Genomic DNA, 57,671 nt, shown 5'->3' on the forward strand with positions numbered 1-57,671 from the left:
GGGGCCTGCTGCTGGCGGATGTGCGGCGTCCTCTCGAAGATGTCCGGCGACTGCTCGAACAGGGCCTGCGGGTACGGACGCCCGCCCGCCCCACCGGCCCGCCCCTGCTGACCCGCCCCGTGCGCGGAACCCGCTCCATGCGCGGAACCCGCTCCATGCGCGGGACCCGACCCAGGCGCGGAACCCGCCCCGTGTGTGGAACCCGCTCCATGCGCGGGACCCGCCCCGTACGTTGGCCCCGACCCCAGCGTGGGACCTGCCCCCTGCGGCGGGCTCGCCCCGAGCCCGCGGGAGGGCGCGGCCCCCTGGGCGGGATTCGCCCCTGTGCCCCGCACGGGTGACGTGCCCGGCGCGGCAGAGGATGTCATCCCCTGCCCGCGAGGCGGGACGCCATGGCCCTGCGCCCCTGCGCCCTGACCGTGCGCGCCTTGCCCGTGCACGCCTTGCCCGTGCGCCCCTGGGCCTTGCGTGCCTTCTGTGCCTTGGCCGTGCGACCCGACGCCCTGTCCATGCGACGGCGTCCCCTGCGGACGGGACCCGGTCCCCTGGCCGGGCTGGAATGCCGTCCCCCGGCCTGGTTGGGACCCCGTCCCCGGCGCGGGCTGCCCTCCTGTGCCGTGCGCCGGCTGCGCCCCTGTCCCGTGCGCCGGCTGCGCCCCTGTGCCCTGCGCGGGCTGGGAGCCCGTGCCATAGCCCTGGTGGGGACCCGTACCCGGCCGGGCCGGCGCGCCCGTGGCCCCGGTGGCGGGCCCGAGCCCCATCTGACGCCCCAGCCTGGCGTCGGCCTCCTTCAGTTCCTCCGGCCGCACCCGCCGGGTGGGCACCTCGCCCTGGTCGTACGACCCGGGCCGGGCCTCACTCCACGGACGGGACTGCCCGGGCGGGGCGAACCGCGTCGGCAGGTCGCCCTCGGCGACGCGCCCGGGCTGGAGGTCCCCGGCACGCGGCCGGACGGTGGGCGTGTCGCCCTCCAGCCCCGCCTCGCGCAGCTGCTCCCCGGTCACGCGCACGGTCGGCCACGGCTCCCCCGGCCTGGCGCCCTTCGGGGCGTCGCCCAGCAGCGACACGTACTCTTCGGCCGGACCGCCCCCAGGCCGTCCGGAAGACGCCGCGGCGGGCGTCCCCACACCGGGCAGCGCCACGCCCGGCACGCCGGGAACTCCGGTTACGGGGACACCCGGGACCGCCGGGCCGGTGGCGGACGCGCCCACCGGGCCTCCCGCGACCGGTTCGGGCAGCAGGGACTGGCCCGTGCGGGGCGGCTCGGCGCGGGACGGGCCGGTGCGGACCGGCCGGGTACCCGGAGGCGGCCCCGTCAGCGGCTGGTCGTCCGGCGGCATGTCCGGAAGCGTCATCACCTCGTCGGGCACGCTCGCCCGCCCCTGCCCCCCGCGCGGGGGCACCAGCCGCGATAACTGCGCGGCCAACTCGGCCGCCGTGGGCCGTTTGGCCGGGTCGCGTTGGAAGGCGGCGCGCAGCAGCGGGCGCAGCAGCGCCGGGGCCGCCTCGACGTTGGCCCGGCCGGCGGTGATGTTGTAGAAGATCATCTCCAGCGTGCCCTTGCCGAAGGGCGGCTGGCCGGTCGCGGCGTACAGCAGCGTGCCCGCCCAGGCGTGCACGTCCACCTCCGGCCCGGCCTCGTGCCCCTCGATGATCTCGGGCGCGAGGTAGCCGGGCGTGCCGATGAACATGCCGGTCTGCGTGAGCCGGGTGGCGTCGACGGCCTGCGCGATGCCGAAGTCGATGAGGACGGGCTCGCCGTCCAGCAGCAGGACGTTCCCCGGCTTGAGGTCGCGGTGGATGACCCCCGCCGCGTGCACCGCCGCCAGCGCCTCGGCCACGCCGTGCGCCACCCGCAGCAGCGCGCCGACCGCCAGCGCCCCGTCGCGCTTGACCGTGTCGTCCAGCGGCATTCCCGGGACGTACCTGGTCACGATGTAGGGACGGCTGCCGGTCACGTCGGCGTCGAGCACCTCCGCGATGTTGCGGCTCCGCACCCGCCGCATGGTCTCGACCTCGCGCGCGAGCCTGCGGCGCGCGACGTCGTCCCCCGTCACCTCGGCGCGCAGCACCTTGACGGCGACCTGCCGCCCCTGGGAGTCGAGCGCGAGGTGGACCACGCCCATGCCGCCCTCACCGAGCCGCCGGAGCAGCCGGTAGGGGCCCAATCGGTCGTCATGATTCATCTGATCTCCGGCGGTGCCCCGGGTTTCGTGTCCGGAGGAAGGTGCCTTGCTCCAATTGTCACATCTTGCTTACCGAGCGCAATGCCCTCGGGCATCGGCCGGCGATCGACGGCATGGCCTGCCGCCGGAACCACGCGCGCGTGCGGCAGGCGCCCCTCAACGCCCACCGGCAGTCGACCGGACCCCCGCCGCCGGCCACCGGTTCGCCCACCTCGCCTGATGTGGGCAGGAGAACTCGCCACGGACGTCAGCCCGTGGTCCTTGACGGCACGTAGCACCATACCGGCTTAAACCCCACACATAAGTGAACCATGAGGCCACATTCCCGGTAGTACAACGGTCGACGGCGGGTCATCGGTTTCCCAAGACGGGAAAGTCATCGTCAAATGGTCCCCGGCCCGCGCGGGTCACCGCGGGTTCCGGGGCCGGGTGGGTCTCCCTTGACTCCGGACTCGCGGAGGTCTTCCCCGATGCCCGGCTCCCCGGCGTCACCCTGGGACGAACTCACGAAGATCACGGATGATGCCGGACTCGCGACGGTCACCGCTGACGCCCGAACTCGCGAGGCTCGCCACCCATTCCGGACCCCGCGCGGGTCACTGCGCGAGGGCCACCACTTCGGCGGTCTTCAGCCGCGTGAGCGCCTCGCCGGCCAGGGCGAGCTTGGAGCCCCGGATGCCGCTGCCGATCACCACCAACGGCCGCCGCGCCACCTCGGCGTCGACCAGAACGGGCCACTCCTCCGGCAGGCCCAGGGGCGTGATGCCGCCGAACTCCATACCGGACATCTCCACCGCGTCCGCCTGCGGGGCGAAGGACGTCTTGCGCGCGTCCAGATGCCGGCGGATCACCCCGTTGACGTCGGCGCGCATCGTCGCGAGCACCATGACGGCCGCGTACCGCGTCTCGCCTCCCCGTTTGGCGGCGACGATAACGCAGTTCGCCGAGTCCTCCAGCGCAACCCCGTACCGCTCACAGAAGGCGGCGGTGTCGGCCAGCGCGGGGTCGATCGGCGCCACCGCGACGTCGTCGGCCAGGCCGTCCAGGGCGCGGGCGACCGGGCCGGCGAGCAGGTCGCGCCGGTCACGCGCGGGCACCCAGTCGAGCGTGCCCAGTGCCATGGTCATCAGAACTCCTTGAGCGTCGAGGCCCCCCACCCTTGAGGCGAGGGAGGAACGGAGGTCAACTCTCCTTCAGTACGCGGTGATGAAGCTCGGTCACCACCTTACGGGCGGACTCGAAGGCCCCCGCCTGCCAGGCGATGAGGTGCGTGAGCCAGTCGCCGGCGAAGTAGACCCGCCCGGCCGGGCGCTGGAGCAGCGAGAACCCGCTCATCGACGGCCAGCGCACCCAGGCCCCCTCGATGTGCGGCTGCCGCCGCCAGGCCACCGACACCGCGGCGAGGATGCCCTTGGCGTACGCGCGTCCGTGGATCTTCGCGCCCTGGACCAGCGCGCGGCGCAGGCGCTCGCGGTGGCGCAGCCGATCGTAAGCCTCGGCGTCCTGAGAGGTGTTGTAGTAGCCCACGACCAGGCCGCGCTCGCCGTGGAACCCGTACGACGGGTACCAGATGTGCCCGATGTCCAGGTCCGTCTCGGTGGCTCCGCCATAGATACGGTCCTCGATCTCCCACCACCGGCGGCCGTACTCCAGGCCCAGCTTCCCCGCGGACAGCGGCACCGGCGTGGCCAGCGCTGACTGCACGTCGGCGCCGAGGTTGCCGGGGATCTTCGCCAGCAGGTGCGGCGGCAGCGCGGCGACGCAGTAGTCCGCCCGGAGCGACGCCCCGCCCTCGACGGTCACCTCGACCCCGTCCGGCCGGTTCATGATCTTCGTGACGCGGGTGCCCGTCCGGATGCGGGCCGCCCCGACGCGGGCCGCCAGCGCGCGCACGATCGCGTCCATGCCGCCGACCGGCTGGAACATCGGCATCGCCTGCTCGTACCCGGCGTCCATGGTCAGCACCCGGCCGAGCCGCGCGCTCAGCACGTCCGTCAGCGGTGGCGGCGGGCCCAGCTCGGCGCCCGTCCCCACCCCCGGATCGACGCGGTACCCCCGGCGCTCACCGCCGGAGTAGGCGTGCGAGGCGCCTATGTCCCCGAAATGGGAGAGGAAGTCCAGCAGGCGCTCTTTGTCGGCCCCGGTGAGGCGGGTGTCCAGCGCCCCGGCGTCGGTGGCCTTGGCCAGCAACTCGGAGATGTACCCGTAGGCGTCCGCGCGGGCCGTGCGGACGCGCGCGGGCGCGCGCATGCCGCCGGTGAGCACGTAGGCGGCAGCGTTGCCGTTGACGAACACCTCCAGGGGGACGCCCAGCTCACGGCAGTAGTCGAGCGTCACCATCCACTGTGCGATCCGCGCCGGACCCGCGTTGAAGTACGTCCCCTCGCCGAACGTGACCCGCTGCGTCTCCCCGCGTGCCCCCGGCGACGGCGTACCCGCCGTGAGGGGCGGCACTGGGGCGGACGTGTGCGCCCCACTCCCGGGTACCTCGGCCAGTTCGCTGACGACGTCCCCGCCGCGCAGCGTCATGCTGCGGCCCCCCACGCGGTCGCGGGCCTCCAGCACCGTACAGTCGTACCCGGCCTTGCCCAGCTCGTACGCGCACGCCAGCCCCGCCACGCCGGCCCCCAGCACGAGGACCTTCGCGGCCGAACCCCCGCGCAACGTGAAGTCCGACCGCTGCGGCGGGACGAACGGCGCCGGGGACGGCCCGCCGCCCGTGGGGGGCACCGGGGCCGTCGTCTCGGTGGGGGCCAGGCCCAGCACGCCCATCGCGGCGTACATCGCGCCCGCGCCCCCGGCCGCGCCGATGCCCACGAGCAGCGAACGCCGCGTCAGCGAGTCGGCGGCGCGCCGCGGTAACCCCTCGTTTCCCTCGTTTTCCACGACTCGGCCGAGGTCAGCCGTAGATGCCGCTGCCGCAGGCCACCTGGCCCGCGATCGACGCGTACAGGCCGAGCAGGCCCATGATGTCCCGGAAGTCCTCGGTCGTGAACTCGGTGTGCCGGGGACCGGCCTGCCGGGTGCCGGGCACCAGCGAGCAGGCGGCGGCGATCGCCGTCGAGTTCCACTCCACGCCGAGCGTGACCGGCAGCGGGACGACGTACGGCCGGAAGTCGCCCAGCCGGTTCAGCGCCCGCGCGGCGCCCTCCCGGATCAGCGCCTGCGCGACGCTCGGCGTCAGCAGCTCGGCGGCGAACCGGTCGACGCCCTTCTTCACCGCGACCGTCTCGACGTCCCCGAGCAGCGACCGGGCCTCCTCGCAGACCGCCTCGTCGCCCGTGACCAGCGCCACCGGCACCCCGAAGAACCCGGCGAACCCGGCCACCAGCGCGGCCTCGCCGACGACCTCGCCGTTCAGGTAGACGTTCTGGATCTCCCTGCCCATCCACGTGTGGTTCAGCACCCCGTGCCGGACCCCGGCGCGGGCGTGGTACCCGACGAAGCACGCCGCCTGGAACTCCCCCGTCAGCCCCTGCGCCATGCGCATCGGCTTGCCCGGCCCCCGGATCAGCGAGGCACGCGGATCGAGCAGATCGACCCGTAGGTTCTTCGTCGACCCGTGCGCGTCGTTGACGACCACCGCCGTCGCCCCCGCCTCACAGACGCCCGCGACCACCGCGTTGGCGTCGGCGGTCATCAGCTCACAGCCACGCTCGTACCCACGACCTCCGGCGTGCATCTCCTCGGGGTCGGTAAGCCCCGTCACGCCCTCCATATCCACCGACACGTAAACCCTCATCGCACCACCCAGTTTCCCACCCCGCCACCACCACCGCCGCCCATACACCCACACCCGCCCCTGTAACACCTCAACGGCCACAACCAGGCCGATCACCCCGGCCGCCGTCCCCGATCTCCCCCTCGAGCCCCCACCTCCCCGAGGTCACCCGGCGAACCACTCACCCCCGATGAACCACTCTCAGCCCGTGAACCCACTGTCACCCGGTGAACGGCCCTGGTGAACCGCTTGACCACGGTCGCGCCCACCACGCCTGTCCACACCCCCACGCCCCCACTCGGCAGCGACCACCACAAGAGCCACCAAAAGGGTGGGAATCACACCTCTCACCAACCCCGCCCCCCACGACTGGTGATCACTGAAGACGGCATTACCCACCGCCCCCACGTACACGAGCCCGCAGCAACCGGCGGCGAAACCCCATCGTCCGGCCCATGGCCGCCACCTCATCGCCACAGGTCCCCCGAACTGAAATCACGCCGCATGCCGAAACTCAACCCCAGAGGCTTCCAGGACCGACAGCGGAACGCACCAGTTCGACGTCCGGCGCCCGCACCAGGAACTCGGCCCGCTCACCGCCGACGGCACCATGGAACACCCTGTTCCGCCTCCTCGTCACGCCGTAGACGCCAGGAGACGACATATCGACGATGTCCGCAACCGAGACCGCCGAGAACCGCCACCGGAACGAGGAGCCTTGCAGTATCAGCCTCCCTCGCCGCCAACGCCTGCCGGAACGGTCCACGAAACGCATTTTGCAGGGGATCCGCACCTCCACCCCTGACTGATACTTCGCCCTGGTATTGGCGGACCGTAACTCGACCCACAGGGCCGCGACGAACTCAAGAAACATCTCAACAACGAACTCGACCAGCAACTTGAAGCCCCTCGAAAGTCCCTGGCCGAGGCCACACCCAACCCGGCGATCGCGAACCGGCCGTTCCGACTCTTCTCGTACCGGTCCCTCCCGCGCCCAAGCCCGTGTATCCGTGTACGACTAGCTATATGACCAGGACCGCAATGACGAGCCTTGAGCGCTGCGGAGACGGCGAATAGTATCGCGTAGCACAAGCCCGCGACAACGAACGCGACCACGCCCCGGCGTGCAGTATGGCCTTCGCTCGGGAGCGAGCTGAGGGTGACAGTGCGTCACTCGCCCGCCGCCGGCCCTTTGTCACGGCGTCTCTCTATCCAGTTCTTCTTCGCCACGCGCGAGCAGTTCACTTCTCAGGACTTTCGAGGCTCCCAAGAGCTCGACTCCCAGGAGGAACCCGTTCCTATCCAGGTCCAGGATCATTTCGGTCTCGGGCGGAATTTCGAAGACCCTCTGTTCGACCGCTTCCCCTGGACCGGTCTCGACCAGTTCGATGTACGCGGCGTCGACTTCGCGATCATAAGTCACCTTCATCTCAGACCTCCTCACCCAAGAAGGCCGCACCTCGCCCGCAGGGGAGGTGCGGCTCGAAACGAGCTCCCAACGGATCGGACGCTCTCCTACAAAATACGAGTTGGCCGATAGCAGAACGAAAATGGCGAATCCACGGGCCGCCCCCAATGTGACCACAGAAGGGATGATGGGCGCGACCCGCTCCTCCCGGACGCCAGGGCGGTGTGGCCGCGGCCAAGGGCCTGCGGCCCTGCCGCGCGGCCGCGGCCGCCGCCCCTTGATGACCTACAAGCACAATTCGGCAGTTGTCAGTCGACGGCGCCGGTTACCGTCGGGCACGTGGACACGACCTTCGAGCCCCCTGCTGAGGACGGCCCCAAGGATGACCGGGCCCTCGCCGAGATGCACTACCAGGACGCCGTGCAGGCATACGGCTACATCGGCTACGACAACTTGACGGCGGCCGAGATCAATGCGCGGACACGTGTCGAGCGGTTGGCCGATGCGCAGTTGTCGATGCTGCAGGCGATGTACCACGAGCTGCGCCACGGCCATGACCAAGCGGCGGCGCAGACTGCGGCACTGACCGAACACTCAAGGGCCTTGAGCGAGCACGCCGACGCGATGGACAAGCTGCATGGGGCGCTGTTGGAGCACGCCGACACGCTCAGCCGTTATCGCTCCAGGGGCTGATAAGCCGGTCGCCGTCCTGGCGCCCGAAGCACCATTCGGCAACACGCCGTTCGGCGGCAACCTGGGTTGCCAGTCCTTCGCTCAGTCCTCGTCGTCCTGGTCCTCGTGCTCGTTCTGGTCCGCCCGAGACTGAGCCTCACGGTCGAGGCCATCGCGTGCGCTGGCGCTGTCGGGGTTCTTCGCGGCCGCCGACTGCACCCGGGCGGCGGCTTCCTTGTCCCATGGCGTGTGCTTGGTCATGCTCCAGGGCCTACCCCGGATGCTCCGGATTCTTTCGGCGACGTCTTCGCCGTGCGCCGCACGCTGGCGAGCGCGTTGCGCGGGTCTTGCGGCAGCGCGGCAGGCGCCTGTCAGGACGCCGTGCTCAAATGCCTTACGTGGTGGCGCCGGGGGCGAGCTGGGAGATGCGCTGGTGCGACAGCAGCAGGGCGCTGCCGATGTCGCGGGGGCTCCACCCCTCGCCGATGAGGAGGCGGACGGCATGGCGGACGGCGTCGCGCTCGGCCTGCTCGGCGAGAATCCGCGCTGAGCGGGCGGCGATGACGTCCACCACCGCGGCCGCGGCTTCCGGGTCGGCGGGGACAAGCTGGAGGGCGCCGATGCCGGCATCGGCGTTGTGTGCCTCGAAGACGAGGTCGGCCACGTTCCGCCTCACCTCGCCCCAGCTCGCGCCTTCAGCCTGGACGGTGCGCCCGCCGGGGAGATCGCGGGCGACGGCGGTCCACCGCTTTCCGGTCCGGGTGGCGGTCGCGACGTAGGTGACGGCCACAACCTCGGGTTGGTCACCGGCCTCCACGAGGTCGGGCTGGTCGAAGATCGCTCCATGATCTAGACGCATATCCGGGATTCTGAGCCGCCGGCACCTAGTCGTCCAGCGCCATAGCCGGTCGGCTGGCTGGCCGACATCGCGGCCGCCGCCCGCGCGGCCTACGCCGGCGGGGCGCACCTGCGGGTGCGTTCGTCGGGCATCGTGCACCAGGTCGCCATGACCCGGTGGCTCGGCGGGCACCTGATGCCCGGCCCGGCGTGCATGGTCGGCGTCAGCGGCTGGGACCCCGGCGCCGCCCACCCCGACCACGGGCCGGTCACCTGCCGCCGCTGCCTCAAGCTCCAGGGCCAGGGCGACGCCGGCGCCGGGCAGCTCGACCTGTTCGACGCCCCCGGCCCCGGGCCGCGGGCGCAGCAGCTCCCCGCCTGGTGACCCGCGCGGGCACCTGGACTAGACCGAGGGCCACGGAGTCCGCTGTCAGTTGCTCACGGTGAACGTCAGGATGGTGCGGTCGTCAGGTTGCCCGTCCGCATCGTTCTGCACTCGGATCTGCCTGGTGGCGGTCTGCCCCATCCAGAGCATGAACGTGCCGATGCTCCCCTTGCCCTTCAGCCAGGGAGTATCCGCGCTGTCACCCTCGAAGAACCAGATGACGATGTTGTCGACGGTCAGAATGCCCGGGGCGGCCCACCGGAGCCGGTAATGGATCTCGGTGCGGATCTCTCCACCGCACGTCGCCCAGGCCTTGAAGTTCGTGGCCGGCCCGCCGATGCGCCCCGTTTTGCTGCGCAGGAGGTTGTGGCGGCAGCGCTCGTTCTTGCCGAAATTCTCGTAATCCATCATGTCGAACGTGATGTTGACGGTCGCGGTCCGGTCGGCCAGGGCGGATGCCTCGGCAGCGGGTGCGCAAAGGCCCAGGGAAAGGGCTCCTGCGGTGGCACTGAGGCCGAGAAAGCGGACGATGCGGTTCACCGGGATCTCCTTTGGTGAGGACGATGCTGTCCGCAGTAAAAGCCAGTCCACTTGCAACGTGCCTTCACGACATCTGCAAGCTGGTTACAGCCGGTGCCCTGAGAGCCCCCGGCAGCCAGGCGTCGACCCTGCTAGGTGCTTGCCTACGCAACCACCTACCTACCTAGGCGGCCAGGTGGGCGCGGGTTTTCCGACACTCCTACGCGCGCGTGTGCGCGAGACCTCCTGGCGAAACTGCCAGAACACCGGCCACCCTCGTGACCAGGCTTTCGTGAGTTTCCTGAGGCACTTCCGCGCGGGCGCGCGGCGACGCCTCCAGTGAACTATTCGACAGAGGATCAGCGACAGGTTCCAAGGGAATTTCGGGATTTTCGGGACACCGCTACGCGCGCGCGGGGGCACGCATGGACTTTCACGACTTTCGGACACCTCTACGCGCGCACGCGAGCGCCCTGACACGGGCAACGGGGGTGGCCAGCAGTTCGGCGGCCAGCTTGTCGAGCCGGTCATCGGTGATGCGGGCATACGCCGCGCCGGCCAGTTCCTCGGCTCGGTCGCAGGCGATGCGGAGCGCCTGCCATTCGACTCCCGGCGGGGTGTCCGGCGGGATCGCCAAGCTGCCGGTCCGTTGCCGGGATCCCGCCTTGGCGGCCCGGAATTCGGGGTTGGCCAGGTGAAGTAGCCGCCCACCTGGCCAGGCCGAACCAAGTGTGCACAACGCTGCACAACGCCCCCCTTCTGTCTCCCGGCAGGTTGAAGGAAGATCGGCTGGGCCGTTGAGGGGACGAGGCGGCCGAACGCGCTCGGGATGTGACTTTTCGTACTACCGCCCGCTCAGGCTATTCCTGACTCGTCCCGTTGCGGTCATACAAGGCACAGCACTAGGAATCGAACAGATTGAGGGGATCCCCAATGACTCATCGCACGAAGACCACGACGGCCAGCCACGTTACCTTGGCCGCTCTGCTCGGCGCCACCTTGTCGGTCGCAGTCTCGGTGAGCGCCCCATCAGCCGCGCACGCCGCTAATGCCTGTCACTCCGGAGCCTGGAACGCCCTAGGCGACGGAGAGGTCAAATATGACGAGGGCCCCACCGGCGATCTCAAATACCCGGCGACCCTCCACGGCAAAACTGTGCGTCTCTACAGCAATCGGGCCAACGCTTCCGCCCGCGCGGAGGCGAATCTCAGCGCAGGTGACGTGATGGGCATCGACCGCTCCAACTTCACTGTCACAGGCCCTAACGCCGACCACAACTGGTTGCGCACCCACGAGGTCGAAGCGCGCGGAACATGGGACTACTGCGAGGTCACCGCCGGCTCGAACGGCACCTATTCGACGCCTAGGATCGATGGAGCCCATCGAGCCGTGCGAGTGTGCATCCTGCACAACGGCGGCCGGCAATGCACCAACGTGTGGTACGCCGACAATGACGACGACTCGGGCGACTGGAGCTGAGTCCTCTTCGCCCCCTCATCGTCGTCCAGTTCGCGGCGGCCCGCCGCCGCGAACTGGGTCGTTGGCGGCGCGCTCAAGCTGTTCCAGGCGCCGATTGGCTTCGGCGAGATCCTCGCGCAGATCGTCGGTGGGCTGGGGAGCTGCCGGAGACGGCTGCACGGAGATCACGGTGCGGGGGTGCCGCCTGAGCCCGGCCAAGGCGAACAAGGAGAGCACGGCCCAGTACATGACGGTGACGCCGGCGGCCAGCCACTGGCTGCCTGGAGGACTGGTGGCCGACAGCCCGGAAGGCGTTGACGTCGGTGGCGCTGATCGAGTAGTCGCCGGTGAGCAGGGACACGGTGCCGGGACGACCGGTCACTGATCTCCATCGGCACCCTCGGTCACGCTGATCGCCCGGCCGCCCCGCCGTGGCGGTCATCGACGTGCGGCGGGGGTCCACCTGACGGCGGTCACCACGTTACGGCGTCGGAGGCGATGCCCACGCTGGGTCCGGTGGAATCGATCTGGGCGACCACCTTGGTCGCTCCGGTCGCGGATATTTGCGTAATGTCGGACTTGCCCTCACACCACAGTCCGACGCCGTGCCGTGTGGGGTCCACCAGGATGCATGACCGGTCCACCTTCGTGAGCGCCCTGGCCGGTGGCCGAGCCGTCCCCTCCCCCGCGGGGACGAGGTACAACTCCGTGGCGCGCTGGACGACCAGAGCCGACTCGTCCGGCAGCCAGGCCAGGTAGTCGATCCTCCCCTTGAACGGGATCTCGTAGTGCCGGCCGGTCTCGCGGTTCTCCACGCCGATCTGGTAACCGCCTCTGCCCGTCGCGTACGCGTAGGCGAACATCTTCTCCGAGGCGCCGGCCGACAGCGCGTCGACGCGGCCCGGAGCCTTGTACGACCGCGAGATCAACGCCCGGCCGCCTGAGATGGCGTATTCGAGGATCGGACCGTCGGGCTCGATCGAGGTGGTGAGGAAATGGGAATCGTCCGCCCAGGCCATCGGCCCGAGTCCCGGGATGGAAACGCCCCAGGCGTCCTCGGTGAATAATTTGACGATGTACTCCTGAGCCCTGGTGTCGTAACATCCGGACACCGCGAGTGATCTCCCAGAACGGCTGAGCAGCCCACCCTTCCCCGAACTCGGGTTCTCGCCGCAGGACGGGAGGTCCACCGCGTCGCCGTCCTTGTCGACGACATAACCGTCGTCGTAGTCGGTGCTCGGATCGATCACGAGCGTCCACACCCTGCCCGGCGCCCCCGGCGGACGCGCGGCATCGAACACCCCAGACCCCGCCGACAGGCACGCGCTCAAAGGAACCCCGAGCGCAGCCAACACCACCGCCAGGCCCATGACCTGCCATTTCGCCCTCCGCGCCACGAGCGTTCCTCTCTGTCGGTGAAGATTGACGGAACAACGGGGCCCGGAACATGCGTCCCGGGCCCCGTTCTCAATACTCGCCTAGCATTGGTAGGTTCGCTTGCCGTTCGTGCACCAGTAGCTGAGCCGGTACCCTCGCACCGCCGTCGCGATCTGGGCGTAGGTACGGCTCCGATACTTGGCCTTGAGCCCTAGGCCGATATTCCTACCGAGAGTGTTGTTCAGCAGATCCGCCCTTGAGTATGTCGTCTCTTTCCCGTATAGCTCATGATTGTCGGCAATGACCCGTGCCATCTTGAGGGTGAAGTAGAAGACCATCATGGCGTTCCAGAAGGCATGGCGGAAAGCATTGGCCGTGCTGCCGTCCTTGCCCATTTGGTTCCTTTTGTCGGTTGGGGAGTTGAACCACGACCTATGATATTTCCTGTCGTAGTCCTTGGCCACCTCTGCCAGCCTGAACCCCCACAAGCATTCCTTGACCGACAGAAGGTAGAGGCAGTTCTGATATTCGTCAGCAGGAATGCCGGCCCTGCCGTCAAGGTCGACGTTTTCGACAGGACTGGCGCACGTGTAATCGTAGTCGTTGCAGCTTCCCCCTTGTGCGGGATCCATCTGCAGGAACCGTCCTGTGTGAGGGTTGTAGAGCCGGGCGCCCATCAGGATTATGCCGCCGAGTGCGTCCGCGGGGCGCTGATTGCCGCCGAGCCACCCATAGCGGTCCGGATTGACGATGTTCTGGTCGCGAGGGGTACCGTACTCGGTCTGCTCGAAGTACGCGTCGACTCCGCTCGCCGTGGTCGTATTGTCCACGGTTGCGATGATGTTTCCGCGTAGGTCGCCGATCTGAAGTTTGACCGATCCGTCGCTCTTTTGGATCGCGGCCATTCCGGCGAGGCAGGTGACGTTCCTGGTCCACGTGCCGTCCAGCTCGGTGATCCAGGCGGGCGAGTCTCCGTCTCCCGCGTAGTGGTTGACCACGGTGCCGGTCACCAGGCCGCCCTGACTCTCCACGGTCCGGATCCGGTGCAGCGGATCCAGCGTGAACGTCTTGGTCAGCGCTCCCTGGGTGAGATCGGCGACCAGGTCATTGGCGTGGTAGGTCACGTTGACGTCGCCTCCGCCCGCGACCTGATCCCCCGGTACCTGAATAGTGCGGCCGAGGGTGTCGTAGATGTAACCGCTGTCGGTCGCCCGGTCCGCGGCGTCGTAAGCGTGGGTCTGGCTCTCCACCACGGTGGAGGTGGCGCAAGCCCCTCCGGCGGCCGCCCCATAGATCGTGAGGCCGCTCCGGTTGGTGTTCTTGTCGAAGTCGTACTGGCGCGTGGCGCAGGTCCCCGCGTAGGTGTCGGCGACCTTCTTGAGGCGCCCCACACTGTCATAGGAATAACGTTGAACGCTACCGCCGGGCCCGGAGTTAAGCACCGTCCGCTCGTCGATGTCCGGCACGCTGGAGAATGCCAGCCATGACGCGGTGCCCTTCGAGTAGGTCAGCGCGACCCGCTTTCCGGTGACGTCATATCGGCCGGTCGCGGTAAGACCGTTCGGTAGTCCCTGCGAGATGAGCTGCCCGTCGCCGTCGTAGGCTCCGGTGAACGTGCCCACCCCGGAGGCGGTGATGGCAGTTGGGACCTCACGCCGCTCGGTTTTGCCGAGCGCGTCCGTCCCGCCGTAGGTGAACGTGGAGGTGCCCTTGCCATCGCCGAGGGTCGCGACCCTTCCCGCGGTGTCGTAGGTCGTCGTCGCCACGTTGCCTTCCGCGTCGGTGACGGACTGCACCCTGCCGAGCGCGTCATAGCTCGTCACGACGGTGGATCCCCCGGCCGTGACATGGGTCTGTAGTCCGGTCGCCGCGTCGTAGGTGAGGGTGGTGTCGGGCACCGCCGTACCACCCGCAGCCGCAGGGGCCACCGATATCTGCGCCGTCTTTGGCCGGCCAGCCGAATCGAGGAGCGTGGTGGTCGTACGTACCGTGGTGCCGGAGGTTTCCGTGACCCGTGCTGTCTGGCCGTAGTAGTCATATGTGGTCGTGGTGATCGGGAGCACCACGCCGACCGGTTGCGCGGCTGGCCCGGTCCTGCAGAGAAGCCCGGCCCATTGCGGCTTGTTGCCGCAGGCGCTCACCGTCGGATGGGCACCCGAGGTGAAGTAGGCCGTGGTCGTGGTTCCTGCATCGGATCCGTTCGACTTGGGCGTCCGGCGCTCGATTTCCCTGCCGGCCGCATCGAAGCGCTGGTACTCCACCACATCGTTGCCGCCGCCCACAACGGTCGTCGTGGTCGTGGACTTCCGAAGGTCCCATCCCGAGGTATCGCCCGCGATGATCGGCGCGTAACCTAGCTTGACGCTGTGAGTGTCCGCCGGTGCGGCGGCGGCGGTCCCGTTGAGGACGAGCGGCTTGACCGTGGTCGTGGTTAAGAGCTGGTAGTCCGTCTGCGGATCCGGCTTGCCCTCGTCATAGGTGTTCTCGGTGTGCTGCCGCGCCGTCACGACCGATCCCGAGCTGAGGATGACCCGATGGGCGGGCCCGTCCCATGAGACCAGATCGCCGAGGCCGTTGTAGGTGCTGGTGACGGAGAGCAGAGCGGCCCGTTCCGCTGAGGTGGGCCGGCCCGCGACGAACGGGTCGACATCGGCCGTCGGCGTCAGCGCCAGCGCTCGGTTGCCCGCAGAGAGCGCCCAGACGATGTGGCCGCCGTCATCGTAGGTTCTGCTGGAGACCTGCCAGGCTCCGGCTCCGAACGACGCCTCGTTCACGGCGCGCCCGTTGACGTCCAGGTACGTGATCACCCCGTAGGGGTAGTCGGTGCCGGTGGGCGCGTACGCCCCGTCGCCGCCGCGCGGGGGCACCCGGGACGGCGGGAAGATCGCGGTGCCGGTTCTGGGAAGGCCGGAGGTCTGGCCCCACGCGGCAGCCTGGGCGCCGGTCACGTCAACGGGGCTGTTGAGCGGGACGCCGTAGGAGATCGTGTGGGTGAGGTCCGTGGTCCCGGCCTCTCGCTGGACATGGGCGATGCGACCCTGGTTGTCGTACTCCATGCGCCACGGGTTGAGTCCCGGCGGTGTGAGCTGCGAGATGCGCCCTTCGGCGTTGTACTGGTACACGGTCGACAGAGCCGTCCGCGGGTCGGTGACCTGGCGGAGGTGCCCCGTCGTGTCATACGCGTACGACGCCACCGCGGTCGTCTTCATCGCGGATGTCGCAGGGTCGTAGGCGATGTAGGAGATCTGCTTCACCTGCCCCGCGTAGTCACCCCATCCGGACGTCACGCCGGTGGCGGTCGTGGTCGTCGCGTAGGTGATGTCCATGGCCTTGCAGCCGGTCACCAGCGTGCCCGAGCAGGTGACGCCAGCCGGGGCGGGGGCGATCATGCGGGTGACGCGGCGCTGCGCGTCGTACACGTAGGCGCTGGTGTTCTCGTCTCCCGGCTCGTCGACCTGTGTCACCCCCCACGATCCGCCGGACAGGGCGTACACGGTTCGCACGCCTCCGGCGTCGTCATGTGTGAACTGGGTGGCGGAGTTCTTGGTCACCGTGGAGCCGTCCGCCGCGTCGCCGACACCGGCAAAGGTGCCGTCGGGTTGCAGGGTGTAGGTGAGCTGCCCACCTTCGGGGCCGGTGAAGAGCACGTATCCGTCGCTGGAATGGTCCTCGAAGGTCATGCCGGAGACGGCCGACGCGCCGGAGGGAAGGGACGCGACCCAGCCGGGTCCGAAGACCCCGGCCGACGGCGGGGCGAGCGTGGTGTGCCCCCTGCTGACGGCGAGCCCGAAGGCGCTGGCGTCGACGGACTGGACCCCGTAGTCGCCGGTCAGCAGGGCGACGCCGCCCGGACCGAGTTCTCTGGTCGCGTACGAGGAACCGAAGGCCGTGGCCTCCAGCGTGAAGGTCACCAGGTCTGAGCATTTCTCGGGCGACCCGGGGAAGCAGGCACGCACCTGCACCGGCCCGTCCCCGCGGCCCGCCAGGGTCACGGCCACGTTCCAGTACAGGTCCGCGAAGTCCTGGGCGGTGTTCGCGCGGGTCTGCGGCCAGGACACGATGGGGCCGGGGGAGCCCGGCACGCTCACGTCCGCCGTGGGGATCGCGGCCCAACTCCCGGCGCCGGTGACCGTGGAGCGGTATTCGTACCGGACCGAGGTACGACCCGGTTCGGCCCTGGAGGCGAGGGTCACCGCGCCCTGCGTGCGGTCGGCCTGCGCGGGCTTGATCACCTCACCCGTGCCCACACCGAAGGTGTACCGGGTGACCGGCGAGATGTTGCCCGCCGCGTCGGTGGCGGTCACCGTGAGGGTGTGCAGGCCGTCGGCGGGGTCGATCGTGATGGACGCCGGATCGCCGGTCGCCCGCTCGGGGGCCGACGGGTCGTCCAGGCCCCACGAGAAGTCTGCGGCGTCGCTGTCGAGCGTGCAGCCGACGGCGGCGGGCTGCTTGGGGGACCACGCCCCCGAAGGGTAGCTCGAACAGGCGACGGCCGGGGCGGTAGGCGCGGTGCTGTCAATGGTCACGTACTGCCAATTCGACCATGACGAGTACAGGCCGCCGTCGTAGGCCCGGGCACGCCACCGGATCTTCCAGGCTTCCGCCAGCGTCGCGGCGGGCACCTTGATCAAGGCGTCGGATCCTGCCGCGACGCCGGTGACGCTGCCGGACCAGATTGCGCCGGTGCCGTGCGCCGTGTCGGCCGGATCATGCTCGACCGCGAACTCGCCTGTCAGCGTCCCGCCGTCCGCGTCGTTGAGCTGAGCGCGCAGGGTCGGGGTCGTGGACGCGCTGAGCGTGGTGCCGCCGGAGGTGGCGGACGGTGCCGTGGAGAGCGTCCCGGTGGCCGGAGCTGCAGCGTAGGTGATGGAAAGCTTCGGTGGGCTGTTGAACTCGATGGTCTCGTCGGAGGAGGTGAACACGCGGTAGTTCGCGGTCGCGGTCTCCGAGGCGGCGCGCAGCACCAGGCCGTGGTTGGCGGCGCCGCCGGCCCAGGCCTGGACGATGCCGGTGATGTTCCACTTCATGTAGCCGCTGCCGCACACCCCGGCCTGGGACCCCTCGGTGCTGGTGACGGCGCCCGTGGTGGTGTTGGTGGGCTGGGGGGACCAGTCGATGAGCGAGCCGTCCCAGGCGCTGGTGACCTGCCGGACCTGGATGCCCGCACCGACCGTGGGGCCGCAGGAGGGGGCGTCCACGTTGCGCAGCACGAGCTGGGCGGCGGTGACGACCGAGGGCAGGCCGGTGGTGTTGAACCGCAGGTAGGCGCGGTCCTTGTCGCCGGTGGCCTCGGTGCCGGCCTTCATGAACTCGCCGGCGGAGTTGTTGTCGTCCACGAAGATGCTGCTGACGTCGGTGTCGTCGTTGAGGGGCAGCAGCACGGTCGGGTCGACGGTGACCGGATACTTGGTCGCCGGGTCGGCGAGGAACGACGGGTCGGGGCGAAGCACCAGCGCCTGGCCGCCGTCCTTGCCCTCCACCGTTCCGGTGATCTTGCCCAGGCGTCCTCGGTCACCCCGGCGCCCGTGGGTCGCGGCGACCTTGCCGGACGTTCCCGCCTCCCACATCGCGGGCGCGGCCGCGGCGGCGACCAGCTTCTTCTTCCCCCCGGTCAACTCCAGGCGGCCGTCCGCGGTGGTGCCCACGGTCAGCCCTTCGGTCCTGAGGGGGACCTTGAACTCGACGTCCCCGCGCGGACGCTCCCGCAGCACGATGTCGAACCGCATGCCCGTGGGCAGAGCGGTGACGACCAGGTCCCCGCCCGGCCCGGCGACCCCGGTGTAGGTGGCCGTGTTGTCCTTGATGGTCGGCTTGGGCAGCTCAGACGGCCAGGACAACGCCAGGGACTTGCCCGGCTCCCTGGTCATCTTCGCGAACGGCGTCCGCCCTCCGGCGGAGAACTCCAAGTCCGGCTTCACGGCTCTGGCCTTCAGGACGCTGTTCCCCGCGTCGAAGAGCCGGGGATCCACCGGTGCCCAGCGGCCGTCCTTCTGGACCCGGGCCACACCACTAACGGTCTCGGCGGTGAAGGTTCCGTCCCCGTTGGCGTAGGTCTGGCTGGACTCGGTGGTCTCGCCGGTGATCAGGACGCGGCTGCCCTGCAGGCGCGCCGCGAGCGCCGCCGAGACGCGGTCGGGACGTTCGGTGACGCGCTCGGGGACGGCGGCCCGCTTGGCGGCGGGCGGGACCGCCGTGGCGGATGCCGTGGGAACGCCTGGCAGGCTGGAAACGCCTACGGCCAGGGTCAGCGCCGCCACACCGGCTTTCAGGCGGGTCCTTCTTCTGGGCGGTGGCGCCGCCTGCGGGGGTTTGATGGACAGTGAGGCCACGTTTACTCCACGTGTTGCGACCAGTGGATGTACACGTGGAAGGTACGAAATGCTCGGCATATTCGCGGCATACGCGCGGCACATCGAAAATGTACCGCGCGTATTGAACCGATCTTGTCACGGTTCACAGGAAGTTTTAAGGTAGCGGGGTCAGTGGGGATCGGATGCTACGCCACGGGGGCGGATGCCGTGCTGTTTCGTGTGCTCGGACCTCTTTCGGTCAGCGATCACGACGGAAAGTTCATCGACATTTCAAGGAGGAAGAACCGAGGTCTTCTGGCGCTTCTCCTGCTCCACGCGAACGTCGCCGTATCCCAGTCCTATCTGGTCGAGCACCTGTGGGATGGCCGCCCTCCGAAGTCCGCCGACAGCAATCTCAAGACCTACATATTCCAATTACGGCGCCTGCTCTCGTCCACTCACCTGCCGGAACCGCGAATCGTGACGTCGAGGAACGGCTACGCGCTCATGGTGGGGCACGAGGACCTCGATGCGGCGGCGTTCGATCTCCTCGTCGCGGAAGGCCGCCGACGACTTGCCGACGGCGACCCGAGACGAGCGTACGAGCTTCTGGAGAAGGCTCTGGGACTCTGGCGTGGGGACCCTCTTCACGGGATCGACCTGGCCGGGGACCTGGCCCCGTGGGCGGGGCGGTTACGGGAAGAACATGTGTCGGCCACGGAGGACTTCTTCGACGTGAAGTTGAGGCTGGGCCGCAATTGGGAATTGATCGGCCGGCTCCGCGCGTGGACTTCCGCGCACACGTTGCGGGAACGCCCTCATGGACAATTGATGCTCGCCCTCCACCGTTCGGGCAGGCATGCCGAGGCGTTGGACGTCTATCGAAACCTAAGGCACGCGCTGGTGACGCATGTCGGCACGGAGCCGGGGGCCGATGTGCGGGACCTGCATCAGCGAATTCTCCGGGACGATCCGGCGTTGCTGCCGGAGAACGGGAACCGGGAGTTCTGGCGATTGTCGATGCGGTGAAACCGCGCGACGCCTGCGCCGTCTCATGCCGCACTCAAGGAGCAAGCCGCATCTCGCGTGCGCGGCGGGTCGAGGCGAGTCGGTGGTGGGACTTCAGGGGTGGCCCCAGGTCTCCACTCGGTGGACGTCGTCCGGGGTCATGTAGCCGAATTCGGTTTCCATGAACGAGGCGATGTGCTTTCGCCATCGGGGTGGGATCTCTTCGACGGCGTGGGGGTAGCAGCGTTCCAGCCAGGCGGTGGATTCGGGGGTGGCCTTCAGGTATTCGGCGGCGCGGGCGAAGGGGGTGGTCTCGATGCCGGGGACGTGGGCGCAGCCGTACTCGATCATCTCCTGGCCACCGTATGGCGGGGGTTGCTGCCATTTGCGGGCCACCGGGCGGTCGGCGGTGATCGTGGTGCGCATCGGGCGTCGTTCGATCGCCGCCTGGATCAGCTCCTTGTACAGGCACTTGCCGCACCGGCCGCACGGCCCGCGCAGGTCGCCGCGCAGGCACCAGCGCACCTGGTCACGCAGATCGGAGCCGAGTGCCAGGCGCATCGTCATGGCCTCGCTGATGCCGGCCACGGGCAGGACGATCGGCAGGCCCGCCGCGGCGAACAGGCGACCCCACGGGCCATGCGCCGACCACATCGGGTTGTCCGGCGTGTACCGGTGAAGGTACCGGCCGCCGCCGAGCCACCGTGAGCCGATCTCGTAGCCCAGCGCCACCCCGCCGAGGTCCATCGCGTCCGCCGACAGGATCGCGCCGACGGTCACCGCGTGGTGCTCGGGGTATCCGGGACGGGGGGTACGTAGCAGGAACTCCAGGTCGGACTCGACGGCGGTGACGTCCCGGCCGGTCTTGGCCGCCAGCTCGGCGAGCACGTCGGAACGGTAGTGCGTCCACCTGTTCGGGACGCGGGGGTGAGGAACGCGGCGGAAGTGGATCAGCGGCGCCTCTGGCAGGATCGCCGCCACGGCCGCGGAGTCGGCGCCGCCGCTGTAGGAGATCGCGAGCCGGGCGCCGCCCTGCCTCGGCGTGCCGGCGACCGGGCCGGCGTCGATGCCCCAGCCACTGTGCAGCGTCTCGGCGAATCGAGGGGAGATCGGGCGGTCGAAGGTGATCCGTCCACGTGCCCACGGGGCGACGATCGTCCAGGCGGCCAGGGCGAGCAGGTCAGGATGGACGGACTCCGGGGCGGCGGGGCGCGGCGCGCGGACCCGGCAGGTGTCGGTGGCGAGCTCGACCTCCTGCCCGTCGGTGACGGTACCGGTCAGCCCTTCCCCGGCCCCCAGCCATAGCCGAAGCCGCCAGTCCCCGTCCTCGGCCGCCCACGCCACCCTCACGAGCCGACCTCTCGAATCGCCCGCGCGCCCCTCACGAGCCGCCAACCCTGCAAGCCGTCCGCCGCGCGTTCACGAGCCACGCCGCCACCGCGCACATGAGCCCGCCCGCGAGCCGCCCGATCCACGGTCACGAGCCGGATCTCTCGGAGGGGCCGGCGCCGGCGACGGTGGTCTGCTCGCGGAGTTGTTCGACGGCCTGCCACAGCAGGACGTCCGTCTGGAGCAGGTGGTCCACGGCGGCGGCCGTCTCGCCCGCCAGGCGGTGCGCGTCCTCGATCTTGGAGGTCAGCGCGGGATCGGCATGGGGCGAGCCGCCCCTGTCCGTGCCCTTGTCGATGCGCCGCCGCAGCAGCTCGACCTCGCGGCGCAGCTCGACGATCTCGCGCTTGAGCGCCTGCACCTCCCACAGGGCGTCCCGGACGTCCTGCCGGTGATCGGCCCGCGTGACGTACCGCCCATCGAACCGCCGAAGTACGGCACGCCGCACCCGCAAGGGCAGCAACACCCTCATGACAAACCGCGCCATGACGGTCACCCTAACGGCAAAACATGATCTACCCGAACCCGACGAAGGCGGTGAGCTTCCGAGCCGTCCCACCGGCGTCTTTCGTCGTTCTCAGTTCTCGCAAGTTGTCATCAGCGATGTGGGAACGTCAGCGCCGGTTCTGTTGCCCATCTTCCGATCTCGGCTTCAGGCCGATCTCTTGGCTCCCCTGTACCTCGCAGCCGGTCAAGGTTGTCGGCCGATATGTTCCGGGTCCTGCCGGCGTCTGCCTCGGTGGGCAGGCGGTCAGCGGCCGGTGAACTCCGGCTTGGTCTTCTGGGTGAAGGCGGTGAGGCCGGTGTGGGCGTCCTCGGTGGCGAAGAGGGCCGAGAAGTGCAGGCGCTCGATTTCCAGGCCGGTGTCCAGGTCCACATCGAGGCCGTGGTCGATGGCCTGCTTGGCGGCGCGCAGGGCGAGGGGCGGGCCCGCGGCGAAGCGCTCGGCGAGGGCGACGGCCTCGGTGTGGACGTCGGCGTCGGGGACGACCTTGTCGACCAGGCCCATGGCGAGGGCCTCGGCGGCGTCCACGTGGCGGCCGGTGAAGATCAGGTCCTTGGCCCGGGCGGGGCCGATCAGCCGGGGCAGGCGCTGGGTGCCGCCGGCGCCGGGGATGATGCCGAGCGCGATCTCGGGTTGCCCGAGCTTGGCGCCCGCGCCCGCGACGCGGAAGTCGGCGCACAGGGCCAGCTCGCAGCCGCCGCCGAGCGCGTACCCGGTGATCGCGGCGACGACGGGCTTGCCGATCTTCGCGACGGCGGTGAAGCACGCCTGCAGGCCGCCGGAGTGCGCGGACATCTCGGCGTAGCCCATGTGGGCCATCTCCTTGATGTCCACCCCGGCGGCGAACACGCGCTCGCCGCCGTAGATCACGACGGCGCGCACGTCCGGGTCGGCGTCCACCTGGCGGGCGCACGCGCCGAGCTCTTGCTGCATCTGGCCGTTGAGGGCGTTCATCTTCGGCCTGTCCAGGCGGATCGTCGCGATGCCGCCGCCGGACTCGACGCGTACGAACTCTCCCATGACGCCCTCCTCAGTGGTACGGCGCCGCGCCCCGGCGGCGCGGCACCACCACCTTACGGGCGCGGCCGATCACCGGCTCACCGTCTCCGGGCCACCGGTGCCGAGCGCGCCCAGGAGACGGCCTCCCGGTAGACGCGCTCGTACCCGGTGGCCATGTGGACGACATCGAACTCCCTCTCGACGTGCGAGCGGCTGTCGCGCGGGCGGAGGGCTCCGGCGGCCTCGACGGCGGCGGGCAGCTCGTGCGGCAGGCCGCGGACGAAGCCGGTGACCCCGTCCACGACGACCTCGGGCACCGACCCGCGCCCGAGGGCGACGACGGGCGTCCCGCAGGCCATGGCCTCGATCATCACCATGCCGAACGGCTCGTGCCAGGTGATCGGGAAGAGCAGGCAGCGCGCCGCCGCCATCAGCTCGCGCTTGCGGGCGCGGTCCGCCTCGCCCACATAGCAGGCGTCGGGGCCGAGCCTCGGGCGGACGTGCTCGTCGAAGTAGGCGTGCTCGGACGGCTCGACCAGCTTGCCCGCGAGCACGATCCTGCGCCCGGCGGCGCGGGCGGCGTCGATGGCGAGGTGGGCGCCCTTGTCGCCGTTGAAGCGGCCCACCCAGAGCACCCAGTCCTCCTTGCGCTCGCTGAAGGGGTAGGTCGTGGAGTCCACGGCGTTGTAGACCTGCCCGACCCAGTTGAGGTCGGGCGCGAAGGTCCGCTGGGCCATGGAGATCGACACGAGCGACACCTGGTCGCCGAGGGCACGGTAGTACTCGCCGAGCTCGCCGTCGACGGTCCCGTGGCAGGTGACCACGGTCGGGACCGGCCTGCCCGCGGCCGTGAGGGGGCCGGCGAGCGTGTGGTCGTGCACGAGGTCGACGTCGAGCGTGGCGAGCATCCGGGAGGCCAGCGCGGTGTGCAGTACCTCGGGCATGGGCTCGCCGATGCGCTCGGACGGCGCCCGCTGGTAGGTGCGCAGGAAGGGCGCCCTGGTCCCGGGCCTGCCGGCCCCGATGAGCGTGACCTCGTGGCCGAGTTTCATGAGCCCGCCGACGAGGTCGGCCAGCACCGCCTCGATGCCGCCGTACGCCATGGGGGGCACCTCGGACCAGGGTGGCGCGACCATGGCGATGCGCAGGCGCCCGGAGTCGGCGGGCTCCCGCCGGGCGCGTTGTCCGGGGAAATCTATCGTCGCGGCAATCGACGTCATGTCGGCAACATGCGCTGTATCTGTGTCTATATCTGTCATGTCGGACGCGCCTTCCCCCGTGTGCACGAGCCCGCGCCGGCCTCCGTACGGTCGTGGTCAGCCCACGCCCGGCATGGAGACGGCGGTGGCCGGAACAGTGTCGTTGATCAGCTCGACTGTGGGGGGAAGCCCGCTGACGCCGGCGTGGTCGTCACCTTCCTGGACCTTCACCACGATCCGCCATTCGCCGAGGGGGAGGTTGCAGATCTGGAGGACGCCGAACCCCTTCGGCAGGGCCGGACTGATCCACAGCTTGCCGTCCTCGATCCACGGCTCGAACCGAAGGAGCGTCCTGACGATCTGCAGCGGCGAGGCGGCGGCCCACGCCTGCGGGGCGCACGAGGTCGGGTACGGGATCGGCGTCGGGAACTCGTCGCGGCCGAAGCCGCAGAACAGCTCGGGGAGCCTTCCCTCGCCCGCGTGCGCCGCGTCGAGCAGGCCCTGGGCGATCCGCTGGGCCTCGCCCACGAAGCCGTACCGCATCAGCCCGGACATGACCAGCGCGTTGTCGTGCGGCCACACCGACCCGTTGTGGTAGCTCATCGGGTTGTAGGCGCCCATGTCGTCCGCGAGCGTCCGCACGCCGTAGCCGCTGAACATGTGCGGCGAGAGCAGGTGCTCGGCCACCAGCGGCGCCTTGTCCTCGTCCACGATGCCCGTCCACAGGCAGTGGCCGATGTTGGACGTCACCGAGTCGATCGGCCGCCCCTCCCCGTCCAGGCCCACGGCGTAGTACTCGCGCTCGGGCAGCCAGAACCGCGCGTTGAACGCCTCGCGCAGGACGGCGGCCCGCTTCTCGCAGCGGCGCTCGGTGTGCGGGTCCCCGGCCTGCCGGGCGAGGGAGGCCCGCGCGAGGTAGGCCGCGTACGTGTAGCCCTGGGCCTCGGCGAGGGCGATCGGCGGGTGGGCCAGGTTGCCGTCGGCGTAGTTGATGCCGTCGAAGGAGTCCTTCCAGCCCTGGTTGATCAGGCCCCGGTCGGTCTTGCGCCGGTAGGACAGGAACCCGTCGCGCTGGCCGTAGTCCTCGATCCAGCCGAGCGCGGCGTCGGCGTGCGGCAGGAGGGTGCGCAGCTCGGAGCCGGACAGGCCCCAGCGGGGCAGCTCGCCGAGGAGCATGACGAACAGCGGGGTGGAGTCGACCGACCCGTAGTAGGGCCGGCCTCCAGGGGGCGTGCCCGGCTCGACCCCGTACCGCAGCTCGTGCAGGATCTTGCCCGGCTCCTCCTCGGTGAGCAGGTTGACCTTCGTGCCCTGCAGCTCGGCCAGGCGGTGCAGGGTGCCGAGGGCCAGGGACGGGTCGAGCGGAAGCGTCATCATCGAGGTCAGCAGCGAGTCGCGGCCGAACAGCGTCATGAACCAGGGGGCGCCCGCGGCGATGGTGGGCGGCGTGTCCGGGCGGTCGGTGTCGAACAGGCGCAGGCTGCCGAGGTCGGTCCTGGACCTGCGGAGCGCCTGGGCGAGCGCGACGTTGCTGCTGCTGATCGTCGGGCTGGCGCGCACCCATTCGGCCAGGCGCATGGCGGGCTCGGCGTGCTCGACGGGGTGGCGCGGGGAGAACCACGCGGGCAGTTCCTCGCCGTCCAGGATGGGATTCACCTGGAGGGTCACCCGCCACTCGCTGCGCGCGCCGACGACGATCCTGAAGGTGAGCAGGCCGGGCATCGCGTGGAACTCGCACTCCCCGGCCTCGGCGATCACGCGGGCGCCCCGGCTGCGGCTGGCGGAGACGATCCTGAGGCCGGTGCGGTCCACGAGGGTCTCGATGTCGGCGACGTGCTGGATGCGGTGCGCCTTGACCTCGAACAGGTCGGCCACGTCGGAGGCGACCAGGAGCGACACCAGGCACCCCGCGGCCTCGTCGGCGAGGTTGCGCAGGATCACGTCCTCGCGGACGCCCCCGCCGACGTACCGGTCGCGGATGACGAGCATGGTGCTGTCGGCGCGGCCCGGACGTGCGGGGGTGCGGCCGAGGAACGTCGAGTGGTAGGGCTCCCCCGGGACGACCTTCAGGCTGCCCACGGGGGCGTCGTCGACGCGCAGCTCCCACCGGGACACCAGGCGGGTGTCGGCATAGTACACGCCCTGGGCCCCGCCCGGCAGGATGTCGCCGTTGCGCTCGGAGACGCAGAACGACCCGCCTTCGACCAGCGTGGTCGTGGTGTCCCCCAGCTCCCCCGGCTGTCCCTCGAACGTCCAGCCGTCCATCGAGGATCACGCTCCCTCACGGATGAGATCGCACTACCTCTGGGAGCCTTGCCCCGTCCCCGCTCGAAACATTCGAGATAGATGTCCCTGTTTGACTGATTTGAGGGCTCCGTCCCGGAAGCCGGGACGGAGCCCGCCGTCAGCGCAGGGTGCCGTTGGTCATCCCCACCGGTTCCTCCGGCGAGGCGATCAGCCCGAGCTCGGCCGGGGAGGACATCAGCGTGTGGAACGGCACGACCCGGACGGTGTACCCGAACGCCCCCGTGCGGTCCAGCGGGACCACGCCCGTGTAGGTCGCCTTGCCGTCGTCACCCACCGCCTCCACGGCCAGCGTGACGTACGAGGGCTTGATCAGCTCGTCGTGGCCCCCGACCTTGCCGTACGCCGCCTGCACGCTCACGTCGTCCGGAGACAGCTCGCCGAGCGCGATCGTCGCGCGCACCTCCATGGACGCCCCGAGCTCGGGGGTGTCCCCGATGCCGGAGGTCTCGACATGCTCCACGCGGACACCCGGCCAGGCGCGGGTGACCCGCAGCTTCCAGGCGGCGAACTCACGCGCCCGGACGTGGTCGGCCTTGGACAGCTCCCGCGCCGACCCCGCCGCCGGGGTGTAAAGATCGACGACGTAGTCGCGCAGCATGCGCCCGGCCAGGACCTTCGGGCCGAGCGAGCTGAGCGTGTGCTTGACCATCTCCAGCCAGCGCCGCGGATACCCGTCGGCGGCGCGGTCGTAGAAGCGGGAGGCGACCTCGCGCTCGATCAGGTCGTACAGCGCGGAGGCCTCGAGCTCGTCGCGGCGGTCGGCGTCCTCCACGCCGTCGGCCGTCGGGACGGCCCACCCGTTGTCGCCGTCGAACCACTCGTCCCACCAGCCGTCCTTGATGGACAGGTTGAGACCGCCGTTGAGCGCGGCCTTCATGCCGGAGGTCCCGCAGGCCTCCAGGGGACGCAGCGGGTTGTTCATCCACACGTCGCAGCCCTGCACCATGAGCTGCCCGAGGTTCATGTCGTAGTCGGGCAGGAAGACGATGCGGTGCCGGACGTCCTCGCCGTCGGCGAACCGGACGATCTGCTGGATCAGCTTCTTGCCGCCCTCGTCGGCCGGGTGGGCCTTGCCGGCGATGACGATCTGGACGGGGCGCTCGGGGTCGAGCAGCAGTTCCTTGAGCCGCTCGGGCTCCTTGAGCATCAGCGTGAGCCGCTTGTAGGACGGCACGCGCCGGGCGAAGCCGATCGTCAGCACGTCGGGGTCGAGGGCCTCGTCGATCCAGCCCAGCTCGGCGCTGGAGGCGCCGCGGGCCCGCCAGGAGGCCCGCAGGCGCGTACGGGCCGCCTCGACGAGCTGCCGGCGCAACCTGCCGCGGATGCCCCAGATGTCCTCGTCGGAGAGCTTCTGGATGCCCTCCCAGCCCTGCGCCTTCTCGATCAGCGAGGGGAGCTCCTTGCCCGCCAGCTCCATCACCTCGCGGCCCACCCAGGTGGGCGCGTGCACGCCGTTGGTGATCGAGCCGATCGGGACGTCGTCCAGGTCGAAGCCCGGCCACAGCCCCTGGAACATCTCGCGGCTGACCTCGCCGTGCAGCTCGGAGACGCCGTTGACGCGCTGGGCGAGCCGCATGCCCATGACCGCCATGTTGAAGACCGCGCCGCCCGGCGTCTCGGGGGTGCCGGGCTCGTCGCCGAGCGCGAGGATGCGCTCCACGGGCACCGTGGGCCAGGCGTTGGCGCCGCCGAACTGCCGCTCGATCATCTCGACGGGGAAGCGGTCGATGCCCGCGGGCACCGGCGTGTGGGTGGTGAACACCGTGCCGGCGCGCACGGCCTCCAGCGCCTCGTCGAAGGAGAGCCTGTGCTCCGTGAGCTCGCGGATGCGCTCCAGGCCGAGGAAGCCGGCGTGGCCCTCGTTGGTGTGGAAGACCTCGGGCTCGGGGTTCCCGGTGATCCGGCAGTACGCGCGCAGCGCCCGCACCCCGCCGATGCCGAGCAGCAGCTCCTGCATGAGGCGGTGGTCGGTGCCGCCGCCGTAGAGCCGGTCGGTGACGTCGCGGGCGGCGTTGTCGTTCTCGGCGACGTCGGAGTCGAGCAGGAGCAGCGGGACGCGGCCGACCTGGGCCACCCAGATCTGGGCGTGCAGCGTGCGGTCGCCCGGCAGCGGGATCGCGACGCGGGCGGACGCGCCGTCCGCCTCCTTGAGCAGGGACAGCGGGAGGCCGCCGGGGTCCAGGCTCGGGTAGTGCTCCTGCTGCCAGCCCTCGGCCGACAGGGACTGCGTGAAATAGCCGTGCCGGTAGAGCAGCCCGACGCCGAGGATGGGCACGCCGAGGTCGCTCGCGGCCTTCAGATGGTCGCCCGCGAGGATGCCGAGGCCCCCGGAGTACTGCGGGAGGGCGGCGGCGATGCCGTACTCGGGGGAGAAATACCCGATGGCCGCGGGGGCGTCCGGCAAAGTCTGGTACCAGCGGGGGGCGGTCATATACTCGCGCAGGTCGTCGGCGGCGTCCGCCAGCCTGCGGAGGAATCTGCGATCATGTGCCAGCTCGGACAGCCGGTCGGCTTCCACCGCTCCCAGGAGCGCAACCGGATCATGGCCGACCCGTTCCCAGGTGTACGGGTCCACCTCAGCGAACAGGTCCATGGTCTCGGGGTGCCAGGACCAGCGCAGGTTGTGCACCAGCTCGCCCAGGGCGGCCAGCTCGGCGGGAAGGACGGTACGGACGGTGAATCTGCGGATTGCTCTCACGGGGCCAGACCCTAGTTACTCAGCGCCACGACGCGCGACCGAAACGCTCTTTGCGTCTGCCAGATCTCTTGCGATTCGCTCTCACCACTAGCAAACATGCTCAAACCTCACTAAAGCCGACGTGGCACAGTGATCACAACTCGATCATGTACGACTGTCGCGCACACCGGCAACATGATGGAGAAGAGGCGCGCCGGGCACCCCTAACTTCCCCCCAGCAGGCTTGAGGAGGGACTATGGGGGCAGTCCCATGTAAGAGCCTCACCTTCACACCTCCGGTCACCGGGATGACACAGGTCACTCCTGACCGGTGCCGACCGTGCCCGCACGTACCCCGGCTCCCGGCCGGAACTACCTGAAAGCAAAGATCAATCCTTGCCCTCACAATTCCCGGTGGCGCCCGGTGCGTCGCCGCTACCTTGAGACGCGATGATCGGACGAATCCCAATACAGGACATTCACCCAGTCGTCGACTGCGGGCGCTGGCCCGCGAAATCCGCGGCGGGCGAGACCTTCGAGATAGCCGCCACGGTGTTCCGCGAGGGGCACGACGCGGTGGCGGCCGGGGTGGTTCTGTTCGCCCCGGACGGCTCTCGACGTCCGCTCCTGCTGATGCGGGAAGGCGAGCCCGGCACCGACCGGTGGTCCGTGGAGGTGACGCTTCCCACGGAGGGCATGTGGCAGTACCGGGTTGAGGCATGGAGCGACCCGGCCGCCACGTGGCTGCACGACGCGGGCATCAAGATCCCGCGGGGCATCGACGTCGACCTGATGTGCGAGGAGGGGGCCCGCGTCTTCGAGCGGGCCGCCAAGGGCGTGCGCGCGGCGGGCTGTGACGACTGCGCCCACCGCGCGGTGTTGCAGGCCGTGGCGGACCGGCTACGGGACGAGGATCTGGACCCGCGCGCGCGGCTCGCGTCCGCCCAGCTCCCCGAGACCGCCGCCGCCCTGGCCGCCCACCCGCTGCGCGAGCTGGTGACGCGCGGGCCGCGGTACCGCGTCCACGTCGACCGGCGCCGGGCGCTGTTCGGCTCGTGGTACGAGCTGTTCCCCCGGTCCGAGGGCGCGGTCGTCGAGGAGGGCAACGTCCCCAGGTCCGGAAATTTCCGGACTGCTGCCGAGCGGCTCCCGGCCGTCGCGGGAATGGGCTTCGACGTCGTTTACCTGCCTCCCATCCACCCCATCGGCGACGCCTTCCGCAAGGGGCGCAACAACACCCTCAACCCCGAGCCCTACGACGTCGGCTCGCCCTGGGCCATCGGCTCGGCGGACGGCGGCCACGACGCGATCCACCCCGACCTGGGCACGCTGGAGGACTTCGACGCGTTCGTCCGGCGGGCCGGCGAGCTGGGCCTGGAGGTCGCGCTCGACCTGGCGCTCCAGTGCTCGCCCGACCACCCGTGGGTCAAGGAGCACCCGGAGTGGTTCACCGTCAGGGCCGACGGGACGATCGCCTACGCCGAGAACCCTCCCAAGAAGTACCAGGACATCTATCCCCTGAACTTCGACAAGGACCCCGAGGGGATCTTCGCGGAGGTGCTGCGCGTCGTCCGTCACTGGATGGACCACGGCGTGCGCATCTTCCGCGTCGACAACCCCCACACCAAGCCGGTGGAGTTCTGGGAGCGGCTGCTCGGCGAGATCCGCGCCACCGACCCGGACGTCGTGTTCCTGTCCGAGGCCTTCACCCGGCCCCCGATGCTGCGCGCCCTGGCCAAGGTGGGCTTCCACCAGTCCTACACGTACTTCACGTGGAGGACCACCGAGCCGGAGCTGGAGGAGTACCTCTCCGAGCTCTCCCACGAGACGTCGCACTACCTGCGGCCGAATCTCTTCGTCAACACCCCGGATATCCTGCATGAATACCTCCAGACCGGGGGCATGCCGGCCTTCAAGATCAGGGCCGTCCTCGCCGCGCTGGCGTCGCCGTCCTGGGGGGTCTACGCGGGCTACGAGCTCGCGGAGAACACCCCGGTACGTCCGGGCAGCGAGGAATATCTGAACAGCGAGAAATACGAGCTGAGACCACGCGATTGGGCTGCGGCCGAACGCGAGGGCCGCAGCCTGGCGCCTTTCCTCACAACCCTCAATTTGTTCAGAAGAGCGCACCCGGCGGTCCAGGAACTGCGTAACCTACGGTTTCACAACGTCGACCACCCGGATATGATCTGCTTCTCAAAGCGGCTGCCCGGCGCCTTTGACCCGTCCACACGACGGCACGGCATAGGCGATGTGGTCCTGGTCGTCGTCAACCTCGATCCGCACAACACCCACGAGGCGACGGTCACGCTGGACATGCCTGCCCTCGGCCTCGATTGGGGCGCGGAATTCATCGTGGACGACGAGCTCACGGGCGAGTCGTACCACTGGCGGCATGCCAACTACGTACGCCTCGACCCACATATCAACCCAGCCCACGTCCTCACACTGCGAGCGACGCCGGCGAGCCGGCCATAGGCGCCCGGCCGCGACGGCGGATGCGCGCATAAGCACAGCGGGGAGTCCACAGGTGAGCTTGACGCCTCAGCCCGTCCCGAACACCTTCACACACGAAACACCACGCGACCCGCGTTGGTACAAGCGTGCCGTCTTCTACGAGGTCCTCATCCGCGGATTCGCGGACTCCAACGGAGACGGCACCGGAGACATCCGGGGTCTGATCAACAAGCTGGATTATCTCCAGTGGCTCGGCGTCGATTGCCTGTGGCTCCTGCCGCTCTACGAATCCCCCCTCAAAGACGGCGGATACGACATTTCCGACTTCATGAAGATTCTTCCCGACTTCGGGGATCTGGGAGACTTCATCAAGCTCGTCGATGAGGCGCACAAGCGGGGCATGCGGGTCATCGCCGACCTCGTCATGAACCACACCAGCGACCAGCACCCGTGGTTCCAGGCCTCCCGCCACGACCCCACGGGGCCCTTCGGGGACTTCTACGTCTGGTCGGACGACAACGAGGCGTACAGCGACGCCCGGATCATCTTCGTCGACACCGAGGCGTCCAACTGGACCTACGACCCGGTGCGGGGTCAGTACTACTGGCACAGGTTCTTCCACCACCAGCCGGACCTCAACTACGAGAACCCGGCCGTGCAGGACGCCATGCTGGAGGTGCTGCGCTTCTGGCTCGACCTCGGCATCGACGGCTTCCGCCTGGACGCGGTGCCGTACCTGTTCGAGCAGGAGGGCACCAACTGCGAGAACCTGGCCCCGACCCACGCCTACCTCAAGCGGGTCAGGCGTGAGGTCGACCGCCTCTTCCCCGACCGGGTGCTGCTCGCCGAGGCCAACCAGTGGCCCGCCGACGTCGTCGAGTACTTCGGCGACCCGGTCACCGGCGGCGACGAGTGCCACATGGCGTTCCACTTCCCGCTCATGCCGCGCATCTTCATGGCCGTGCGCCGGGAGACCCGCTATCCGATCTCCGAGATCATGGCCCAGACGCCCAAGATCCCCGAGAACTGCCAGTGGGGCATCTTCCTGCGCAACCACGACGAGCTGACGCTCGAAATGGTGACCGACGAAGAGCGCGACTACATGTACACCGAGTACGCCAAGGACCCGCGGATGCGGGCGAACGTCGGCATCCGCCGGCGCCTGGCGCCGCTGCTGGAGAACGACCGCAACCAGATCGAGCTGTTCACCGCCCTGCTGATGAGCCTGCCGGGCAGCCCGGTGCTCTACTACGGCGACGAGATCGGCATGGGCGACAACATCTGGCTGGGCGACCGCGACGGCGTCCGCACGCCCATGCAGTGGACCCCCGACCGCAACGCCGGGTTCTCCGACTGCGACCCGGGCCGCCTCTACCTGCCCGTGATCATGGACCCGATCTACGGCTACCAGGCGCTCAACGTCGAGGCGCAGCAGAAGAACTCCGGCTCGCTGCTGCACTTCACCAAGAAGATGATCGAGATCCGCAAGCGGCACCCCGTCTTCGGTCTCGGCGAGTTCACGGAGCTCAACTCTTCCAACCCCAGCGTTCTGGCCTTCGTCCGCGAGCTCGGCGACGATCGAGTTCTGTGCGTCAACAACCTGTCCCGCTTCCCGCAGCCCGTGGAGCTGGACCTACGGAGGTTCGAGGGGGTCACGCCGGTGGAGTGCACGGGCGGGGTTCCATTTCCCCCGATTGGGGAACTTCCGTATCTTTTGACGCTTCCTGGGCATGGGTTCTATTGGTTCACCCTTCCGCCAACGAGCGCAGCAGCCGAGGAGACGTGACACATACTCTCGAAGCGCTTCTTGCCGGCTGGATCACCGGGCAACGGTGGTTCGCCGGCAAGAGCCGCGCGATCAGCGAGCTCGCCGTCGAATCCGCCACCCCCCTGCCCCTCCGTGATCCTGAAGAAATCCTCCACAACGCTGTGGCGGGTTCCTCCAGGACCACGGACGCGGCGGCGAGGCCGCGGACCCGCGGGCAGGTTTCCGTCCGACACGTGGTGATCACCGTCCGGCAGGGCGACACCACCGACCGCTATCAGCTTCTGGTGGGCTTTCGCCCCGAGCTGCCCCAGCGCCTGCGGCACGTCGCGATAGGCCTCACCGACGAGGGCCACGCCTACGACGCCGTCCACGACGCCGACGTCACGGGCGTGCTGCTCTCGGCCATCGCCGGGGACGCCGACGTCGGCCCGCTCCGCTTCCGTCACATGCCGGGCACCGAGATCGACACCTCCGCGCGCAGCCTCGTGCTCGGGGGTGAGCAGTCCAACACCTCGCTGGTGTTCGGCGACGCCTACATCTGCAAGCTGTTCCGCAAGCTGATCCCCGGGGTCAACCCCGAGGTGGAGGTCGTCTCCGCCCTCGCCCGGCGCGGCTCGCGCAACATCGCCCGCCCCTACGGCTGGATCGAGGCCGACGTCGCGGGGCAGAACACCACGCTCGCCTTCACCCAGGAGTTCCTGCCGACCGCCAGCGACGGCTGGTCGCTCGCCCTGACCAGCGTCCGCGACCTGTACGGATCGCTGCCGGGCACGCCCTGCTGCGACGCGGGAGGCGACTTCGCCGCCGAGTCCCACCGGCTCGGCATCGCCACCGCCAACCTGCACCGCCAGCTGGCCGACGCCTTCCCCACCAGCACGATCGAGGCGCCGGAGGTCAAGCGGATGGTCGAGGGCTTCAGGCGCCGCCTGGACTCGGCCATCGCGGAGGTGCCCAAGCTGTCCGCCTACGCCGGGTCCGCGCACGAGGCGTTCGACCGGCTGTCCGACATGGGACGGCCGATCACCGTCCAGCGCGTCCACGGCGACTACCACCTCGGCCAGGTCATGCGCACGCCCAACGAGTGGGTCGTGCTGGACTTCGAGGGCGAGCCGGGGCAGCCCCTCAGCGAGCGCCGCGCCCTGGACTCCCCCCTCAGGGACGTCGCCGGCATGCTCAGGTCGTTCGAGTACGCGGCCCGCCACCTGCTGTTCGGCCGCGCCGACGCCGGGGCGCTCGAACCGTGCGCGGCCGAGTGGGCGGCGCGCAACCGCGCCGCGTTCATCGCCGGGTACTCCGCGGGCGGCGGCAGGATCCACGGCGACGACGCCGTGCTGCTGCGGGCGCTGGAGCTGAGCAAGGCGGCGTACGAGGTGGTCTACGAGGCGCGCAACCGTCCGGCGTGGCTTCCCATCCCGCTCGCCGCCTTCACCCACGCCGCAGCGTAGATTACGATCCGTAATCGCGTTCATGCGAGGCGTGAGGCGGTGGGAGGATGCGGCGAAGGGGGCTCGCCGTCGCGGGGACGGGGGCCGCCCTGGCCCTCGCGCTGACGGCGTGCCTGGCGGAGGCGCCGGACTGGCGGGCGTCCGGGGCCTACGGCGCCCCGGGGCAGGAGGCCACGGCGCCCGGTGTCCCCCCGCCCGCGGCCTCCCCGTCGATGCGCCCGGCCCCGGCGCCCTGGGAGGAGGCGCGGGCCACCGAGGTGCTGCTGGCGCATCCGGCGCTCGGCCGCACGGTGCGGACGGCGTACGCCCGGGCGGCGGGCAGGCCGCTGCGGTCGGCCGCGGACCTGCGCGTCCACACGCTGATCTTCCGGCGGCACGGCTGCGAGGCCCATCGCTGCCTGCAGCTTTTCGTCGAGTTCCCGGGCCACCGATGGCTGGACGTCGGGCGCGTGATCGTCGATCTTTCCACCGGCGGCGTCCGAGTCCTGAAATGGTGAGATATGCACCTCCGTAACCCCCGGACCGCACGTTTGCCATAGGCAAGGTGTGATCCATCCCAGATCGTGGGTTGGCGGTCCGATCTGGGGCAGAGTTAGGTGACACACACAAGCGTTGAGGCAAGACGGCGGCAAGGAGCCGAGGAGCGGTGAGCGATTCGATGAACGCGGACCTGGACCTGAACAGATTGGCCGGCGGCGCGCACCACGATCCGCATTCGATCCTGGGCGCGCACCCCTCACCGGGCGGGCTGACCGTACGGGCGCTGAAGCCCCTGGCGCAGAAGGTCGAGCTGGTCCTGGACGAGGGCGACCAGCGCACGGCGCACGAGATGACCCACGAGGCGTACGGCGTCTTCGCGGTGACGCTGCCGGGCGTCGACAAGATCCCGCCATACCGTCTGCGGGTCACCTACGAGGGCGCCGAGCCCCTGGAGGCGGGCGACCCGTACCGGCACTGGCCCACCCTCGGCGAGATCGACCTGCACCTGATCGGCGAGGGCCGCCACGAGCGCCTGTGGGAGGTGCTCGGCGCCCGGGTGATGCGCCACGACGACGAGGACGGCACCGCCTTGGCCGTGTGGGCCCCGAACGCGCGCGGCGTCCGTGTCGAGGGCGACTTCAACCACTGGAACGGCTCCGGCCACCCGATGCGGTCCCTCGGCCGGTCCGGCGTGTGGGAGCTGTTCGTCCCCGGCCTCGGCGCGGGCGACCGTTACAAGTTCTCCGTCCTCGGCGCCGACAGCGTGTGGAGGTCCAAGGCCGACCCGATGGCCCGGCGCACCGAGGTCCCGCCCGCGACCGCGTCGATCGTCGACGTGTCGACCTACACGTGGGACGACGACGCCTGGATGCTCAGGCGCGCCGAGCGCGACAACCTGGCGGAGCCGATGACCGCCTACGAGGTGCACCTCGGCTCCTGGCGCCCCGGCCTGTCCTACACCGAGCTCGCGACCGAGCTGGTCGAGTACGTCCAGCGCATGGGCTTCACCCACGTCGAGTTCCTGCCCGTCGCCGAGCACCCCTTCGGCGGCTCCTGGGGCTACCAGATCAGCTCGTACTACGCCCCGACCTCGCGGTTCGGTACCCCCGACGAGTTCCGGCACCTCGTCGACCGGCTGCACGCGGCCGGCATCGGCGTCCTGCTCGACTGGGTGCCCGCCCACTTCCCCAAGGACGAGTGGTCGCTCGGCCGGTTCGACGGCACCCCGCTGTACGAGCACGCCGACCCCCGGCGCGGCACCCACCCCGAGTGGGGCACCTACATCTTCGACTACGGCCGCAACGAGGTGCGCAACTTCCTGGTCGCCAACGCGGCGTACTGGCTCAGGGAGTTCCACATCGACGGCCTGCGCGTGGACGCGGTCGCCTCGATGCTGTACCTCGACTACTCGCGGCGCGAGGGCGAGTGGACGCCCAACGTCTACGGCGGGCGCGAGAACCTCGACGCGGTGGAGTTCCTCAAGGAGATGAACGCCGTCGCCTACCGCGAGGCGCCCGGCATCGTGACGATCGCCGAGGAGTCGACCGCCTGGCCCGGCGTGTCCCGCCCTGTCTACCTCGGCGGGCTCGGCTTCGGCTTCAAGTGGAACATGGGCTGGATGCACGACACGCTGGCCTACCTCCAGCACGAGCCGGTCTTCCGCCAGTACCACCACCACCAGATGACGTTCTCGCTGATGTACGCCTACTCCGAGAACTTCGTCCTGCCGCTCTCGCACGACGAGGTCGTCCACGGCAAGGGCTCGCTGCTCGGAAAGATGCCCGGCGACGAGTGGCAGCGCTTCGCCAACCTGCGGGCCCTGCTCGCGTTCATGTGGGCCCACCCGGGCAAGAAGCTGCTGTTCATGGGCAGCGAGTTCGGCCAGGGCTCGGAGTGGTCCGAGGAGCGCGGGCTGGACTGGTGGGTGCTCGACTTCGAGCCGCACCAGGGCGTCCAGAAGCTCGTGCGCGACCTCAACCGCGTGTACGGCGAGACGCGGGCGATGTTCTCGCGGGACCACTCGCCCGAGGGCTTCCAGTGGATCGACGCCGACGACGCCTCGGGCAACGTCTTCTCGTTCGTCCGCCACGGCGACGACGGGTCGATGGTCGCCTGCGTCGCCAACTTCTCCGGCCGGCCGCACGAGGAGTACATCCTCGGCCTGCCCGCCGGGGGGCACTGGGAGGAGGTGGTCAACACCGACGCCTACGACTATCACGGCAGCGGCGTCGGCAACCTGGGCGCGGTCGAGGCGGTCGAGGAGCCGTGGCACGGGCTTCCGTACTCGGCGCGCCTGCGGGTGCCGCCGCTCGGGGCGCTGTGGCTGCGCCGCGCGGCGCCGGCCGTGGCCGAGACCCCCGAGGCCGCCGCGACCGCCGAGCAGGACGTGGAAGCCACGGAGGACGTCGTGCCCCTGACGACGGCCGGCGAGCCCGAGGCCGTGCGCGACGAGGAACCCGCCTGACAAACCCGGCCAGGCCGAGCATGACGGACGCCGCCCCGGCCCCGCGCCGGGGCGGCGTGCTTCGCTGCGGGAAAACGCTGCGCCTCTTTACCCGCAACGTCGCCTAGGGTGTCGCTATGGACGCGACAAAGGCGATCATCGAATCGGTCGACCGGTTCCGGCAGCGCCGCACGGCCCCGTTGATCCTCGAACTCGACCTCACCGAAGGGCTCGCCGAGGGGCCTCCCTCCGACCCGCTCGGGGCGCTCCTGTCCATGCGCAAGACCCGCCTGTCCGACGTGCTGGAGGGGCTGCGGCGGGCGCGCAAGGACCCGCGCGTCAAGGGCCTCGTCGTCAAGATCGGCGGACGGCCCCTCGGGCTGGCCCAGGTGCAGGAGCTGCGCACGGCGATCGTCCAGCTCCGGGCCGCGGGCAAGCTGACGGTGGCGTTCGCCGAGACCTTCGGCGAGTTCGGCGCGGGCACGGTGCCGTACTACCTGGCCAGCGCCTTCGAGAAGGTCTACCTTCAGCCGTCGGGCGACGTCGGGCTCACCGGCGTCAGCCTGGAGCAGCGGTTCGTCAAGAACGCCCTCGGCAAGATCGGCGTCGAGTACCAGATCGGCCAGCGGCATGAGTACAAGACCGCGGCCAACATGTTCACCCAGGACCACATGACCGAGGCGCACCGCGAGTCCGCCGCCCGCATCGCCGAGTCGGTCATCGAGCAGATCGTCGCGGGCGTCGCCGAGGGGCGCGGCCTGCCGCCCGAGCGCGTGCGCGAGCTCATCGACCAGGGCCCGTTCATCGGCGCCGAGGCCCTGGAGGCCGGGCTGGTCGACCGGCTCGCCTACCGCGACGAGGTGTACGACGAGATCCGCTCCGAGGGCGACCTGCTGCTGTACGTCTCGCGGTACGCCAAGGGGCCCATCGCGGGCAAGCTGCCCCACCCGGGCGAGCGCGTCGTGGCGCTGATCCACGGCAACGGCATGATCCGCCTCGGCCGCAGCGGGCGCAGCCCCCTCGGCGGCGGGGGCGCCATGGGGTCGGACACGATCAGCGCGGCGTTCCGTGCCGCCCGCCGCGACGACAGCGTCCGGGCGGTCGTGTTCCGCGTCGACAGCCCCGGCGGGTCGTACGTCGCGTCGGACGTCGTCTGGCGCGAGGTCGTGCTCACCCGCAAGGCCGGCAAGCCGGTGATCATCTCGATGGGGGACCTCGCGGCCTCGGGCGGCTACTTCGTCTCCATGGCCGCCGACGTGATCGTCGCCCAGCCGGGCACGCTCACCGGCTCGATCGGCGTGTTCGGCGGCAAGCCGTCGGTGGCCGAGCTGCTCGGCCGCATCGGCGTGACCTCCGAGTCGGTCGACGTCGGCGCCAACTCGGGCATGTTCTCGACGAGCCGGGCCTACTCCGAGCCGCAGTGGGAGCGGGTGAACGCCTGGCTCGACCGCATCTACGACGACTTCGTGGGCAAGGTCGCCGAGGGCCGGGGCATCGCACGCGACCGCGCGCACGACCTGGCGCGCGGCCGGGTCTGGACGGGCGCCGACGCGTTCGGCAGCGGGCTGGTCGACCAGCTCGGCGGCCTGGAGGACGCGCTGGCGCTGGCCCGCGGCCGGGCCGACCTGCCGAAGAACGCCCCCGTGCGCACGTACCCGCGCGTCCACCCCCTGGAGCGCCTACGCCCCGCCGAGTCCAGCGAGGACCGCGCGGCCGCCCTCAGCCGGGTCCGCCTGGAGGCCTGGGGGCCGCTGACCCGCCTGACCGCCGAGCTCGGCCTCCCGGCGTACGGGCCCCTGATGCTCCCCGGCCAGTGGTCGATCCGCTGACCGAGGAACCGGTCACGCGATCCAGGCGGGCAGGAGCTTGTCGCCGTCCGGCAGGGCACAGCCGGGGTGGACGTCCACACCCTCTTCGGGGGTGTAGGCCCGCGCCCCGGCGGGAGCGGCGGCGATGACCGTCAGGCCGGTGTCGGCCGCCACCTGCCGGGGCACGTCGGCGGGCATGATCACGGTGTCGCCGGACGCGATCGTGAAGCTCTCGTCGCCGAGGCGCACGGTGGCCCCGCCCGCGAGGACGGTCCACACCACCTCGGCGTCGAAGGCGTGCGGCGGCCCGGCCTGCCCGGCTCGCATGTCGACGCGCCACAACGACAGGCCCGCGCCGCCCTGCGTGGGCGAGGCGAAGGTGGTCATGACGGCGTTGGGCGTCTCGGTCCTGCGGTTCTCGGCGTCTCGGATGACGGGCACGGGATCTCCTCGCTACAATCGACAACGTGGTTGTCTAAAATGGTGAACGAGGTTGTCCATCGTGTCAAGTGACCCTCCGGGCTTCGAGCTCCCCCTGCGACTGTTCCTCGGCTTCCGCACGCTGGTCGACGAGCTCCACGCCGAGCTCGGCCGCCAGGGTCATCCGGATCTGCGGCCGATGCACGGGTTCGTCATGCAGGCCATCGGGACGCGGGGCACGACGGCCGCCGAGCTCGGCCGGCGGCTCGGTGTCTCCAAGCAGGCGGCCGGGAAGACGATCGACACGCTGGAAGGCCTCGGCTACGTCGAGCGCGGCACCGACCCCGGCGACGCGCGCCGCAAGATCGTCCGGCTCAGCGAGCGCGGCGTCGACAGCCTGGTGCGCTCGGCCCGCATCTTCGACGACCTGCGCGCCCGCTGGGCCGCCACCATCGGCGAGGACCGCCTCCACGCCCTGGAAGCCGACCTGCGCACCCTCACCCCACCCGACTACTTCCCCCTGGACGTCCCCGGCTGGTTCGGCGGCTACCAGTAATGGCCCTCCTGCCGCGGCGGATTTAAGCGCCTTTACCCTGGTCATGCCCCCCGGGAAGGCTCAAGATGGGGGCATGTCAGGCGATATCCGCAGCGCCTGGATCTCCTCTCCAGTGCGATCATCGGAGTTGACCCTCTATTTCGTCGGCCCTGACCGGACAAGGCACGAATTTCGCAAGTGCGATCGGCCGCATCGGCGGCGCCGACTTTCATCATGCCGACCATCCGTGGAATCATTGGTGCTCGCCAACAGAACTCCAGTTCTGAAGCCGGTAACATCACCACACGTGCGAAACAGGATCAAGGGCGATCGGAATGTGGCGGAGTTATCTCATATTTCATGTTCTATAGGTCGACATCGGCCGACATGTCCGGTCTGGAAGCCAAGAAGCCAGATGCGAGCTTTGCCACCAGATGGCCATCCAGCCTAGAGAATCGGGCAGCCAGGAAACCGCACACATCGTGAGCAGGGAGCGAACTCGTGGCCGAATCAATGCGCATTGCACTTATCTCTTACAGTGCCGACGGCTTCACCCTACTGCGTGAAGCATGCGTCAAGGCAGGCCACGAGCCGATTGCGTTCGCTCACGCTCGGACCCTACGCCAGCGCTATCCCACCAGCAAAGACTCCGCGGAGAGCATCGCGGCCATCATCCGGTCACTGCCACCAGGCTCGGACCTTTTGTTACCCGGGAGCATCGACGGCCTAGCCGACGCGCTGGCCGGATACCATCCCGACCTCATCCTGGTCTACGGATTCCCCTGGAAACTCTCTCGCAGTATTCTGCGCATGGCGAAACTCGGTGCCATTAACGTGCACACATCCCTCCTCCCGAAACACCGAGGCCCGTTACCCGTTCACTGGGCCGTCCGCAACGGAGATCCTGAGATCGGCGTGACGATTCACTGGATGGACGAAGATTTCGATACCGGAAACATTCTCGCACAGAAAGGCGGAATTCCCATAGAAGAGGATCTCGTCACCGCCCGACTGTGGAGAGACATCGACGCGGCCATCGGTGACCTGCTCGGCCCCGCGCTCGAACGCGCCACCACCGGCGCCACGGGTGAACCGCAGAACGAGGCCGAAGCCACGTACGCAGGATGGATGGAACCCGACTTCATGTTCGTCGACTGGACGAGTGACGCGCGCAGCATCCACAACCAGGTCCGCACCTTCCGATTCAATCTCTTCGGACTGCGCGGTCCCTTCGCAAGGCTGAACCACGAATGGATGACGGTGCTCCGCACCAGAACCGAGCCTGCGGACGGCCTGCGCATGGACTGCGCCGACGGGCCGATATGGATCACCGAGGCGATACCGGCGGCCCCTCCACACCGTTAGACCGACCTGACCATCAGTGAAACGACAGGCCCGATATTCGTGATCCGTCACAGCCCCTAAACTCATATACATTTCCCTGAATTAGCGGCCGTGCTACAGTCCGATTCTCGCTTATCCTCAAGAGAGGTGAACCCATGACACGCGCGTGGGAGGCAGACCCGTCGGCGACGCCCATCCGACGGCTCGGCAAGTCCGCCGTCGAACTGGATTGCACAGGCGGGGACAGCGGTTGCCCCGACATCTGGGAACTGGACAACGGAGATATCGCCGTAATAGGCCGAGACCTCACGTCCGCCTACGCGTCACGCCTTCCCCCGAGCGCCTCCATGGCACCAGATGAGAAACTTGTCGTGATTCCGCGGATCATGCTCGTTGCAGCGAAAGAGGATATACCAGATGCGTGACATTCTTGAGTCACATTCTGGTGAGAGGCTCACCCTCGAGGCGTATCTCGCCGACTTCAACGAGCACTTCTGGGCCATCAGAGAACATGATTTCTGGAAGCTCGAACGACGGCAGACATTCCAGGAGCCAGGTGACGAAAGTTGGGAGGCCTTCTCCGCAGGCGATAGCAGAAAAGCGCTTCAACTGCTCGAAGATCGACGCGGCGACCTCCAGGACTACTATCACCGAATCACCGGGGCAGGCTTCAGAACATGGCGTGTTCGTGTCATCGAAGAACCGATCACCCCTTATCTCCGATGGGAGCTTCACCTTCTTCGGCTTCGACATGCGTACGGTGGCAGTGTCCGGGTGATAGGCCCGGGCGTGGTACAGGAGATGGAATCAGGAAATCAACTTCCCGAACTCGTCACACTCGGCGCGACTGTCATGTACGAAGTGCTCTACGATGAACACGGCATCATCACGGGTGGCGTCCGATATGCGGACCATGGCTTGATCACGAAATGCAGGGAAATCATTAGAGAACTGTACGCGGCCGGCGAGGACCTGGAAGACTTTTTTGTCCGCAACCATGCGGATCTTGACCTCTCCAACGATTGATGTGACCCGCGATCAGGGCCCTCGTCGTGCTCGTGAGGGCCAAAATCTTCCCTGCTCGCCCCGGCAGGCGGGGAAGCAGGGGATATGAGGCCGAGCAGAGAGCCTGAAGGCAACAGGGATCATATCGAGGGTGATACACAATCGGAGATGTCGGGTACCGCCAGCGATGTGATCCAGGCCCGAGACGTCCACGGAGGGATTCACTTCCACGGCTCGGCACAGTCGAGCGGACACCTTCCGCGTCAGCTGCCCAGCGATGTACGAGGCTTTGTGAATCGCGTCAGCGAGTTGGAACGGCTCAGCAGCCTCCTGATTCCTGACGGCGACGTCATCAGGTCCGCAGGGTTCTGCGTCATCGCGGGCACGGCCGGAGTGGGAAAGACCGCCCTCGCGCTGCACTGGGCCCACCAGATCAGCGGAAACTACCCCGATGGCCAGCTGTATGTGAACCTGCGTGGCTACGATCCAGGGTCGCCTGTCACAGCCGGCGAGGTTCTGGACAGATTTCTGCGTGTGCTCGACGTACCCTCGGCGAGGATTCCACCAGAGCTTGAGGCGAGGTCCGCCATGTACCGTTCCTTGCTGGCCGGTAGGCGAATGTTGGTGGTACTGGACAACGCGGCGAGTGCGGCTCAGGTACGGCCATTGCTCCCCGGTACCGATACCTCGCTTGTCATCGTGACCAGCAGGAGCCGTCTCTCCGGGCTAGTGGTACGCGACGGCGCGCATCGGATCACCGTCGATATGCTCCCGGAAGCCGAGGCGCTTGATCTGATCCGCCGGGTGACAACCGACTACCGCAGCGAAGATGATCCCGACGAGTTGGCCGAGCTGGCGAGGCTGTGTGCCCGGCTGCCCCTCGCGTTGCGGATCGCCGCGGAACGGGCCGCCAGCCGCCCCTGGATGCCATTACGAGAACTGATCACAGACCTGCGTGACGAGTCAGCCCTGTGGGACGCGCTTACCGCGGAAAGCGGAGACGAAGCTGACGCCGTGCGTACGGTTTTCGCCTGGTCCTATCGCGCTCTGGCCCAGCCGGTGGCCAGAGCGTTCCGATTGCTCGGGCTACACCCGGGCCCCGAGTTCGGGGTCCCCGCCGTGGTAGCGACCACGGGCGGTACGGTCGGCCAGGCCCGGCAGGTACTCGACATGCTCGTGGGCGCGTACCTTCTCGAGCAGGTCACACGCGATCGTTATCAGTTCCATGACCTCATGCGCGCCTACGCTGTCGATCAAGCCACCGTCGAAGAGGACGCCGAAGGCCGCCGTGCCGTCCTGACGCGGGTGATCACGTGGTACCTGCGTAGCGCGGACCATGCTCAGGAGAAGTTGGCTCCTCGCGATCGACGGATCCAGTTGGGGGAGCCCGCCTCAGATGTGGGGGCGCTCACCTTCTCTGACTATTCCGAAGCACTTCGATGGTTCCAAATCGAGCTCGCGAATCTGGTCGCCTCAGTGCGAGTTGCATCCCAGACAGGCTTGGACGACCTCGCTTGGCAAGTGGCGGCGGTCCTCCGTAGCTACTGCATACGCCACAATCCCTTCGACGCCTGGTTGGCGACCGGATCAATGGGACTCCAAGCCGCCCGCCGTGCCGGCAACAGGTACGGCGAAGCGGAGGTGCTGGACAGCCTCGGCAAGGCGTATGTGCAGTCGCACCAGATCGCCAAGGGGGCCGAGCATCACCGGATGGCGCTCGCGATCCGGCGAGAGATCGGAGACCGCCTCGGTGAGGCGATCTCGCTGAACTCCCTCGGGCTGGTCAACCTTCGAGGTCGTAATCTGGCAGAAGCCCGTTCCCAGTTCGAGATGAGCCTGACCGCGTTGCGGACCCTCGACGAGGTCTTCTGGGAGTCCATCGTGCTGGCCAACCTGGCTGAGACGACTTTTGAACTGGCGCTCCTCGACGAGGCTTTTGATGCCGCAGGCGAGGCACTCGAACGGTTCCGCCTGCTAGAGGACCCCGATGGCCAGGGAAACACCCTGCGGATACTTTCAATGGTTCTACGAGAGCAAGGGCAGGTCGGCGCGGCGCGGGAGCATATTGAAGGCGCCCTCTCCATCGCCCGCGAACATGACAATCTCATGTGGGAGGGCTATTGGCTGCTGGAGCTGGGGAAAGTACAGCTCGCCATGGGCCAGCCCGCCGAATCGTTGATCGCTTTTCAGCGCTCGGCCAGCATTCAGAGACGCTTGGGTGACCGCAGTCGCGAAGCGCGGGCGCTGGACGGCACTGGGGAGGCATATCGGGAGCTTGGGCGTCCCCTTGAAGCGCTTGACTTCCATCGCACCGCGGTGGCCGTCCACCGCGAGCTTGGTGATAAATGGCAGTTGGCGGCCGCGCTGGAGAACATGCTGGTGGCGCTTCGACGCAGCGGGTCCAACGACGAGGTGTCGCTGCACCGGCGCGAGATGCTGTCTCTCCTCGACCATATGGAAGAACCACGGGCTCATGCGATGCGTGCCCGCCTCGCAGCCGTTTCCTGGGACGACGATTGAGACATTGCCAGTAGTGGCAGCGCCCCAGTAGTGGCAGCGCCGCGCACTCGGGCGGAGAGTGTGCTTCCGGACGGACACGCGCGGGCGAGCACTGGATGCCCGGCTACCGGTGGTCGTGACCGGATCGGATGGCACGGTGACGGCCCGCGCCTGGTGCTCGGGCGCGGGCCGGTCGGATGGGTGCGGTCAAGCGGTGGCGGCGGTCGGGTGGCGGTGGGAGCCGGCGACCGAGCGGATCGTCACGTTGATGCGGTTCCAGGCGTTGATCTGGGCGGCGGCCATGACCAGTGCGGCCAGGGCCTGCTCGTCGTAGTGGTCGGCGGCGTCGTCCCACACGTGGTCGGGCACGCCCTCGCTGTCGGCCAGCCGGGTCATGGACTCGGTCAGCGCCAGGGCGGCGCGCTCCTCGGCGGTGTAGTACGGCGCCTCCCTCCATCCCGCGATCGCGTAGAGCCGTTCGTCGCTCTCACCGGCCTGCTTGGCAGCGTGGTAGTGCATGTCCAGGCAGAACCCGCAGCCGTTGATCTGACTGGCCCGGATCTTCATCAGCTCCAGCGTGCTGTGCGGGACGCCGCTGTGCCCGAGGTACGCCTCGACCTGCTGCATCGCGCGGTAGCCGCCGGCGGCGATCTTCGCGAAGTTGTCCATACGTGGCTGCATGATCCATCTCCCGTCATCTGTTCGTCTGTGCGCACCGCACGGCGGGTCGCCGTGCGGACGTGTTCAGGTGTGGGGCAGTCTCGCGCGCCCGGCCACCACCACCGTGCGGCCCGCGATCATTCGCCCGCATTTCGTGACATGCGCCGAGCCGAGGACGGCGCATCTGGATGTTTCATATCCAGATTCAAGGGCCGCGTCAGCGTCCGTCGTTCCCATCCGATCGATCAGCCCCGCCCGTACCAGCGCCGGACGCCCTCGCCCAGGTTGGGCGCGTGGCGTTCGGCCGCCGCCGCGACCTCGGCGAGGGTCTGCGCCGCCAGCGCCCGCCGCCACGCCAGTTCGGCCTTGCGCATGGCGGTCGAGACGGCGCACGGCGTGCGGAAGTTCCGCTCGGGGGACTCGGCGCCCGAGCCGCGCCGCCGGATCTCGGTGCACTGGAACGCGTCGTCCGGCCCCTCGATCGCCGCGACGACCTCCATCAACGTGATCTTGTCGAGCGGGCGGGCCAGCCGGAAGCCGCCGCGCACGCCGGGCGTCGAGGTGAGCAGCCCCGCCCGCACCAGCGCCTGCAACTGCTTGTTCAGGTAAGCGGGCGGCAGCTCGTACCCCGCCGCCAGCCTGGACGTCGGCACCGGCCGGTCGTCGCCCAGCCAGCCGAGCGTCAGGCAGCAGTGCACCGCCCACTCGACCCCTTCACTCATCCGCACAATCTAGACATTACACATCCAGGTTCCGTTGCGAAACCCCCGACAAGGCAGGACACCCGCGCGACGCCTCCCATACATCAGAACGTCATGACCCGTGGATGGGGAGAGGCCGGGTCGCGAACCCATAATGCGATCACCGACACGACATCCCCCTGTACCAGGAGGCGTCATGCGTCCCCGATCGAGGCTTCTCGCCGCCGCCGCCGTCACCGTGGCGCTGGCAGGAGCCCTGACCCTGCCCGCGTCCGCCCGCGACCTTCCGTCCGTCGACCCCGAGCTGGAGACGCCCGCGCTGTACGACGACGAGGCGGGTGGCAACGCCAACGGCGACGACCCGGCGATCTGGGTGGACCCGAACAGGTCCGCGAAGAGCCTTGTGATCACCACGGCCAAGGACGCGGGGCTCTTCGTCTACGACCTCGACGGCCGCGAGCTTCAGCACATCCCCGCTCCTCCGGCGCCCGGCCCCGACCACGAGCCGGGCCGGTTCAACAACGTGGACGTCACCTATGGCTTCGGCCACCGCGATCTCGCGCTGGTGTCCGACCGCGGCAGCGACAGGCTCCGGATCTTCGCGATCTCCCAGGGCCGCCTGACCGACGTGACCGACCCGGCCGCGCCGTTCATCTTCAACGCCACCCAGGAGGAGGTGGACGAGGCGGCCACGGTGTACGGCCTGGCGGCGTGGAAGGACGCCACCGGCACGTACGCACTGGTCAGCCGCCGCCACCGGACCGCGCTCGGGCTCCTCCAGTTGCTGCCCAAGCCGGGCGGCAAGGTCGGATACCGGCTCGTCAGGACGCTGGAGCTGCCCGCGTCCTTCACCCTGCCGAACGGCGGGACCTGGACGCCGTGCCTGGAGCCCGGCGAGGACCCGCAGGTCGAGGGCATGGTCGTGGACCAGGACGCCGACGTGCTGTACGCGGGCCAGGAGGACGTCGGCATCTGGCGGGTGCGCGCCGACCTCACCGGCACGCCGCGGCTCGTCGACAGGGTGCGCGAGTACGGCGTGCCCGCGACCTACGACCCGGAGACGGAGGAGTGCACGCCCGGCGCGGACCCCGGGTACGGCGGCCGTCACCTCTCGGCCGACGTCGAGGGGCTGACGATCTACTACCGGCGAGGAGGCAAGGGCTATCTGCTCGCCTCAAGCCAGGGGGACGACACCTACGCCGTCTACCGCCGCGAGGGCGCCAACTCCTACCTCGGCGGGTTCCGCGTGGGAGCGCACCGCGACGTGGACGGCGCCGAGGTCAGCGATGGCGCCACCGTGCTCAACGTCCCCCTGGGCGCGTTCGGGACGGGCCTGTTCGTGACGCACGACGGCGTCAACACCCCGGCCGTGCCCGACCGGGAGAACACCGACTTCAAGTACGTGAAGTGGGACAAGATCGCCGGCGCACTCGGCTTGGACATCGACACCCGCGGCTGGAACCCCCGGGGCTGATCCCGGCCACGCTGTGTCCGCGCCGCCGGGGCCCCCGCTCCGGCGGCGCGGGCGCCCCTCCAGCGCTCACTTGGCGAGCATGACGTACAGGCCCAGGACGATGCCCACCGCGACGAGCAGGAAGCACAGCCCGGCGACCACCCGGCCGGCGGCGCGCCCGTTCGACAGGCCCACCAGGGCCAGGGAGTAGACGGCGACCAGGCCGGCGCCGCCGAGCAGCGCGGCGACCAGCACCTTCCACAGCGCGTCCAGATCGACGTACTCGCTCACGCGACGCCTCCTCTCACCACCGGAGCCGGGGCGACGCCGCCGGTCCACTCGTCGTTGACGTTGCCCGCGTGCACCGGCCGGCGACGCGAGGCCATGTACAGCCCAGCGGAGAGGATCAGCACCACCACGAAGACCAGCGTCACGCCGAGCGCCCCGCCGATCAGGTCGGCGCCGCCCCAGGCGAGCGCGCCGACGAGCGCGGCGGCGGGGAGCGTCAGCAGCCAGGCGGCGACCATCCGGGTGGCGACGCTCCAGCGGACCTCGGCCAGCCGCTTGCCGAGCCCGGCCCCGATGACCGAGCCCGTGCAGACGTGCGTGGTCGACAGAGGGAACCCGAAGTGCGACGCGGCGAGGATGACCGCCGCCGACGAGCTCTCCGCGGCGAAGCCCTGCGGGGTCTCGATGTCGGTGAGGCCCTTGCCCAGCGTGCGGATCACCCGCCAGCCGCCGATCCAGGTGCCGGCCGCGATGGCCGTGGCACTGGCGACGATCACCCACAGCGGGGTGCCCGCGTCCTTGGCGATCGTCCCAGCGGTGATCATGGCGAGGGTGATGATGCCCATGGTCTTCTGCGCGTCGTTGGTGCCGTGCGCGAGCGAGACCAGCGACGCCGAGCCGATCTGGCCGTACCGGAACCCCCGGCCGCGCGTCCCGTCCGGGACGTTCCTGGTGATCGCGTAGACCAGGTAGGTGCCCGCCGTGGCGACCAGGACGGCCGCGAGCGGCGCCAGCACCGCCGGGATCAGCACCTTGGACACGATCGCGGCGCCCTTCACGGCGGAGGCGCCCGCGGCGATCAGCGTCGCTCCGACCACGCCGCCGATCAGCGCGTGCGAGGAACTCGACGGGATGCCGAAGTACCAGGTCAGGAGGTTCCAGGCCAGGCCGCCGACGAGGCCCGCGAAGACCACCGTGAGCGTGATCGCACCGGTTTCCACGATGCCGGTCGCGATCGTCGCCGCGACCTTGAGAGAGAGGAAGGCGCCGGCGAAGTTCAGCACCGCCGACAGGGCGACCGCGATCTTGGGGCGCAGGGCCCCGGTCGCGATCGAGGTGGCCATGGCGTTGGCCGTGTCATGGAAGCCGTTGGTGAAATCGAAGGCCAGCGCGGTGATGACGACCACGGCGAGTAGCACGGTGTTCGCGTCCATATGGCGTCCTATGACACCGGGGACGACATCTAATCTTCTCCGTGGGGCCCGTCTTGGGAAATTCATCTGGGCTTCGGCCAGGTCCGGCGTCCCGGCCCTTACTCGACGGCTCGGTAGCGGCCGCGCATCCGTACCAGAGGCGGGAGGGACGGGTTCACGTAGTCGACGGCGAGGACCTGGGCCAGGAAGAGGGTGTGGTCGCCGGCGGGGATGACGCGGGCGGTCTCGGCCTCCAGCGCGGTCACACCGCCGTCGATGACGAACGCCTCGGTGTGGTGGCCCCGGTGGTGGGGGGTGCCCGCGACCAGGAGGCGGGCGCTCGGACGGCCGGGCGTGGCGAAGCGGCTGGCGATCACGGCCTGACCGCCGGACAGCAGGCTCGCGGCCCAGCGGTCCTGTCGCAGCATCACCTCGCACAGATAGCCCGAGGCGGTGAGGCTGAGCAGGACCATCGGCGGGTCCGCGGAGAGGGACGCGAAGGTGGTGACGGTCGTCCCGATGTCGTCGCGCCCGTCGCGGATGGTGACCACGGCCACCCCCGCGACAAGCTGCCTCATCGCCTCCGTGAACTCGTTCATGGCCCCCACTCCTACCACGATCACCACCACCCGGCTCTCCGCCGGCCGATCACCTCCCTCGGTTCCTCCTCCCGACCCATATCGCCGCAAGGGTGGCTCTCGTGGCGGATGATCGTCTTATGCGGTGGCTCATCCTGTCTGTCGTGGCGGCGATCGTGGTCGTGTGCTGGTGCTTCTGGATGCTGTTCAACGACCCGTGCGCGCCGCACGGGTGCGCCCACGGCGAGGACGTCCCTCTCAGGGTCCCCCTGCCCGAGGACCCCGCCCAGTGGACGGCCTCCCTTCCGCGCTCCGGTGACGGCTCTCCGTACCAGCCGCACATCGTGAAGAGGTTCGCCCGCGATGACGTCTGGACGTTCAGCGGGGACGGCGGCCTGGAGGTGACCCACTGGGACGGGTCGCGCCGGGTGGACAGGACCCCGCCGCTTCCGGAAGGCTTCCACGTCGAGGACGTCGAGGGCACGGCGTCCGACGACCTGTGGATCTCGGGCTGGGTCATGGGGCCGCCGAGGCCGGTGGATCCGACAGGCCCTGATGGGGTGGTGGTGCGCTGGAACGGCCACGAATGGAGGCGCGTCCCGGTTCCCGCGAACGAGATCCAGCTCGCCCCCGTGGCACGCGACGACGTCTGGGCCCTCTTCGACGGGGAGATCGTGCACTGGGACGGCCATGCGTGGTCGCCGGCCTCGATGCCCGACATCCCGATGCCGGATTCCCTCAGCGGGGAGGATCCGGGTGCCCCGTTGAGCGACGTCATCGCGCTCGGACCCGATGACGTCTGGGCCGTTGGGACGGTCACCACGTATGTCTGCTGCGACCAGCGGGCCTACCACCGTGAGGTGGTGATGCACTGGGACGGTCGCTCCTGGAAACTCCTCGACCTCGAGATCCGCGGCGCGAACCTGGGCGAGGGGTTCCCCGACGGGAACGGCGGCCTGTGGATCCCTGCCCACCGCGACGGGGAACCGCTCATCATGCTGCACTACCGCGACGGACGGTGGACCAAGCGCACCCTGCCGCTCCCCCACGGGCTCCGTGGTCCGGAGATCGGCGAGATCGTACGTACGGACACCGGCAGGCTGCTTCTGACCACGACCGCCTACACCACCGAGGGCGGCAGCCCCACGACCGTGGAGTACAGCCTCACCTCGTGACGCCCGTAACCGGCCCGCACGTGGACCCGGCGAACACGCGAAAGGGTCCTCCCGGGGTTCCGGGGGGACCCTTTCGGTCACTGGAGGATGCCGGCGACCGGCCTCATCGGTGAGGCGAGAAGAGGCGAGACGGTGGCCGGCTCACGGACGGCTCGGGGTCAGGCGAGGCCGTTCTGGGTCAGCCAGTCCTTGGCGACCATCGGCGGGTCGTCCTTGTCGACGGCGACGCGCTTCATCATGTCCACCAGCATGGTCGTGTCGAGCTTGGCGGAGATGGCGTTGAGCGTCGTGCGCACGGTGTCGTCGGCCCCGGCCTTGTTGACCAGCGGCGTGACGTTCTGGGCGCTGAAGACGTTCTTCGGGTCCTGCAGCGGCACCAGGCCGTTGATCAGGATCTTGGGGTCGGTCGTGAACACGTTGCCCACCTGGACGGCGCCGCTCTTGATGGCGTCGGCCGTGGTCTCGCCGGTCGGCTTCCACTCCTTGAACGTGAGGCCGTACACGTCCTTGAACTGGGCCTCACGGCGCTTCTTGAACTCCGGCGGGCCGCCGACGGTGAAGTCCTTGGCGACCTTGGCGAGGTCCTCGATCGAGGTCAGGCCGTTCTTCTGGGCGGTCTCCTTGGTGACGGACAGCGAGTCGTTGTCCTCGGCCGCGGAGGAGTCCAGAAGCTCCAGCTCGGCGGGCAGCTTGGACGCGAGCTCGGCGTTGACGTCGTCCTTGCTCGCGGCGGTGCTCTTGGGGTCGATGAAGCTCAGCAGGCCGCCGTTGTACTCGGGAAGGACGGTCAGCGCGCCGGACTTGATCTGGTCGTAGATCACCTCACGGCTGCCGATGTTGAACTTCTCCTCCACCTGGACGCCCTTGGCCTGGAGGGCCTGGGAGTAGATGGAGGCGAGCAGGACGTTCTCGGGGAAGTTGGCGGAGCCGACGACGACCTTGGTCGCCGCGGCGGAACCGGAGCCGGACGCGCTCGGGGCCGAGCTCGCGCTCGTGGTGCTGAGCGGGTCCCCCTCGCCGCCGCACGCTCCAAGAGTTAACACCGCGGCGACGGTGACCGCCACAGTGGCGAAGATTCGCCTCATCGTACATTCCCTTCCATTTCAGTAGGTAATGAGACTAGCGGACGCGGGCCCGCCGGCTCACCCCCGGTGAGACGAGCACTCGCTGCAAGAGCGAGAAGGCGAGCTGCACGACCAGGGCCAGCGCGGCGACGAGCACCGCACCGCCGATCGTGCTGGGGAAGTCCTTGGTCGCGAGACCGTCGATGATGTAGCGCCCGAGCCCGCCCAGGCCGACGTACGCGGCGACGGTGGCGGTCGCGACCACCTGGATCGCGGCGATGCGCAGGCCGAGCAGGATCAGCGGCAGCGCCACCGGGACCAGCACCCGCAGCAGCACCTGCCGGCCGCGCAGGCCCATGCCGTACGCGGCGTCGCGCAGGTCCTCGTCGACGCCGCGGATGCCCTCGTAGGTGTTGACCAGGATCGGCGGGATCGCGAGGGCGACCAGTGGCAGCAGCACCGGCCAGGTGGTGCCGACGCCCGCCAGCAGGACGATCAGCACGACCAGGCCGAGGGTCGGCAGCGCGCGGGCGGCGTTGGCGGTGACGACCACCAGGACGGCACCGCGCCGGGTGTGCCCGATCAGCAGGCCGAGCGGGATCGCGATGACCATGGCGAGAAGCAGCGCGGCGAGGGAGAACTCGACGTGCTCCAGCAGGCGGATCGGGATGCCGCCCGAGCCCGACCAGTTCGCCCGGTTTCCGAAGAAGTCGACCAGCCAGTTCACGCCGTCCTCCTCGCCCGGGCCCAGGGCGTCAGCAGGCGCTGCGCGAGGACGATCAGCCCGTCCGCCAGCACGGCCAGCGCCACCACCAGCACGATGCCGACGACGATCGGCGTGTAGAACTGGCGTTGCCAGCCGTCGATGAACAGGTAGCCGAGCCCGCCGCGGCCGATCAGCGCGCCGACGCTGACGAGGCTGATGCTCGACACCGTGGCCACCCGCAGGCCGGCGAGCACGACCGGCACCGCGATGGGCAGGTCCACCTGGAGCAGCCGCCGCATCGGCCCGAAGCCCATGGCGACGGCCGACTGGCGCACACTGTCCGGCACGGCCCCGAGCCCGTCCACCACCGCCGGGATGAGCACGGCCAGCGAGTAGAACGTCAGCGGGATGATCACGGTGGTGCGCTCGGCCAGGCCGGTGATGGGGATCAGCACGATGAAGACGGCCAGCGACGGCAGGGAGTAGACGACGTTCATCAGCCCGACCGTGGGCTGGTAGAGCACCCGCCAGCGCGCGCTCGCGAGACCCAGCGGAAGGGCGATGACCAGGCCGAGCACCACCGGGACCAGCGCCATCACGATGTGGTCGGTGAGGAGCTGCTGGATGCCGGGCCAGTTGCGGCCGATCCAGTCCCAGCGGACCAGGGGCTCGGTGTCACCCATCGCCCGGCACCTGCCCCGCCCGGCGCAGGGCCTCGTCCAGCGCCTCCCGGGTGACGACGCCGGCGAACCGGCCGTCGCCGTCGACCGCGATGGCCGAGCCCGGCGGCGCGAGCAGGGCGGCGTCCAGCGCGGTGCGCAGCGAGTCCTTCTTCAGATCGAACGTCCCGAACGGCTGGAGCCCGTCGGCGCCGTCCCTGCGCCAGCCGATCGGGCGCTCGTTCTCGTCCAGCGCGACCGACCAGCCGGGCACGCCGCGCTCGGTGCTCACGGCCAGGCCCGAGGCGGGGACGAACGACAGCCGCCGGATGCCGCGGTCCTTGCCGAGGAAGCCCTCGACGAATGCGTCCGCGGGCTCGGCGAGCAGCGTGGCGGGCGCGGCGATCTGCGCGAGATGCCCCCCGACGCGCATGACCGCGACGGTGTCGCCGAGCTTGATGGCCTCGTCGATGTCGTGGGTGACGAAGACGATCGTCTTGTGCAGCTCGGCCTGCAGGCGCAGCAGCTCGTCCTGGAGGCTGGCGCGCACCACGGGGTCGACGGCGCTGAACGGCTCGTCCATGAGCAGGACGGGCGGGTCGGCGGCGAGCGCCCTGGCCACGCCGACGCGCTGCTGCTGGCCGCCGGAGAGCTGGAACGGGTAGCGGCCCGCCAGCTTGGTGTCCAGGCCGACGCGTTCGAGCAGCTCCATCGCCCGCGCGCGGGCCTTCTTCTTGTCCCAGCCCAGCAGGTAGGGGACGGTGGCGACGTTGTCGACGATCTTGCGGTGCGGGAAGAGGCCGGCCTGCTGGATCACGTAGCCGATGCCCCGGCGCAGGGTCGGCGGGTCGATCTCGCGGATGTCCTGGTCGTCCAGGAGGATGCGTCCCTCTGTCGCGTCGATCATGCGGTTGATCATGCGCAGCGAGGTGGTCTTGCCGCAGCCGGACGGCCCGACGAACACCGTTATGGCCCCGGTGGGCACCTGGAGGCTGAGATTGTCGACGGCCACCGTGCCGTCTCCATAGCGCTTGGTGACGCCTTCGAATGTGATCACGCACGACCTCGTGCTTCTCGGCCGGGTCCATCAGGCCCGGAATCGTCGAGTCGGTTGCACACGGCTACCACCCGCTCGGCAGCCCCCACGGTAGGTGACGGCCCGACCGCGGGTCCACTTGATCTCCCCCGGCCACAGCCTACGGTGATCGACACCATCTGTCCCAGGACACTCCCCATACCCAACTTGTCGGGATTACCAGAAAAGGACGAACGGTCGCCGGGACATCGCGTCTAGCTGGTACTTTCGCGATATCTATCAAACTGGCATCGATTGGTGCGGCGTTCGTGACAGCCTTGGCATGATTGGCCACCAGGCTTCCCAGAGTTCCCAGGCTTCTCTCTATCCTCCTCAGCCAGGCCAAACCCACACGCCCGCACGAGAATTCCAGAGGATCCGGCTGTGACCCCTTCGCTCATCGATCGCCGCCCGAGGGCCGAGCTGGTCGCCGAGCTCTACGACCGTCACGCCGCCGGGCTGTTCGCGTACTGCCACGACCAGCTCGGTGACACCGCCTCGGCCGCCGACGCGCTGGTGGCCGTTCTCACGGGCGTTCCGGCCGTGGAGCCCCCGCGCGCGGCGCTGTACGCGCTCGCCCGCCGCGAGATCTACCGGCGCGACGTCGCCTACGCCTTCCCCAGCGTCGACCCGTCAGGCGATCCGGTGACCGCGCTGGTCGAGCGGGTCGTGCGGGAGGTCCGGCCGCACCAGCGCGAGGTGCTGCTGCTGTCCGCCGTCTGCGGGCTGGACACCCCCGAGCTGGCCTGGGTGCTGGACGTCGCCGCCGACACCGCCGAGCAACTGGAGATCAGCGCCCGCCACCGCTTCACCCGGTCGCTCACCGCGGCCATCGCCTCAGCCCGGTCCGGGCTGCTCGTGCCCACGCCGGTGTCGGAGGTGTACGACGCGCTCGTGGTCGCCCCGGCGGAGGACGCGCTGGCCCGGCTGCCCTGGCGCACACCGCCCGTCGCGCTGCGCACGCAGGTGCTGAACGGCATCCCGGAGGACGCGAGCGTCGTCCCCGCGAGCCGCCGGGACGCCAAGAGGCTCTGGCCGACGACCCCCCGGTGGCCGCTTCCGCTGGCCGAGCCCAACCCGGTCACCAACGCCGGGGTGTTCCCCGCCGAGCTCAAGCCTCCGAAGCCCGGGCGCAGGTCGAAGCACGAGGCCACGACCGAGCCGATCCCCAAGGTGCGCGACACGGCTCCCCGGCGTACGCCCCTGGTGCTCGCCGCGCCGGTGCCCGCGGACGTGCTGGACGCGCCCCTGAAGCCGCACGACACGCCATCGAAGCCGGACGACACGCTCCTGAAGCCGGCCGAGGTGCAACCGAAGCCGGACGATCCGCCCCTGAAGTCCGAGCATGTCCCGGCGCCCGCCACCGAGTCGGCGTTCGGCAAGGCGCTGGCCACCGGGCAGTGGCCCACGTTGCAGCGCACCCGCAGGCGGGCGCGTCCCAAGCCGTCCAGGAAGCCTCAGTCCACCGAGGCCCGCACGACCGAGGCGCACCCGGCCGAAGCCCGTCCGTCCACGGCTCCCACGAGCGAAGTCGCCGCGAGCGAGGCGCGCACCACGGCACAGGAGCCGGCGGTCCGCACGACCGAACCCACCGATGTCCTCGTGGCCGGGCAGCCGATCGCGGTCGTCCCTGAGATCGACCCGGCCGACGCTCTCACGGCGACCCAGCCGATGGACATCGTGAGGCTCACGGACGCCGAGCTCGCAATGGCGGAGACGGCCGGTGAGATGGTCGTGAGCGCCACGGCGGCCGAGGCGAAGGCGGCCGAGGACGCGGAGACCGTCGCGGAGACGGCCGCGGAGCTCGTCACGGTCTCCGAGGTCGTCACGGTCGCGGAGGTCGTCACGGTCGCCGAGCCGGACGCGCCGGCGACGGCGGACGCGGCGTCCGAGGCGGTGGCCACGATGACCGCCGAACCGGACGCGGAGGCCGGCGAGCCGGGCGGCAGGCCGGCGAAGGCGCGGGCCGTCAGGTCAGGGTCGCGCCGGCACAAGCGACCCAAGCCGATCAAGGTCGGAGAGCACCACTACGACTGGCTGTGGGAGCTGGTCGGGTTCCTGATCTGCGTCGCCATCGCGCTGGCCGTCTTCTTCGCGGTCCCCACGCTCGTCACCCCCTGAGGCTCCTCGCGCGTGCGCAGGAGCGGGGGGCCGCACGCGGATCAGCGAGGCAGGTGGAGGCGGACCGTGCCGGTGGCGTGGTCGCCCATGCCGACCGTGCCGCGCACCTCCACCGTGACCTCTCCGGCCTCGTGGGCGGCGACGGTGCCGTTGAACGTGAGCGTGTCGCCGGCGTACGCGGGGACGCCGAGCCGGACGTTGATGCTGCGGATCAGCGCCTCGGGCCCCACCCAGTCGGTCACGTACCGCTCGACCAGGCCCATCGTGGTCAGGATGTTCAGGAAATCGTCCCGCGCGCGCCGGGGCTCATGGTGGACCGACGGGGCATCCGTGGTCGCGGGCTCGGCCGAGACGACGCTGATCGGGGTCACGTCGATGCGCAGCGGAGGCAGGGCGGCGCCGCACTCGATGTCGTCTTCCGTCAGTGTGCGCATCTCGGCTCCCGGGGCGCCCACATGGGCGGATACCGACTCGTCGTCCATCTCGCGGCGGGTCACCCGCAACGGCATATCGATACCCACCTTTTCCGTGTCGCATACAGCAATGTTTCCGGAAATGCACGGACCTTCGGGTAATTCAATTACGGGCACGACAAAAGGCGGCGTGATGCTCGACACGAGCGAGTCCTGGCGCCCGCGAGGCTGTGCACCTCGCCGGATCCGCTCGTCGCCACCCGCGTCCGGCCTCCCGTCCCGCACATGGGGACCCGCCGGTCGCGGGGGCCCGAAAGCTCGTCGCAGGCGTACGTTTCGGATCCCGAGCTCGCCTGCCCGTACACCGTCCCAGAAAATCGCGGCATCACGGTTGAGTACGGGTTTCAGGGGATAGGACGGGCGCTCCTCGGACGCGGCTTTTTCTCCCGGGGACGAAACTTCAATACCCGGACAACATCCTTTCCCCCACCGCCCCTTGCCGGA

Annotated in this window: 47 protein-coding genes (1 of these 47 only partly in view); 18 read left to right on the forward strand and 29 right to left on the reverse strand. The window is 69.5% G+C overall.

Annotation, left to right across the window (positions count from 1 at the left end; translation table 11 throughout):
* From DQ384_RS42700 to DQ384_RS07220, 6 genes are all read right to left on the reverse strand, one after another.
* On the reverse strand, positions 1–2,186 hold the 5' portion of the coding sequence (locus tag DQ384_RS42700; RefSeq protein ID WP_245966290.1) for a serine/threonine protein kinase. 670 nt of this gene lie to the left of the window's left edge; the window shows 2,186 of its 2,856 coding nt (coding positions 1–2,186); the start codon lies at positions 2,184–2,186; the stop codon falls past the left edge of the window.
* A 596-nt stretch (positions 2,187–2,782) separates the two neighbouring features.
* Complete coding sequence (locus tag DQ384_RS07200; RefSeq protein WP_220182824.1) at positions 2,783–3,307, reverse strand: YbaK/EbsC family protein; 525 nt, start codon at positions 3,305–3,307, stop codon at positions 2,783–2,785.
* A gap of 61 nt (positions 3,308–3,368) precedes the next feature.
* Positions 3,369–5,072, reverse strand: a complete 1,704-nt coding sequence (locus DQ384_RS07205; protein WP_342769376.1) for a flavin monoamine oxidase family protein — start codon at positions 5,070–5,072, stop codon at positions 3,369–3,371.
* Positions 5,073–5,085: 13 nt separating this feature from the next.
* A complete protein-coding gene (locus DQ384_RS07210; protein WP_114027896.1) occupies positions 5,086–5,928 on the reverse strand; it encodes a M55 family metallopeptidase in 843 nt (280 codons plus the stop codon).
* A gap of 493 nt (positions 5,929–6,421) precedes the next feature.
* A complete protein-coding gene (locus tag DQ384_RS07215) occupies positions 6,422–6,805 on the reverse strand; it encodes a hypothetical protein (RefSeq protein ID WP_114027897.1) in 384 nt (127 codons plus the stop codon).
* A 297-nt stretch (positions 6,806–7,102) separates the two neighbouring features.
* Positions 7,103–7,336, reverse strand: coding sequence for a DUF2283 domain-containing protein (locus DQ384_RS07220; RefSeq protein ID WP_114027898.1), 234 nt, complete (start codon positions 7,334–7,336; stop codon positions 7,103–7,105).
* Between the two features lie 318 nt (positions 7,337–7,654).
* Here DQ384_RS07220 and DQ384_RS07225 point away from each other — a divergent pair, with 318 nt between their 5' ends.
* Positions 7,655–8,008 (forward strand): hypothetical protein, encoded by a 354-nt coding sequence (locus DQ384_RS07225; RefSeq protein WP_114027899.1) that lies wholly within the window; start codon positions 7,655–7,657, stop codon positions 8,006–8,008.
* A gap of 81 nt (positions 8,009–8,089) precedes the next feature.
* Here DQ384_RS07225 and DQ384_RS41090 read toward each other — a convergent pair whose 3' ends face one another.
* Both DQ384_RS41090 and DQ384_RS07230 read right to left on the reverse strand, forming a co-directional pair.
* Positions 8,090–8,248, reverse strand: a complete 159-nt coding sequence (locus DQ384_RS41090; protein WP_181871075.1) for a hypothetical protein — start codon at positions 8,246–8,248, stop codon at positions 8,090–8,092.
* Between the two features lie 133 nt (positions 8,249–8,381).
* Positions 8,382–8,846 (reverse strand): hypothetical protein, encoded by a 465-nt coding sequence (locus DQ384_RS07230; protein WP_147268681.1) that lies wholly within the window; start codon positions 8,844–8,846, stop codon positions 8,382–8,384.
* Between the two features lie 147 nt (positions 8,847–8,993).
* Here DQ384_RS07230 and DQ384_RS07235 point away from each other — a divergent pair, with 147 nt between their 5' ends.
* On the forward strand, positions 8,994–9,209 hold the full coding sequence (locus tag DQ384_RS07235; protein ID WP_245966291.1) for a hypothetical protein: 216 nt from the start codon (positions 8,994–8,996) through the stop codon (positions 9,207–9,209).
* 45 nt (positions 9,210–9,254) lie between these two features.
* Here DQ384_RS07235 and DQ384_RS07240 read toward each other — a convergent pair whose 3' ends face one another.
* Entirely contained in the window at positions 9,255–9,749 is a 495-nt protein-coding gene (locus DQ384_RS07240) for a hypothetical protein (RefSeq protein ID WP_114027902.1), read from the reverse strand.
* A gap of 412 nt (positions 9,750–10,161) precedes the next feature.
* Positions 10,162–10,365, reverse strand: a complete 204-nt coding sequence (locus DQ384_RS07245; protein WP_114027903.1) for a hypothetical protein — start codon at positions 10,363–10,365, stop codon at positions 10,162–10,164.
* 296 nt (positions 10,366–10,661) lie between these two features.
* On the opposite strand from DQ384_RS07245, the gene DQ384_RS40300 reads away from it, so the two are divergent.
* The gene (locus DQ384_RS40300) at positions 10,662–11,207 is read left to right on the forward strand and encodes a hypothetical protein (RefSeq protein ID WP_147268682.1); all 546 of its coding nucleotides are present in this window, start codon (positions 10,662–10,664) and stop codon (positions 11,205–11,207) included.
* A 452-nt stretch (positions 11,208–11,659) separates the two neighbouring features.
* On the opposite strand, the gene DQ384_RS07255 is transcribed toward DQ384_RS40300, so the two are convergent.
* Positions 11,660–12,436, reverse strand: coding sequence for a hypothetical protein (locus tag DQ384_RS07255; protein WP_147268683.1), 777 nt, complete (start codon positions 12,434–12,436; stop codon positions 11,660–11,662).
* Positions 12,437–12,664: 228 nt separating this feature from the next.
* Positions 12,665–18,892: a DNRLRE domain-containing protein gene (locus DQ384_RS07260; RefSeq protein WP_147268684.1), complete on the reverse strand. Its 6,228-nt coding sequence runs from the start codon at positions 18,890–18,892 to the stop codon at positions 12,665–12,667.
* A 189-nt stretch (positions 18,893–19,081) separates the two neighbouring features.
* On the opposite strand from DQ384_RS07260, the gene DQ384_RS07265 reads away from it, so the two are divergent.
* Entirely contained in the window at positions 19,082–19,882 is an 801-nt protein-coding gene (locus tag DQ384_RS07265; protein WP_181871076.1) for an AfsR/SARP family transcriptional regulator, read from the forward strand.
* 93 nt (positions 19,883–19,975) lie between these two features.
* On the opposite strand, the gene DQ384_RS07270 is transcribed toward DQ384_RS07265, so the two are convergent.
* The 6 genes from DQ384_RS07270 to glgP all read right to left on the reverse strand — a co-directional run bounded on the left by DQ384_RS07270 (position 19,976) and on the right by glgP (position 28,958).
* On the reverse strand, positions 19,976–21,211 hold the full coding sequence (locus DQ384_RS07270; RefSeq protein WP_114027908.1) for a DUF6395 domain-containing protein: 1,236 nt from the start codon (positions 21,209–21,211) through the stop codon (positions 19,976–19,978).
* 127 nt (positions 21,212–21,338) lie between these two features.
* Positions 21,339–21,737 carry a hypothetical protein gene (locus DQ384_RS07275; RefSeq protein ID WP_114028035.1) on the reverse strand — a complete coding sequence of 133 codons (399 nt, stop codon included), beginning with the start codon at positions 21,735–21,737 and terminating at the stop codon, positions 21,339–21,341.
* 264 nt (positions 21,738–22,001) lie between these two features.
* Positions 22,002–22,775, reverse strand: coding sequence for an enoyl-CoA hydratase/isomerase family protein (locus tag DQ384_RS07280; RefSeq protein WP_114027909.1), 774 nt, complete (start codon positions 22,773–22,775; stop codon positions 22,002–22,004).
* Between the two features lie 77 nt (positions 22,776–22,852).
* Positions 22,853–23,974: a glycosyltransferase family 4 protein gene (locus tag DQ384_RS07285; protein ID WP_114027910.1), complete on the reverse strand. Its 1,122-nt coding sequence runs from the start codon at positions 23,972–23,974 to the stop codon at positions 22,853–22,855.
* Positions 23,975–24,070: 96 nt separating this feature from the next.
* Positions 24,071–26,218: an amylo-alpha-1,6-glucosidase gene (locus DQ384_RS07290; RefSeq protein ID WP_114027911.1), complete on the reverse strand. Its 2,148-nt coding sequence runs from the start codon at positions 26,216–26,218 to the stop codon at positions 24,071–24,073.
* 139 nt (positions 26,219–26,357) lie between these two features.
* A complete protein-coding gene (glgP, locus tag DQ384_RS07295) occupies positions 26,358–28,958 on the reverse strand; it encodes an alpha-glucan family phosphorylase (protein WP_114027912.1) in 2,601 nt (866 codons plus the stop codon).
* Positions 28,959–29,387: 429 nt separating this feature from the next.
* On the opposite strand from glgP, the gene DQ384_RS07300 reads away from it, so the two are divergent.
* The 6 genes from DQ384_RS07300 to DQ384_RS07325 all read left to right on the forward strand — a co-directional run bounded on the left by DQ384_RS07300 (position 29,388) and on the right by DQ384_RS07325 (position 39,359).
* Complete coding sequence (locus tag DQ384_RS07300) at positions 29,388–31,415, forward strand: alpha-1,4-glucan--maltose-1-phosphate maltosyltransferase (RefSeq protein WP_114027913.1); 2,028 nt, start codon at positions 29,388–29,390, stop codon at positions 31,413–31,415.
* Between the two features lie 52 nt (positions 31,416–31,467).
* Complete coding sequence (gene treS / locus DQ384_RS07305; RefSeq protein ID WP_114027914.1) at positions 31,468–33,180, forward strand: maltose alpha-D-glucosyltransferase; 1,713 nt, start codon at positions 31,468–31,470, stop codon at positions 33,178–33,180.
* The gene (locus DQ384_RS07310; RefSeq protein ID WP_114027915.1) at positions 33,177–34,607 is read left to right on the forward strand and encodes a maltokinase N-terminal cap-like domain-containing protein; all 1,431 of its coding nucleotides are present in this window, start codon (positions 33,177–33,179) and stop codon (positions 34,605–34,607) included. The genes treS and DQ384_RS07310 overlap by 4 nt, the downstream gene beginning before the upstream one ends.
* A gap of 47 nt (positions 34,608–34,654) precedes the next feature.
* Positions 34,655–35,104: a hypothetical protein gene (locus tag DQ384_RS07315; protein ID WP_114027916.1), complete on the forward strand. Its 450-nt coding sequence runs from the start codon at positions 34,655–34,657 to the stop codon at positions 35,102–35,104.
* Positions 35,105–35,265: 161 nt separating this feature from the next.
* Positions 35,266–37,551, forward strand: coding sequence for a 1,4-alpha-glucan branching protein GlgB (glgB, locus tag DQ384_RS07320; protein WP_114028036.1), 2,286 nt, complete (start codon positions 35,266–35,268; stop codon positions 37,549–37,551).
* Positions 37,552–37,667: 116 nt separating this feature from the next.
* Positions 37,668–39,359 carry a S49 family peptidase gene (locus DQ384_RS07325; protein WP_114027917.1) on the forward strand — a complete coding sequence of 564 codons (1,692 nt, stop codon included), beginning with the start codon at positions 37,668–37,670 and terminating at the stop codon, positions 39,357–39,359.
* Between the two features lie 12 nt (positions 39,360–39,371).
* On the opposite strand, the gene DQ384_RS07330 is transcribed toward DQ384_RS07325, so the two are convergent.
* The gene (locus tag DQ384_RS07330; protein ID WP_114027918.1) at positions 39,372–39,779 is read right to left on the reverse strand and encodes a cupin domain-containing protein; all 408 of its coding nucleotides are present in this window, start codon (positions 39,777–39,779) and stop codon (positions 39,372–39,374) included.
* Positions 39,780–39,840: 61 nt separating this feature from the next.
* Here DQ384_RS07330 and DQ384_RS07335 point away from each other — a divergent pair, with 61 nt between their 5' ends.
* The 5 genes from DQ384_RS07335 (at position 39,841) to DQ384_RS07355 (ending at position 45,162) form a co-directional block, all read left to right on the forward strand.
* Positions 39,841–40,314, forward strand: a complete 474-nt coding sequence (locus DQ384_RS07335; protein WP_220182807.1) for a MarR family winged helix-turn-helix transcriptional regulator — start codon at positions 39,841–39,843, stop codon at positions 40,312–40,314.
* A gap of 480 nt (positions 40,315–40,794) precedes the next feature.
* Positions 40,795–41,658 carry a methionyl-tRNA formyltransferase gene (locus tag DQ384_RS07340; RefSeq protein WP_220182808.1) on the forward strand — a complete coding sequence of 288 codons (864 nt, stop codon included), beginning with the start codon at positions 40,795–40,797 and terminating at the stop codon, positions 41,656–41,658.
* Positions 41,659–41,792: 134 nt separating this feature from the next.
* A complete protein-coding gene (locus DQ384_RS42705; protein WP_114027919.1) occupies positions 41,793–42,062 on the forward strand; it encodes a hypothetical protein in 270 nt (89 codons plus the stop codon).
* The gene (locus DQ384_RS07350; RefSeq protein WP_114027920.1) at positions 42,055–42,663 is read left to right on the forward strand and encodes a DUF6879 family protein; all 609 of its coding nucleotides are present in this window, start codon (positions 42,055–42,057) and stop codon (positions 42,661–42,663) included. Before DQ384_RS42705 ends, DQ384_RS07350 begins: the two co-directional genes overlap by 8 nt.
* Positions 42,664–42,810: 147 nt before the next feature.
* Positions 42,811–45,162, forward strand: coding sequence for an ATP-binding protein (locus tag DQ384_RS07355; protein WP_220182809.1), 2,352 nt, complete (start codon positions 42,811–42,813; stop codon positions 45,160–45,162).
* Between the two features lie 186 nt (positions 45,163–45,348).
* Here DQ384_RS07355 and DQ384_RS07360 read toward each other — a convergent pair whose 3' ends face one another.
* Positions 45,349–45,822 carry a carboxymuconolactone decarboxylase family protein gene (locus DQ384_RS07360; RefSeq protein WP_114027922.1) on the reverse strand — a complete coding sequence of 158 codons (474 nt, stop codon included), beginning with the start codon at positions 45,820–45,822 and terminating at the stop codon, positions 45,349–45,351.
* A gap of 224 nt (positions 45,823–46,046) precedes the next feature.
* Complete coding sequence (locus tag DQ384_RS07365; RefSeq protein ID WP_181871077.1) at positions 46,047–46,523, reverse strand: RrF2 family transcriptional regulator; 477 nt, start codon at positions 46,521–46,523, stop codon at positions 46,047–46,049.
* A gap of 175 nt (positions 46,524–46,698) precedes the next feature.
* Between DQ384_RS07365 and DQ384_RS07370 the strand changes: the two genes are divergently transcribed.
* Complete coding sequence (locus DQ384_RS07370; RefSeq protein ID WP_114027924.1) at positions 46,699–47,976, forward strand: phytase; 1,278 nt, start codon at positions 46,699–46,701, stop codon at positions 47,974–47,976.
* A 66-nt stretch (positions 47,977–48,042) separates the two neighbouring features.
* On the opposite strand, the gene DQ384_RS07375 is transcribed toward DQ384_RS07370, so the two are convergent.
* The 3 genes from DQ384_RS07375 to DQ384_RS07385 form a co-directional block, all read right to left on the reverse strand.
* Positions 48,043–48,246, reverse strand: coding sequence for a hypothetical protein (locus tag DQ384_RS07375; RefSeq protein WP_114027925.1), 204 nt, complete (start codon positions 48,244–48,246; stop codon positions 48,043–48,045).
* Complete coding sequence (locus DQ384_RS07380; protein ID WP_114027926.1) at positions 48,243–49,397, reverse strand: inorganic phosphate transporter; 1,155 nt, start codon at positions 49,395–49,397, stop codon at positions 48,243–48,245. The genes DQ384_RS07375 and DQ384_RS07380 overlap by 4 nt, the downstream gene beginning before the upstream one ends.
* 98 nt (positions 49,398–49,495) lie before the next feature.
* Positions 49,496–49,975, reverse strand: a complete 480-nt coding sequence (locus DQ384_RS07385; protein WP_114027927.1) for a flavin reductase family protein — start codon at positions 49,973–49,975, stop codon at positions 49,496–49,498.
* Between the two features lie 119 nt (positions 49,976–50,094).
* On the opposite strand from DQ384_RS07385, the gene DQ384_RS07390 reads away from it, so the two are divergent.
* A complete protein-coding gene (locus DQ384_RS07390; protein ID WP_114027928.1) occupies positions 50,095–51,129 on the forward strand; it encodes a hypothetical protein in 1,035 nt (344 codons plus the stop codon).
* 158 nt (positions 51,130–51,287) lie between these two features.
* Here DQ384_RS07390 and DQ384_RS07395 read toward each other — a convergent pair whose 3' ends face one another.
* From DQ384_RS07395 to DQ384_RS07410, 4 genes are read right to left on the reverse strand one after another with little or no spacing between them, the layout of a single operon-like run.
* Positions 51,288–52,214 carry an ABC transporter substrate-binding protein gene (locus DQ384_RS07395; RefSeq protein WP_114027929.1) on the reverse strand — a complete coding sequence of 309 codons (927 nt, stop codon included), beginning with the start codon at positions 52,212–52,214 and terminating at the stop codon, positions 51,288–51,290.
* Positions 52,215–52,248: 34 nt separating this feature from the next.
* Complete coding sequence (locus DQ384_RS07400; RefSeq protein ID WP_114027930.1) at positions 52,249–52,920, reverse strand: ABC transporter permease; 672 nt, start codon at positions 52,918–52,920, stop codon at positions 52,249–52,251.
* Positions 52,917–53,582 (reverse strand): ABC transporter permease, encoded by a 666-nt coding sequence (locus DQ384_RS07405; protein WP_114027931.1) that lies wholly within the window; start codon positions 53,580–53,582, stop codon positions 52,917–52,919. Before DQ384_RS07405 ends, DQ384_RS07400 begins: the two co-directional genes overlap by 4 nt.
* The gene (locus DQ384_RS07410; RefSeq protein ID WP_114027932.1) at positions 53,575–54,615 is read right to left on the reverse strand and encodes an ABC transporter ATP-binding protein; all 1,041 of its coding nucleotides are present in this window, start codon (positions 54,613–54,615) and stop codon (positions 53,575–53,577) included. Before DQ384_RS07410 ends, DQ384_RS07405 begins: the two co-directional genes overlap by 8 nt.
* 402 nt (positions 54,616–55,017) lie before the next feature.
* Here DQ384_RS07410 and DQ384_RS07415 point away from each other — a divergent pair, with 402 nt between their 5' ends.
* The gene (locus tag DQ384_RS07415; protein ID WP_114027933.1) at positions 55,018–56,754 is read left to right on the forward strand and encodes an RNA polymerase sigma factor; all 1,737 of its coding nucleotides are present in this window, start codon (positions 55,018–55,020) and stop codon (positions 56,752–56,754) included.
* 41 nt (positions 56,755–56,795) lie between these two features.
* On the opposite strand, the gene DQ384_RS07420 is transcribed toward DQ384_RS07415, so the two are convergent.
* Complete coding sequence (locus DQ384_RS07420) at positions 56,796–57,263, reverse strand: hotdog family protein (protein WP_245966292.1); 468 nt, start codon at positions 57,261–57,263, stop codon at positions 56,796–56,798.
* Between the last annotated feature and the right edge of the window lie 408 nt (positions 57,264–57,671).

Source organism: Sphaerisporangium album, from assembly GCF_003323745.1.
Classification (GTDB): Bacteria; Actinomycetota; Actinomycetes; order Streptosporangiales; family Streptosporangiaceae; genus Sphaerisporangium; species Sphaerisporangium album.

Bases quoted from the DNA above. Each gene is read 5' to 3' on its own strand.
- DQ384_RS07230 (WP_147268681.1), bottom strand. From the start codon at position 8,846: ATGCGTCTAGATCATGGAGCGATCTTCGACCAGCCCGACCTCGTGGAG.
- DQ384_RS07325 (WP_114027917.1), top strand. From the start codon at position 37,668: ATGGACGCGACAAAGGCGATCATCGAATCGGTCGACCGGTTCCGGCAG.
- DQ384_RS07370 (WP_114027924.1), top strand. From the start codon at position 46,699: ATGCGTCCCCGATCGAGGCTTCTCGCCGCCGCCGCCGTCACCGTGGCG.
- DQ384_RS07355 (WP_220182809.1), top strand. From the start codon at position 42,811: ATGTCGGGTACCGCCAGCGATGTGATCCAGGCCCGAGACGTCCACGGA.
- DQ384_RS07235 (WP_245966291.1), top strand. From the start codon at position 8,994: ATGACCCGGTGGCTCGGCGGGCACCTGATGCCCGGCCCGGCGTGCATG.
- DQ384_RS07300 (WP_114027913.1), top strand. From the start codon at position 29,388: ATGATCGGACGAATCCCAATACAGGACATTCACCCAGTCGTCGACTGC.
- DQ384_RS07220 (WP_114027898.1), bottom strand. From the start codon at position 7,336: ATGAAGGTGACTTATGATCGCGAAGTCGACGCCGCGTACATCGAACTG.
- DQ384_RS07315 (WP_114027916.1), top strand. From the start codon at position 34,655: ATGCGGCGAAGGGGGCTCGCCGTCGCGGGGACGGGGGCCGCCCTGGCC.
- DQ384_RS07390 (WP_114027928.1), top strand. From the start codon at position 50,095: ATGCGGTGGCTCATCCTGTCTGTCGTGGCGGCGATCGTGGTCGTGTGC.
- glgB (WP_114028036.1), top strand. From the start codon at position 35,266: ATGAACGCGGACCTGGACCTGAACAGATTGGCCGGCGGCGCGCACCAC.
- DQ384_RS07395 (WP_114027929.1), bottom strand. From the start codon at position 52,214: ATGAGGCGAATCTTCGCCACTGTGGCGGTCACCGTCGCCGCGGTGTTA.
- DQ384_RS42705 (WP_114027919.1), top strand. From the start codon at position 41,793: ATGACACGCGCGTGGGAGGCAGACCCGTCGGCGACGCCCATCCGACGG.
- DQ384_RS07380 (WP_114027926.1), bottom strand. From the start codon at position 49,397: ATGGACGCGAACACCGTGCTACTCGCCGTGGTCGTCATCACCGCGCTG.
- DQ384_RS07290 (WP_114027911.1), bottom strand. From the start codon at position 26,218: ATGGACGGCTGGACGTTCGAGGGACAGCCGGGGGAGCTGGGGGACACC.
- DQ384_RS07360 (WP_114027922.1), bottom strand. From the start codon at position 45,822: ATGCAGCCACGTATGGACAACTTCGCGAAGATCGCCGCCGGCGGCTAC.
- DQ384_RS07280 (WP_114027909.1), bottom strand. From the start codon at position 22,775: ATGGGAGAGTTCGTACGCGTCGAGTCCGGCGGCGGCATCGCGACGATC.
- DQ384_RS07210 (WP_114027896.1), bottom strand. From the start codon at position 5,928: ATGAGGGTTTACGTGTCGGTGGATATGGAGGGCGTGACGGGGCTTACC.
- DQ384_RS07385 (WP_114027927.1), bottom strand. From the start codon at position 49,975: ATGAACGAGTTCACGGAGGCGATGAGGCAGCTTGTCGCGGGGGTGGCC.
- DQ384_RS07350 (WP_114027920.1), top strand. From the start codon at position 42,055: ATGCGTGACATTCTTGAGTCACATTCTGGTGAGAGGCTCACCCTCGAG.
- DQ384_RS41090 (WP_181871075.1), bottom strand. From the start codon at position 8,248: ATGACCAAGCACACGCCATGGGACAAGGAAGCCGCCGCCCGGGTGCAG.
- DQ384_RS07285 (WP_114027910.1), bottom strand. From the start codon at position 23,974: ATGACGTCGATTGCCGCGACGATAGATTTCCCCGGACAACGCGCCCGG.
- DQ384_RS07405 (WP_114027931.1), bottom strand. From the start codon at position 53,582: ATGGGTGACACCGAGCCCCTGGTCCGCTGGGACTGGATCGGCCGCAAC.
- DQ384_RS07365 (WP_181871077.1), bottom strand. From the start codon at position 46,523: ATGAGTGAAGGGGTCGAGTGGGCGGTGCACTGCTGCCTGACGCTCGGC.
- DQ384_RS07200 (WP_220182824.1), bottom strand. From the start codon at position 3,307: ATGGCACTGGGCACGCTCGACTGGGTGCCCGCGCGTGACCGGCGCGAC.
- DQ384_RS07420 (WP_245966292.1), bottom strand. From the start codon at position 57,263: ATGCCGTTGCGGGTGACCCGCCGCGAGATGGACGACGAGTCGGTATCC.
- DQ384_RS40300 (WP_147268682.1), top strand. From the start codon at position 10,662: ATGACTCATCGCACGAAGACCACGACGGCCAGCCACGTTACCTTGGCC.
- DQ384_RS07275 (WP_114028035.1), bottom strand. From the start codon at position 21,737: ATGGCGCGGTTTGTCATGAGGGTGTTGCTGCCCTTGCGGGTGCGGCGT.